Here is a 57,671-nt window from a genome sequence, read left to right as displayed (position 1 = left end):
CCCGCCCAGCAAGACGCTCAGGCGACGGTCCAGCAGTGCCTGCAACGCCGCGGGTGAATTGTTGATCGCGCCGAACAATACGCCTTGGCCTGGCACACCGCCGGCTTCGGCATAAGCCTGCATCACACCGAACGCCATCTCGTCATTCGCGGCCCAGACCAACGACGTCTGCGGGTAGCGCTTGAACAACAACCTGGCCTGCTCGTAGGCGCGTTGCCGGTTCCAGCCGCCGTACACCAACTGGCGCAAACGTACTTCGGGGTGCTCGGCCAAGGCACGCCGCAGGCCCTTCTCGCGAAACTGCGCGGACGGGGTGATCTTCAAACCGGAAAACGCCAGCAGTTCGATCGTCTGGCCAGGGGCCACCGGGCCGCGCTGTCGAATCAGCTCCTTGAGCATCAGGTAGCCGCCCTCCTCGTCATTGGGCACCAGGCTACCGAGCAAATCGGGATACTTGTCAGGTCGGGCGCCGATCAGTTTCATCTGATCCGCAGTCAAGGCGTTGTTGACCATGAACAGCTTCACTCCGCTGCCTTTGGCCAGCCGCAGGATTTCGGGCGCGATGTATTGCTCGTTGACGAAGACCAGATAGTCGGGACGATGGGAACCCTGAAGGGCTTCGCGAGCCTGCCGGATAGTGTTTTCCGAGACGCGGTCGGAATACTGGATGCGCAAGTCCATCCCCAGGTCGGTCGCCGCGGCCTGCATGAACTGCGAGTAACTCATCCAAAAAGCTTCTGTGGGGGTTCCCGGGTTCAGGAACAGCACTGACGCCGCCTGGGCACAAGGTCCCACGACCATGCCCAGCGTCAGTAATACGCCACACAGAAACTTCAACATTGGTCGTCCGAGCCCCCGGAAATTCGCCGCGCATTATAGCCAGCGAACGTCCGTAAAACGGCGATTTTTCCGGTTTTTGTCAGACAATCGTCGGAACCGGGCCCGGACGGGGTCGTTTACTGATGGCTGACCCAGAAAACCGCCGTCCCCACGACCAGCATGATCAGGAACAAAATTGCCCAGGCATCAACGGTGCTATCGCTTTTCCGTGCTTTGGTTGGGTTGCTCATTGCATCGCCTCTTGTCGGTTTTATCGGTGATTGCATAAAGACTCGAGCAAAGTAAAGACGACGATTGCCCGCACCACAAACAAGGGCTTTGCAACAACAACTCTCATTAGGCGATTTGGTTCTTTACATATACTCAAACATCACTTTTGCGCATAACCGCAAACTGGTATCTTGCCCCGGCTCCGTAGGGAGTGCGCGGCCGTGCGCGCAGAATTGCCGAGGTTTTATCGGACGCCAGCAAGCCAAAAAAACGCCGCTGTTTCCGACCGGCCCAAGCCTGAGAACAGGACTTTTATGTACGTATACGACGAATACGATCAGCGGATCATCGAGGACCGCGTCAAGCAGTTCCGTGATCAGACCCGACGCTATCTGGCAGGCGAGCTGAGCGAAGAAGAATTCCGCCCCCTGCGCCTGCAAAATGGTCTTTATATCCAGCGTTTTGCACCGATGTTGCGAGTCGCCGTGCCTTACGGCCAACTGACTTCGCGTCAGATACGAATGATGGCCAAAATTGCCCGCGACTACGACAAGGGCTACGCCCACATCAGTACCCGGCAGAACGTGCAGTTCAACTGGCCAGCCGTGGAAGACATTCCGGACATCCTGGCTGAACTGGCCACCGTGCAGATGCACGCGATCCAGACCAGCGGCAACTGCCTGCGCAACGTCACCACCGACCAGTTCGCCGGTGTCGCCTTCGATGAGCTGATCGACCCGCGCCCATGGTGCGAGATCGTCCGTCAGTGGACTACGTTCCACCCGGAATTCGCCTACCTGCCGCGCAAGTTCAAGATCGCCGTCAACGGCTCAACCTCCGACCGCGCCGCCATCGAAGTCCACGACATCGGCCTTGAGCCGGTGCACAACGCCGCCGGCGAACTGGGCTTCCGTGTATTGGTGGGTGGTGGCCTGGGCCGTACACCGGTGGTGGGGGCATTCATCAATGAATTCCTGCCGTGGCAAGACTTGCTGAGCTACCTCGACGCCATCCTGCGGGTCTACAACCGCTATGGCCGTCGCGACAACAAGTACAAGGCACGGATCAAGATCCTGGTGAAGGCACTGACGCCTGAAGTCTTCGCGCAAAAAGTCGATGCGGAGATGGAGCACCTGCGCGGTGGCCAGACCACGTTGACCGAAGCCGAAGTGCAGCGCGTCGCCAAGCATTTCGTCGACCCGGACTACAAGGCGCTGGAAAACCAGACCGCCGCACTGGCCGAACTCGACCAGCAGCACCCGGGCTTCGCCCGCTGGCGCGTGCGCAACACCCTGGCCCACAAGAAGCCGGGCTATGTGGCCGTGACCCTGTCCCTGAAGCCGACCGGCGTTGCACCGGGCGACATCACCGACAAACAGCTCGACGCCGTGGCCGACCTGGCCGACCGCTACAGCTTCGGTCAACTGCGCACCTCCCATGAGCAGAACATCATCCTGGCCGACGTCGAGCAGGACAAGCTGTTCGCCATGTGGGGCGAGTTGCGTGAGCAAGGCTTCGCCACGCCGAACATCGGCCTGCTGACCGACATCATCTGCTGCCCGGGTGGTGACTTCTGCTCCCTGGCCAACGCCAAGTCGATCCCGATCGCCGAATCGATCCAGCGCCGTTTCGACGACCTGGACTACCTGTTCGACATCGGTGAACTGGACCTGAACATCTCCGGTTGCATGAACGCCTGTGGTCACCACCACGTCGGCCACATCGGCATCCTCGGGGTGGACAAGAAGGGCGAAGAGTTCTATCAGGTTTCCCTCGGCGGCAGCGCCAGCCGTGACGCCAGCCTGGGCAAGATCCTCGGCCCGTCCTTTGCCCAGGAAGCCATGCCTGACGTGATCGAAAAGCTGATCGACGTGTACATCGAACAACGTACCGAAGACGAACGCTTCATCGACACCTATCAGCGTATTGGCATCGACCTCTTCAAGGAGCGTGTCTATGCAGCGAATCATTAAGAACAACGAGGTCGTCGACGAGACCTGGCACCTGCTGCCCAAGGATTTCAACATCGACGGGATCAGTAACTGCGACGACCTCATCGTGCCGCTGCAGCTATGGCGCGAACACAGCCGCATGCTCCTGGCCCGCGACGGCGGCCTGGGCATCTGGCTGGACGCCGATGAAGAAGCCGAGGAAATCGGTGAAGACGTGGCGCAGTTCCAGGTCATCGCCCTGAACTTCCCGGCATTCACCGATGGCCGCAACTACTCCAACGCCCGCCTGCTGCGCGACCGTTACGGTTTCAAAGGCGAATTGCGGGCCATTGGCGATGTGCTGCGCGACCAGCTGTTCTACATGCATCGCTGCGGTTTCGATGCCTTTGCTGTACGCCCCGACAAAGACCCGTACGAAGCCCTTGAAGGCCTCAAGGACTTCTCGGTGACCTATCAGGCCGCTACCGACGAACCGCTGCCGCTGTTCCGTCGCCGCTGACCGTCACGCCTTGAACCCCGGCCCGGGGTTCAAGGCGTTTTACACTTCCCGCTAAAACACCGGATGATCCACCAACGGAATCGGCCGCCCCATGGCGACCCAGTCGCGGTACAGCCGGACTCGATCCTCCAGCACCACGAACAACCTGAACGGATTGTCCGCATCGGCCATCCGCGTTTCGACACACTGACGCAACCAGCCCCACAACTCCTCTGAAGCATCCGCTTCATGCAGCAAGCGCCATACCCGCGCCTGTAACGATAGATAGTCGACCCGGAAATCCGCTGTCAGGCTCAACCCGTCCATGACCCTCAGCAACGTGCTGCCCGATGGCTTGACGGCCAATCGTTGCCAGATCTGTTGCCGCGCCTCGCGCACGCTTTCGTCGCCCTCCTCCAGCCAGGGCGTCGCACCGCCATAATCGGCACCCGGCTCACTCAGCCACAGATTGATACCGGTGCGCTCACGATGACTCACCAGGCGCAACAACGTGTCTTCATCCGTCAGCGGGTTACCCCACAGTTTCACCCGGTCCCGGGAGACCGCCTGATTCAGAATCGCGTATGGAACCCGGTCGATCCGGTTGCCGCGCAAGTCAATCGAGGTGAGGTACGGCTGATCGGCGATGCCAATCGGGCAATGGCGAATTCCGGTGTTTCTCAAGTTCAACACGCGCAACTCATTCAACCCCAGTACAACGGGCGGGACAGCCAAAGGGTTGTCGCTCAGATCCAGCGTTTGCAGGCTCACCAGATCACAAAACTGTGAAGCCGTGTTCTCCTGAAGCTGCAGAAAGGTGGAAGCCAGGCTGAGCGTTTTTAGGCGGGTCATCTGACGGACCGGCGCAGGCAATACCCCCTCCAGCACGTCGTTTGCGTTGAGCCGACGCAGGTCGACACGCTCCAGGTTCAGGGAGCGCAGATTCGGAAAGCTTTCCAGAAAGGTGTCCAGGCTCTCGCGCTCGACCAAGTGCAGGCCCCTCATCGATATCTCAACGACATCATTGAAGCGCACGTTCATCGCCGGCAACCGATGGAAGTCCTCGAAACCCAGATCCAGCCTGTAGCCGGAAAACTCTTCATCGGACAGCACTCTATTGATCCGGGGCGGGCATTTTTGCCAAATGCTCATCAGTTCGTCGCCCAGTTCCATTCGTGTTTCACGCTCGTAATCGATCACGCTTTGCAGCAGTTCGACATTGTGCGCCGCCACCTGCTGAGGACTCATGCCCGCGGCATCTTCATCACCTACCGCCAGAAAATCCACATCCATGTCATCGGCATCCAGCACAGCCTGGTCGACCCACTGGCGCAGGTCGGCATGCAGCTGCTGCATCTCGAGAGTCAGGCGATCCACCAGTGCTTGTGCACCAGCACCCGCCATCAGGAGTAACTCGTCCGCCTGGGCATCGGTGAAGTCCGGGTACAAACTCTTGACCTGCAAACGCTTGATTTCGTGGGTCAGCACAGCGGCCTGTGGCGTATTCGGAAAGCCGCCGCCGCGCAATCCCGGGGCCTCGAAGGGCAAGCCCGAATCCATTCGATTCAAACCGAGCATCAGCTCGGAACGGGGCAACGAATGCGTGCCAATACGCAACCGCAACTGGCTGGCCGCATCTGGCGAACGCAGCGACATCGCCGTGCGCTCCTCCACGGACAACAGGTCGACCAGCGCGGTAAACAGATCCGAACCCTCGCTGTCGGTAGCGGCCACTGCAGAATACCGATAACGATCACCCTCCTTGATCAAACGCCGACAATCCGCTGAATCGAGCGGACCGCAACGGTCCAGGACCCGACCACTGATTGATCCGTCGAGCACTTCGATACGCAAGCCTTTCGGCCAATCGGGCAGGCGTTGCAGGGAATGAAACGCCAGGACATCGGTTTCCGGATGGACAACCGAGCGCAAGTACAGGCCTTCATAAGCCCGGTTGAGTCGTACGTGTTGTTGATACTCCCGCGCCTTGCTGTCCAGGCGCTTGAACAGTTGCAGCGCCTCGTCAGCATCGAAGGGCTGATCGATGTCGACTCCCGAACGGTCGAGGATTTGCTCCACGGCACTTTTCGGCAACCCGGGGTATTCGCCCTGAAACAAGCGAATCCAATCCTGGTCCGAACGCTGCAGCGCCTGATAGCGGGCATTGAACAATCCGGCCCGCGCTTGCGGATCGGCGACGGTTTCGAGTTCCCGATCGAGCTTGAAGCGCGTAATGGTGTCGGCGAGCAACGGTGTCGGCGGGCGTCCGGCCTGCATCAGGCGCAGCATATCGTCGTCGACCGTACTGACCTGCGCGATTTGCGCCAGCACCTCATCACTGAAGGAAGCAAGTGGCGCGCAAACGCCACGCATCGGCTCCAAACGTGTCGACACGGGCGCCGGAGCCGATCCGGGTGTGGGCTCGGCCGGCGTTTCGCGAGGCGTGTCGGGAGGCGGCTCGCTCCCGGGTTCCCGGGGCTCACGCAGCGTTCCGGCGATTTTTTCTTCCCCCTTGAGTGCCGCCACCGCCCCGGCCAGTGGAAGCGCATTGAGCAAGCCGAACACGGTGCGCGTCACGCCTTCGGAGCGCTGCTCGGGTGTTTTGCCGTTGATGGCCTGATCGAGGCCGTAACCGGCGTCGATCAGGCCGGCCAGCACCAGCACACCCTCGCCTCCTGGAATGAACAACGCCAATGGACCCAACCGATTGATCCACTGTACAAGCGGTTCCACCACCGCGCTCAGGTTGTCGCGGTTGACTTGGGCATCGTCGCGAATGGTTTTGACACTGGCCATGGAGGCTTGCTTCATGGTCAGTACCAGTTGTGCGAACGGATCGGTGTCGGTCGGCGCACGCGCAAGGTCGATGTAGTCCTGCGGATCCCAGAAACCGTCGTTGTTGAAGAGCCCGGCGCTCTTTTTCAGCCAGTGCTCCTTCGGGTAAACCGCCATGCCCTCCAACGCCGTCAACACGCCCGCATGGAAAGTGCCGTCTTCACGATCATCCTCGGCAAAGTGCGCAACCAGCGCTTGCCGCGTAGCGTCCACCGCGCCTTGAGCCACGATCCATTGGCGCAGGTGCTGGAAGTCGGTGAATTCATGCAAGGGTGAGGAATTGCCCGGGATATTCAGCAAGACCCTGCCACTGTGACGGTGGCGAAAACACCAGATATCGTTTGATGTGTAGCGATAGATCGTCAGCCGGCCGACTTCGATCGGTGCGCTGACGCGGGTTGGCGCCTGCACCTGGCCGATGGTCAGCGCATTCCAGGTCTGCTCCGCTGGCAATCCGGCGGCCTGCATCGCCAGGGCCAGGCCTTCCTGACTCAAACTGCCCTCCTGATGCTGCAGGCAGGCGCTCATGATAAAGGCGGCCTTGGCCGAGGTTCTCAGGTCGTAAGGCTCTGTCTGGACGATGCGCTTATCGGAAGGCCAGGCGTGGTCAAGGTAAGCCTGATAGCGGGTTTGCAGATCCAGTTCCCATACCCATTGTTTGAAATCGGCCGGCCGGAGGGCGATTTGCGTGGAGGGGCCATAGGTCTGCGGTGTTGTGCACCGGTAGATCCCCTCATAGTCCCGGTAATAATCCACGACTCTGGCAGGTGGCTCATCAACGATGCGTATCTCGGGACCGATGTCCGCAGGCGTGTACAAGCCGAACGCCGTTTCACCGAAACGACCGTCACCCACCGTCTGATAATTCGACAGCAATGCCTGCACCAGGGTGCGTGAATTGTTCACCTTTCCCTGGTGGATCGCGTCATGCGCGGCGCTAGCGTCGGTGTCGTAGTCCAGCGTTACCAGCAGAGCTGTTTGCGGATCGATGGCCTGCCCCCATTTTTCCGTTATCAGTGCTGCACCGAATTGCTCGGGGGATTGCGGCAGCGCTGTCGCTACCGCCGTTTTCAGTTCATCACGCAAGGGCGTGACAGGTGGATGTGGCGGTGCGTAGTGGCCGTGCGAATAGTCGTTCATGTGCATTCCGTTGCAAATATTGGAGAAAATGCAACATAGCGACCGGTGGCTGGGTCGGCAGCAGGAAGGGCTCGTCAGCGCGTCTGGGAAATTTCGCTGATGCGTGAAGGATGTAGCAGCTGCCGAGCCTGCGAGGCTGCGTTCGAGGACAAAGTCCTCGCAGGCTGGTGTACGCGGTTTGTCTGATACACCGAGCTGCACGGTTTTGCGACTGCTTCGCAGCCGAACGCAGCCTTGTAAACTCGACAGCTGCTACAAAGGACCGTTTCAACTTCAAAAACCGCAGCAGGCGCTGCGGTTTCATTTTTTCGAAGGCAACAAAAGCGTTACCAGAAGCGTTGCTGGGTCAAGCGGCTCCACCAGCTCAGCAGCACGCGATCGACCGAACCGCTGGCGGCCATGCCGATGCGTTCCGGCAGGCTTTTGCGTTCGGAGTAATGCAGGTGATAGAGCTCGGACTGCCTGGCCCGTTCGGCGAGGTATTCATCACTGGTCTTGAGTTCGTCGACCAGATGTTTGTCCAGCGCTGCGACGCCGAGCCAGATTTCGCCGGTGGCCACTTCATCGATCGCCAGTTGCGGGCGATAGCGCGACACGAAGTTCTTGAACAGTTGGTGGGTGATGTCCAGGTCTTGCTGGAACTTCTCCCGGCCCTTCTCGGTGTTTTCGCCAAACACGGTCAGGGTGCGTTTGTATTCCCCGGCGGTCAGCACTTCGAAATCGATGTCGTGCTTTTTCAGCAGGCGATTGACGTTGGGCAACTGCGCCACCACGCCAATCGAGCCGAGGATCGCGAACGGTGCACTGATGATCTTCTGGCCAATGCACGCCATCATGTAGCCACCGCTGGCCGCGACCTTGTCGATGCACACGGTCAAGGGCACGCCGGCCTCACGGATACGCGCCAGTTGCGAGGAGGCCAGGCCGTAGCTGTGAACCATGCCGCCGCCGCTTTCCAGGCGCAGCACCACTTCGTCCTTCGGTGTGGCGAGGGTCAGCAAGGCGGTGATTTCGTGGCGCAGGCTTTCGGTGGCCGAAGCCTTGATATCGCCGTTGAAATCCAGCACGAACACCCGGGGTTTGGCCTCGGGTTTTTTCTTCTGTTTTTTGTCGGTTTTGGCCTGTGTCTTGCGCAGGGCCTTGAGCTGGTCCTTGTCGAGCAAGGTTTGCTCCAGGCGTTCGCGCAGCCCTTTGTAGAAATCATTGAGCTTGCTGACCTGCAACTGGCCGGACGACTTGCGCCGTCCCTTGCTGCGCAAGGCCGCAAAACTGGCCAGGACCACCAGAATGGCGATCACCAGGGTCACGGTCTTGGCCAGAAAAATGGCGTACTCGGAAAAAAACTCCACAGGGACTCCTCAAACGATGCGCGGCTCGAACGCGCGCGGGATACTTCCAGCATACCCATGCTCCGACCTTGCGACCAGTCGTGAAACCTCTGGCAACAGGCCTGTAACGGGCATTTCAAACAAGCGTATGTTTTTTCATTGACAGCACACCGCCATCCCCATAACCTCGCCAAACCTTCAACGTACCGGGATGACGCGGACGTGGGCAGTATCTATTTGATTCGACATGGCCAGGCCTCCTTCGGTGCGGACGACTACGACGTCCTGTCGCCGACCGGCATTCGTCAGGCTGAAATCCTCGGCCGGCACCTGGCCGAACTGGGGATCAGCTTCGACCGCTGCCTGGCAGGGGATCTGCGCCGCCAGCAGCACACGGCCAACAGCGCGCTGGAACAATTCGCCGCGGTGGGCCTGCCGGTGCCGCTTCTGGAAACCGACTCCGCCTTCAACGAATTCGATGCCGATGCGGTCATCCGCGCGCTATTGCCGGCCATGCTGCCGGACGAACCCGAAGCCTTGAACGTCTTGCGCAACGCCGCGCAAAACCGTGGCGAGTTCCAGCGTATTTTCGCCCTGATCATCGAACGCTGGCTTGCCGGCACCTATGACACACCGGGCCTGGAAAGCTGGTTGGGGTTTGTCGAGCGGGTGCGGGCCGGCTTGCACCGCATCCTCGACCAGGCCGACAACACCCAGAAAATCGCCGTATTCACCTCCGGCGGCACCATCACTGCCCTGCTCCACCTGATTACGCAAATGCCTGCCCGGCAGGCCTTTGAATTGAACTGGCAAATCGTCAACACCTCGCTCAACCAGCTTAAGTTTCGTGGTCGCGAGGTGGCCCTGGCTTCCTTCAACGGACATGCACACCTGCAACTGTTGAAGGCCCCGGAACTCATCACGTTTCGCTGAGTCCGGACTATTGTGACCCTGGCTGTAATCACCCAGCTCTTATTACCCAAGAAAGGATCGAACCATGACCTCCGTAGCTGATGCCGTACAAGCAATGAAAGCCAAGTTCAACCCAGCCGCTGCCGCCGGTCTGGACCTGGTTTTCGGTTTCCGCATCGACGACACCAAGAACTTCTCGCTGATCGTCAAGAACAGCACTTGCGAGCTGCAGGAAGGCGAAAACCCGGACGCCCAGGTGACCCTGGTGATGGATGGCGAAACCCTGGAAGGCATCGTCGACGGTTCGACTGATGGCATGCAAGCGTTCATGGGCGGCAAACTGCGCGCTGAAGGCGACATGATGCTGGCCATGAAACTGTCCGAGCTGTTCCCGTCGTAAGCACCTGGCTCCCGATCTTCGGGAGCGTGCCTGCTGCAAACGAATCCCGCCCCTAGTGGCGGGATTCGTCGTTTTTGCCTGCCCCCTCTCCACAGGGTATGAGTGGTGCCTGTGAGGTTTCCGCTCTTACAATGCCTCAACCTCCCACACCGGCCGCCCCATGGACATCGACCTCGCCCGCACCTTCCTCGAAATCGTCCGCCATGGCAGCCTGGCTGCCGCCGCGGAAAAGCTCCATGTCACCCAGACCGCCATCACCGCGCGGGTGCAAAAACTCGAGAGCCAGCTGGGCAGCACCCTGTTCGTGCGCAATCGTGCCGGCGCCCGCCTGACGCCCAACGGCGAAGCGTTCGTGGTGTACGCCAATCAGCTGGTGCAAACCTGGGAAGCCGCGCGGCGTGACTTGCCGTTGCCCGAGGGCTATCGCGATGTGCTGCACATCGGTGGCGAAGTGAGCCTGTGCAACCCGCTGATGCTCGGTTGGGCCGGCGAAATCCGCAAGAACATCCCCAGCCACGCCTTGCGCATGGAAATCCGTGACGGCGAAAACCTGCTGCGCCAACTGGAGTTGGGCGTTCTGGATGCGGCGCTGGTGTACCAGCCCGAGTATTGGCCGCGTTTGCAGGTCGAGCAGATTCTCGAAGAAAAGCTGATTCTCGTGCGCCTGGCCGACAAGCCCGATCCTTATGTGTACATCGATTGGGGCAGCGAATTCCGGCGCCAGCACGACGCCGCCCTGCCGGAAAAGGCCAAGGCTGCGCTGAGTTTCAATCTCGGCCCGCTGGGCTTGCAGTACCTTCTTGAAAATGGCGGCAGTGGCTACTTCCGCACCCGCGTCGTGCAGAGTTACCTGGAAAGCGGCGCCCTGGAACGGGTGCCCAAGGCTCCGGAATTCAGCTACCCGACCTATCTGGTCTACTCGCGCGATCGTGACTCGCCGACGCTGCAATGTGCCTTCGACCTGCTGCGCAAGGTCATCGATTCCGACGAAGACTGGTCGCAACGCTGGGATCCGCTGACCTGAAACCGGTTTGCACCGGATCATGGCCGTTGCGTCCTCAAGGTTCGGCCCGCCAGATCACCGGGATCGGCTAATCTGAAAGAAATAACAATAACGACAGGTGATTGCAGTGAGGCAGACCACCGAAGGATTCCGCAGCCGTTACCGCGCCGACATTCATCCGCTCTACAACCCTTGGCTGCACGGCGCTTTTGTCCTGTTGTTCGGGGTACTGGCGATCAGCGTTTTCTGGAGCAACGTGCATCAGGTGCGGCCAGCGCAATGGCTGGCGGTGCCCGTTACGCTGTTGTTGTTCAACCTCGGCGTGTACATGGTGCACCGCCACCTGGGTCATCATAGAAAGAGCTTCGCCCGGCTTTTTTATGCCCGTCACGCAGGCGACCATCACAGCTTTTTCACCCCCGGCCACATGACCTACGACAGCGCCCGCGACTGGCGGGTGATTCTGTTTCCGGCATGGCTGATTGTGCTGCACACCCTCGCTGTCGCCCTGCCTCTCTGGTGGCTGCTCAAGCACATCGATACCAACGTCGCGGGATTGGTCGGCGGCCTTCTTGTCCTCGGTTACCTGGCCTATGAAGTGTTTCATGCCTGCGAACACCTGCCGCCGCGCAACCCGATCACGCGATTGCCGTGGATCCGCCAGATGCGCCGGCTACACGAACTGCATCACCGTCGCGAATTGATGCAGGAGCGTAATTTCAACATCGTTTTCCCGCTGATGGACTACCTGTTCGGCACCCTCTATTGGGAGCCGGAACCTGTGCCGCTCAACCCGCCGAGAACGCCCATGACCCGCATGCAGCATCAGATTGTCATTGCCGGACACCCGGTCGACGTACTGACCTACGCCAGCACCGTGACCTTTTGGCCGCAATGGCATCCGTCGTCGCTGCGCATCGATGGGCCAAAAGGTCCTTTGCATGCCGGCGCACGTTTCGAGGAAGACATCCGCGCCGGCGGCCGCGACGGGCACTTGAGCTGGGAGGTGGCGGAGTACCTGCCCGGACGGCGCTGGAGCGCACGGGCCCAGGGTGATCATGGCCTGTCGCTGATGGTGACCTATGAATGCGATGCCACAGGCGAGGACACACGTTTCGTCCGCACCCTGGAATATCAATTCAGCGGTCTGGCGATGCGGATCGCCAACCGGGTGCTGCTCAAGCGTCGCATCGACCACGAATCGGCGGCGTCGATGCAGGCGCTGCGCGACATGGCGCAAAAACATCTGGCGGCGTCAGGAGTCAACGCGTGAGCAGAACCTTCAAGTGTCTGTTGCTGGTCATCGTCGTCATCGTCGCCTTCCTGCTACTGATGCCGACCAAGGTACGACCGGTGGCCTGGACGCCACAACCCGCGCCGTCCCTCTCCAGCGGAATCTACGCCGACAATCAGCGGCTCAAAGGCGTGGAGCGCGTCGGGGCCGCCGACATCAACGGGCCGGAAGCCTTGTTGCTGGAAAACGACACGCTCCTCACCGGCCTGCACGACGGTCGCCTGATCCGCACGAGCCTGGACGGCAAAACCACCAAAGTCCTGGCCGATACCGGTGGCCGGCCACTGGGGCTGGCCCGGCATCCCAATGGCCTGCTGGTGATCGCCGATGCCATCAAAGGCTTGTTGTCACTCGATGCCCAGGGGCGTCTGGTGGCCTTGACCACAGAGGCCGACGGCGTCCCCTTCGGTTTTACCGACGATGTGGCCATCGACAAACCCGGTCACTACGCATATTTCAGCGACGCTTCGAGCCGGTTCGGCTATGGCCACGACGGTGAGGCCGTGCTCGAACACGGCGGGGATGGTCGACTGCTGCGTTACGACTTCCAGACCGGCAAGACCTCGGTTGTGCTGGACAAGCTGGAGTTTGCCAACGGCGTAACCCTGGGACCGGACGATGCCTATGTACTGGTCAATGAAACCGGCGCCTACCGCATCAGCCGGTATTGGCTCAGCGGCCCGAAGGCCGGCACCCATGACCTGTTCATCGACAACCTGCCAGGGCTGCCGGACAACCTGTCGTTCAATGGTCACGACCGGTTCTGGGTGGCACTGTATGCCCCCCGCAACGCATTGCTCGATGGCACGGCCGCACATCCGTTCGTGCGCAAGATGATCGTGCGGGCCATGACCGTCTTGCCCAAACCCGTGGAAAAACGCGGGTTTGCCCTCGGTCTGGACCTTGAGGGCAAAGTGATCGCCAACCTGCAGGACGGCAGCAGCGACAATTACTCGCCCATCACCACGGTGCGCGAGTATGGGGACTGGTTGTACTTCGGTTCGCTGAAAGCGCAGAACATGGTGCGATTGCCTTTGAGCAAGGCATTGCAATGAGCAGTACCCCTCTCTGAATCACCGTACCCCCCTGTGGGAGCGGGCTTGCTCACGAAGACGTCAGCACATTCAACATCGACATTGACTGGCTGGCCCAATTCGCGAGCAAGCCCGCTCCCACAAGGACAGCGTTCAGTTCACCGGGATATTCGGGCTGGGTCATGAGGGCACCTCGTTGAGAGCCGTAACATCGGTCTCTGAGCATTCGAGGTGCCGTTTTTTGTGCCGTTCCAACTGTTCAGCCACCGGTCGTCGGTGGCAGGCTGGTGGGTCAGGACGACGAGCCAAGTTGCTTGACGATCTTGTCCTTGACCTCCAGGCGCTTCGCCTTGAGCTTCGTCACCGTGTCATCGCTGGATTTGGCCTCCTCTGCTTTCACCACTTCGGCATCCGCCTGGGAATACTTGTTAAGCAGTGAATCCAGTAACGGATCCTTGGTGCGTTTCTGCTGGACTTCTTCCTTTGAGCGTTTCAGATCCTGATAAAGGTCATGGGGCACCGGCATGGAACACCTCCGTTTGTTGATCGGCAGCGAATCGCGATCAATTGCGTTCACCAATTATCAGAATGGCCTCGGTTAGCCCGTTCTGTCGACCACCCGTCAGACCAGCGGTGCCCGTTCGTCGTCCTGTCTCAAATGCGATAAAACCTTGCCTGCGCCGGCGCTTCCACCGGTTTCAGCCGTTAAGCACCGTGCGCACCATTTGCCTGAGTGCTTCGGGATTGTAGGGCTTGCTCAGCAGGTGGGTGTCGGGGCTGAGCTGGTGATTGCGCGAGATGATGTCGCGGGTATGCCCCGAGGTGAACAGCACGGCCACCGGTGGTTCCTGCACTTTCGCCCAGGCCGCCAGATCCGAACTCTTGATCAGGCCGGGCATGACCACGTCGGTGAATATCAGGTCCACCGCCAACCCTTCCAGCAACATTTGCATGGCGACGTCACCATTGGTGGCCGTGAGGATCTGATAGCCCTCTTCGCGCAACAACTCCACCACCGAGACCCGCACAGCCTCGTTGTCTTCGACCACCAGGATGCGTTCGTGCCCGCCCCTTTGCGGCACATCAGGGCTCACCGTTTCACCGGGTGCCGCGCGCAAGGTGCGCGGGAAGTACAACTGCACCCGAGTCCCCTGCCCCACGTTGCTGGCAATTTCGATATGACCGCCACTCTGTTTGACGAAACCAAACACCATGCTCAAGCCCAATCCGGTGCCCTGACCATCGGCCTTGGTGGTGAAGAACGGCTCGAACGCCTGGGCCAGCACCTGCGGCGACATGCCAACGCCGGTGTCTGTCACGGACACCCGCACATAGTCCCCGGCGGCAATGCCCTTGCCGACGCAAAACCTGCGATCCAGGACGATGTTGTCCGCACAAAGATCAATGGTCCCTTCACCCTGCAGGGCGTCCCGGGCATTGATCGCCAGATTGAGAATGGCGTTTTCCAGTTGATTGCGATCGACAAACACATTCCACGAATCTTCGGGTGCCGTCATCTGCACCTGAAGGGTTTCACCCAAGGCACGCTGCAACAGTTCCGCCAGGCCATCGAAAATCTGCCGCAATGTGAAGACCGCGGGCGACAACGGTTGGCGACGGGCGAATGCAAGCAATTGCGAGGACAGCTTGGCACCGCGTTCGACGGCGGCAATCGACGCCGAGACCCGGCGCTGCACATTGGCGTTATTCGGCTCATGGCGTGCCAACAGGTGCAGGTTGCCAGCGATCACTTGCAACAGGTTGTTGAAGTCATGGGCCACACCGCCAGTGAGGCCACCGATGGCTTCGAGTTTCTGTGACTGGCGCAGTTGTTCTTCCGCCGCCAGCCGCGCCTCGACCTCATCGGCCACCCGCTGCTCCAGGTTGCGGGTGAACTTGAGCAGAGATTCTTCGGCGGTCTTGCGCTCGTGAATATCGATCAGCACGCCGGGGAACCGAAATGCCTCCCCCTGCTCATCGAATTCGCAGCAACCGCTGGCGAGCACCCAGAAGTAACTGCCGTCGGGACGCTGGATCCGGTACTCGACGTTGTAGGGTTCGCCAGTCTCGACCGACAGTGCGATCCGTTCCTGGACCCAGCTACGGTCGTCCGGATGGATCCGCCCTTCGACGATTTCCTGTGACAGGTTGCCCAAGTCTTGCCCGGGTGGATAAGAGAACGTGCGAGCGAAGCGCTCATCACCCGACAGCACGTTGGTCTTGATGTCCCAGACAAAGGAACCGAGCAAGGCACCGGCGTTCAACGCCAGGCGCACCCGCTCGTTATCCGCTCGATAAGCGTCTTCGGCCGCCTGACGCCGGCGTTCGGAAATCACCCGCTCCGTGGTTTCCACCACCATGCCCATGACCCCGGCCGGGCGCCCGTCATCGTCGGCCACCGGACTGTAATAGAGGTCGAGCCAGACATCCTCGGGAACGCCGTCGCGCAGCAATACCAGGACTTTATTGCGATAGGACAAGGTGTCGCCTGCCAGGCAGGTATCCACCACGTGGCGATTGAATTCGGCGACTTCTGGCCAACCCAGCTCCACCGCAGCCCCCAGCAGGTACGGATGACGCCCACCGGCAAACTTGGAGTAAGCGTCGTTATAGATCATGTACCCGGACTGGCCCCAGAGCATCACCATCGGCAGCGGGGACGCGAGCATCAACTGCACCGTGCTGCGCAGGCTCCTGGACCATGAGTCGAGTGGGCCAAGTTCGGTCAGGCTCCAGTCGAACGCACGAATGCGCCCGGCCATTTCGCCGTTCCACCCGGAGCACCCGTGGCTATCCTCTAGAAACTGCATGACTTGGCTCTATCCCGGTCATTTGCATCCGTTTGTTTCGAGCATCCTGCACGCTATTCGTTTCATAGAGGTATAGCTGATTCTGAGGCTTCCTTGTCGAGCCTGGAATCTGTGGCCAATAGAGATTCCTGTGGGAGCGGGCTTGCCCGCGATAGCAGTGTCCCTGCCGCCATATTTGTTGAATATGCTGACGTATTCGTGGGCAAGCCCGCTCCCACAGGGATCTCCAGTGATTGAAAATCCTTGGTCGTCAAATTCCGGTGCTTTAAACCTCAATCAAGTGCTTGAGCGGGTTGTAGCTGCTTTTCAGGGTGGCCGCGACATCCAGAATCGCCTTCTCGATGCCATTCAAGTGCATGCAGGTCAGCTCGATGGCCGCGCTCTGGTTGCCCGCTTCGATGTACTCGATCAGCCGCAGGTGCTCGTCGTCGCGGCAGGCTTCGTGGCTGTCGTCATCCAGCGCGGCGGCGTACAGCGACGCCCGGGAAATCAGTTTCTGGAACCAGTCGAGCAGCACCGGGTTGTTCAGGCTGCGGGCCAGTTTGATGTGGAACTCGCCGAGCAGGTGAATCAGCCGTTCGTGATCACCGCTTTGATGCGCTTCATCCTCCAGCAACAAGTGATCGCGCAGGTCCTGGGTCACCGCCGTATCGCGACGACGGCACAGTTCGCTGACGATACCGATCTCGACCAGACGCCGGGTTTCGAATAGTGAGCGGATCTCCTCGTCACTGGGCAATGACACCGATGCACCTTTATTGGGCTCGGTGGTGACCAACCCATCGGCCTCCAACTGCTTGAGCGCAGCCCGCACAGACGTGCGGCTGACGTTGAACAGCTCGGCCAGCGAGGCTTCGCCCAGCTTCATCCCCGGACGCAACGAGCGCTTGCTGATCGCCTCGTAAACCCCTTGGTAGACGCGGTCGACCGTGGTTTCCAGTTTCTTTTCCGTCATTCATCAACTCCTTGCGCCCTGTGCAAACAACCCTGGCGAATGATCAGCCTTTGAAAAAGGGGCTTGCACGAGCAGATTAATCCGGGTATTTCTAAATTGCATCCAGATTTTGCATACAATAATTAGAGGAATGCACCATTATGGGTCATCCAGTTGCAATTGAAGTGCGAAACGTCTCAAAGCGGTATTCCGACGACCCCGGGCTGGCGCCAGCCCTCGACAATGTTTCTGTCGACATCGCCGACAACGAATTCTTCACCCTGCTCGGCCCCTCGGGCTGTGGCAAGACCACTTTGCTGCGCACCATTGCCGGCTTCGAACACGTCAGCGACGGTGAGATCCGCCTCGCGGGCGAGCCGGTCAACGATTTGCCGCCGTTCAAGCGTCGGGTCAACACGGTGTTCCAGAGTTACGCGCTGTTTCCGCACATGAGTGTTGCGCAGAATATCGCCTTCGGCCTCGAGATGCAGGGTCTTGATCGCAAACTGATTCCGCAGCGCGTCGATGAAATGCTCGCGCTGGTGCAAATGCAGCACCTGGCCCGGCGCAAACCGGCCGAGCTGTCCGGCGGCCAACAGCAGCGTGTGGCTCTGGCCCGGGCCCTGGCGCCGAAACCGAAAGTGCTGTTACTGGATGAACCGCTGTCGGCCCTGGACCTCAAGCTGCGCAAGGAAATGCAGGTCGAACTCAAGCGCGTGCAGAAAGAAGCCGGGATCACCTTCATTTTCGTTACCCACGATCAGGAAGAAGCCCTGACCCTGTCCGATCGCATTGCCGTGATGTCCGCCGGCAAGATCCTGCAAATCGGCACGCCCAACGAGATCTACGAGCGCCCACAGCATCAGTTCGTCGCACAATTCATCGGCGACATCAACTTCCTCCCCGGTCATCTCAAGCGCGGTCAGCAGAACGAAAACCTCTTCGTGCCTAACGGCATGCCAGTGGAAATCCCCTGCCAGGCCCAGGGCTTTGCTGGCAGCAAGGTGCAACTGGCGTTCCGCCCCGAGCGTTCGCAACTGGTCGAGCCGACGCAGCCGCATCACCTGCGCGGCGTGATCGAGGCCGTGCTGTATGTCGGCACGGCCACGCTCTATCAATGCCGCTTGAACAATGACATCCAGGTCATGTTGCGCGAGAACAACGAAGGCCTGAACCACGGGCGGGTGGTGGGTGATCGCGTCGCGGTCAACCTGCCGCCCCACGCCTGCCTGTTGATGGAGGCCTGAGATGAGCGTCAGCAGCACTTCCCCAGCCCTCAACCGTGCGCTGCTGCTCAGCCCGGTGGTTCTGACCCTGCTGGCCCTGATCGCCATTCCACTGGGCATCATGGGCTACATCAGCCTGTTGCCACGCAACGTCTACGGTGGCGTCGACTGGCAGGCCAACTGGCAATTGCAAAGTTACGTGCAGCTGTTTTTCCAGGAAGGTTTCGACGGTGAACTCGAACTGAACTGGGTCTACGCCCAAGCGTTGTTGCGCTCGGTGTTCCAGGCCGGTGGCACCACAGTGTTGTGTTTCCTGTTCGGTTTTCCGGTGGCGTTGTGGATGTCGAGCCTGACACCCCGTCGGCGCAACCTGATGGTGTTGCTGATCACCATCCCGTTCTGGACCAACCTGCTGATCCGCAACTATGCGTGGCTGATCATCCTGCGCGAACACGGCTGGGTCGCCCAGAGCCTCAACGCGCTATTCCCGCAAGCCGGTGGCATCACCCTGCTCTACAACGACTTCGCGGTCAGCGTCGGCCTGGTCTACAGCTTCCTGCCATTCATGATCCTGCCGATCTACTCGACCCTGGAAAAACTCGACTGGCGTCTGGTGGAAGCCGCCTACGACCTCGGTGCCAACCGCTGGCACGCGTTGCGCCGGATCATCCTGCCGCTGTCGATGCCGGGCGTGATTGCAGGTGCCTTGCTGGTGTTCGTGCCAAGCCTGGGTGCGTTCATTACCCCGGCGATCCTCGGCGGTGGCAAGACGTTGATGATCGGCAACCTGATCCAGCAGCAATTCGGCACTGCGCGCAATTGGCCGCTGGGCAGTTCGCTGTCGTTCCTGTTGCTGGGGATCATGTTGCTGTCCCTGGTGCTGTACGCCCTCTATAGCCGCAATGCCGCCAAGACCCTGCGTCGGGGAGCCCAAGCATGATTGCCCTGCACCTGAAAAAACTGCCCCTGACCCGTGAAGTCAGTCTGCTGATGCTGGCCTATCTGTATCTGCCGATTTTCGTGTTGATCGCCTACAGCTTCAACGCCAACCGCTCGGCGACGGTATGGACCGAGTTCTCGTTCGCCTGGTACGGACGCATCCTGGCCAACCCGTCGATCCAGACCGCGGCACTGAACTCGATCATCGTCGCCAGCATCGCCACGGTCTGCGCCACGGCCATTGCGTTGCTCGCGGCGCTGGCGACTTACCGGCCGTTCTACGGACAGAAAATGGTCGAGGGCGGGATCAACCTGCCGCTGATCCTGCCGGAGATCGTCACAGCCGTCGCCACCCTGCTGCTGTTCATGGCGCTGGGGATCAAGCTCGGTTTGCTGACGGTGATCGTCGCGCACATCGGCTTTTGCATTCCCTTTGCCTACCTGCCGATTCGTGCACGGCTCAACGACCTGGACAAGAGCCTGCTGGAAGCGGCGAACGACCTGTACGCCAACCCGTGGCAGGTGTTTCGCCGGGTGACCTTGCCGTTGCTGTGGCCGGCGGTGCTGTCCGGTTCGGTGTTGGCGTTCGTGGTCAGCCTCGACGATTTCATCATGACTTTCTTCGTCGCCGGGCCGGGTTCGACGACCCTGCCGGTGTACATCTTCTCGGCGATCAAGGCCGGCGTGACGCCGGAGATCAATGCGATTTCGACCCTGATGCTGGTGATTTCCATCGTGCTGGTGGTGCTGGCCTTCTGGCTGGGACAGCGCGGCAAACAACAATAAGCCTGGAGACGTCTTTATGAGCAAGAAAGTGAAAAGCCCCCGTTTTGCTGCTGCCAGTTTCGCCGTTGCCGGTCTGGCCTTGAGTTGCTTCACCGCGTTCACTGCGTTCAGCGCCCAGGCCGCCGAGCCCAAGGAACTGTTCTTCTACAACTGGACCGACTACTACCCGGTCGACCTGCTGGCCAAGTTCGAAAAGGAGACCGGGATCAAGGTCACCATGGACGGCTACGACAGCAACGAAACCCTGCTGGCCAAGTTGCAGGCCGGCGGCGCCGCGTATGACGTGATCGTGCCGTCCCAATCGATCATGCGCACCCTGATCAACCAGGACCTGCTGCTGGAAATCGACGCCTCGACCCTGCCCAACTTCCAGTACGTCAAACCGGCGTTCCGCGACCCGGGCTTCGACCCTGGCCGCAAGTTCTCGGCACCGTACCTGTGGGGCACCACCGGGTTCTCCTATGACAGCGCCCGGGTGCCTGGCGGCAAACTCGACGACTCGTGGAAAGAGTTCTTCGAGCCACGCAAGGAACTGCAAGGCCAACTCGCCGCCCTCGACACCTCCAGCAGCGTGATCAACGCCGCCAGTCACTACCTGAATGTCGACGAATGCAGCGAAAACCCGCAGGACGCCAAGCGCATCCTCGAACTGCTGCAAAAACAGAAACCCTTCCTGAAGATGTACAGCTCGGACAACACCGTCGACCGTATGGCCTCCGGTGAAGTGATCATGATGCAGAACTGGAACGGGTCTACAGCGCGGGCCACCTTGCAGAAGAGCACCATCAAGTACGTCTACCCCCGTGAAGGCCTGGCGATGTTCCAGGACAACTTCGCCGTACCGAAAAGCGCGCCACACCCCGGCAACGCGAAGATCTTCATCGACTGGATGATGAAACCCGAGAACGCCGCCGCCGTGTCCAACGCCATCGCCTACGACAACGGCATCCAGAGCGACAAGCTGATCGACGCCAAATGGCGGGTGATGGATGCCATCAACATGCCCGATGAATTCGCCTCGCGCCTGCGTCCGGAAAAGGAATGCAGCAACAAGGCGCGTGAGCTGCAGGACCGAATCTGGGCCAAGCTCAAGGGCTGATTGTTTGACTTGAAACCGAGTCGCGGCCATCGCGAGCAAGCTCGCTCCCACAGTGGATCTTCGGCGTTCACAAAGTCCCTGTGGGAGCGAGCTTGCTCGCGATGAGGCCCGTCCAGACACCACAAAAATTGAGGTTTGCAATGAATCAACCCCGCTGGCTGCGCAACGTGCGCCCCTACGGCGCCCCCGCCGAAGACCTGCTGATCGAAAACGGCCGGTTCACCCTGCGTCGCCCGGCCTCGACTACCGAGCTGCTCACCACCGACATCGACGGCCAGAACCAACTGCTCACTCCCGCCCTGGTGGAAAGCCACGTACACCTGGACAAAACCCTCTGGGGTCAACTGTGGCGCCCCAACAGCGCCGGCCCGACCCTCAAGGACTACATTGCCAACGAAAGGCGCATTCTGCGTGAAGTCACCACCCCCATCGCGCAACGGGCCGGTGCCCTGCTGGAAAACTGCATCGCCCGTGGCTCGCTGACCATGCGTTGCCATGTCGACATCGACCCGGAATTCGGCCTGCGTCATGTCGAGGCCATGCAGCAACTTCGTGAAAACTACCGCGACCTGATCGACCTGCAACTGGTGGTGTTCCCGCAAACCGGCCTCATCAGCCGCCCCGGCACCGCCGAGCTGATGCGCGAAGCGATGGCCCTGGGTGTGGAGAACGTCGGTGGACTGGACCCGTGCGGTATCGACAATGACCCCATCGCACAACTCGATTTCGTCTTCAAACTGGCCAGCGAGTTCGACCGTGGCGTCGACATACACCTGCACGACAAGGGTGAGCTGGGCCTGTGGCAGATCGCCCTGATCGCCGACTACACCGAGCGCTTCGGCCGCGAAGGCCGGGTGATGATCAGCCATGCCTACTGCCTGGGGATGTTGCCGTGGAGCCAGGTCAAACCGGTGGCCGAGCGCCTGGCAACGCTGGGTATTTCGCTGATGAGCTCGGCCCCGGCCGATTGCGCGGTGCCACCGTTCCTGGCCCTGCGGGAAACCGGTGTGAATCTGTGCCTGGGCTCGGACGGCATTCGTGATGCCTGGTCGCCCATGGGCAACGGCGACATGCTGGAACGGACGATGTTGCTGGCGTTCCGTTTCGATTTGAACAAAGACGAGGAACTGGCGGCAGCGTTCGAAGCGGCGACCGTCAACGGCGCCCAAGCGCTGGGTTGCGAAGCCAATCGCCTGGAGATCGGCCAAGCGGCGGACTTCTTGCTGATGCCGGTGCAAACACTGGGTGAAGCCGTGGTTTCGCGGCCGCTGCGTCAGGTCTATCGCGCGGGTCAGTTGATTGCTGAGGGTGGCCGTTTGCTGGAAAGCCGCCTGTGAAGCGCATCGGCTTGCGGGCCAGTTGCGTGGTCGGCTTCGATGGCACGCAGCATGTGCTGTGGCGCGACGGCGAAGTGGTGTTCGAAGGCTCACGCATCGAGTTTGTCGGACGCGGTTATCCGGGGTCGGTGGATCAATGGATTGATTACGGCAACGCGCTGATCGGTCCCGGCTTCATCGATCTGGATGCCCTTGGCGACCTCGACTCCACGGTACTGACCCTGGACAACGGCGACGAAAGCATCATGGGCCGGATGTGGTCGGCGGAATATCTGGCGCGTGGATCGCGGGAAAGCTACAGCCCCGAAGAAGAAGTCTTCAAATACCGCTACGCCTTCACCCAGTTGATCCGCAATGGCATCACCACAGCCATGCCAATCACCTCGATGTACTACCGCGAGTGGGCCGAGACCTACGACGAATTTGCGGCGTTAGCCGGTGTGGCGGCCGAGTTGGGGCTGCGCACCTACCTCGGCCCCTGCTACATGAGCGGCATGAGTTACTGGCAGGCCGATGGAACCCTGGCGCACCACTGGGACGAAGCCCGGGGCATGGCCGGACTCGATGCCGCTGAACGGTTTTTCCGGGATTTCGATGGCGCGCATAACGGTCTGATTCGCGGTGCGCTACTGCCCGATCGCATCCAGACCTGCACCCCCGCGTTGCTGCAACGCACCGCCGCGCTGAGCCGGGAACTGAACGCGCCGATGCGTTTGCACTGCTGTCAGGGTCTCGGTGAAGTGGCGATGGTCGAGCAACTGCGCGGCACTTCGCCACTGGGCTGGTTGCAGCACCTGGAGCTGCTGACCCCGCGCAGCCTGCTGCCCCACGGTATCTACACCCGAGGCGATGATGACCTGCAACGGCTGGTGGATGGCGGCACAAGTCTGGTGCATTGCCCGGTGGTGTTTGCCCGGGACGGCGAGGCGCTGAATTCGTTTGGGCGCTATCGGGCCAAGGGCATCAACTTCGCCCTGGGCACCGACACCTGGCCGGCGGACTTGCTGGACAACATGCGCCAGGGTTTGAACATCGCCCGGCTGATGGAGGGCGGTAACGACCTTACCAGCACGCTGGATCTGTACAACGCCGCGACACTCGGCGGTGCCAAGGCGCTGGGCCGCGACGATATCGGTCGCCTCGCACCGGGCTGCAAGGCCGATATCACTGTGTTCAACCTGCGCGGGATGCACCTGGGGCCGCTTTTCGATCCGCTGAAGAATCTTGTTCTGGCCGGCCGCGGCGATGACTGCATCGCCAGCTATATCGACGGCCGCTGCGTGATGCACGACGGTCAGGTCCAGGGCGTCGACTACCCCGCCCTGCAACGCCAGGCCCAACGCCAATTCGAAAAACTGATGCGCAGTCACAGCGACCGGGCCTTTGGCCAACCGGACTGGAAAAGCCTGTTCCAGCCGGCCATCCCGTTCGCCGACGACTACAGCGCCCACACGCCACTGAGCGCGATCGATCCACTTCTTTAGAGATTTCTGCTCATGCAAAGCTTCGATTTCAGCACCCTGAGCCCACGGGACAAATACAAGATTCTGATCGGCAGCGTCGTGCCACGGCCAATTGCCCTGGTCACCACCGTCGACGGCGAAGGCCGGGTCAACGCGGCGCCGTTCAGCTTTTTCAATGCGCTGTCGGCCGATCCTCCCATCCTCGCCCTGGGCGTGGAAAATTACGGCGACCAAAGCCCCAAGGACACCACCCGCAATATCCAGCTCAACCAGGAATTCACCGTGAACATCGTCAGCGACGCGCTGGTGGAAGCCATGAACGTCTGCGCCGTGCCCTTCGCCCCCGGCTTCGACGAATTGACCGCCGCCGGCCTCACCGCCATCCCCGGCACCACGGTCAAATGCCCGCGTATCGGCGAAGCCCCGGTGGCGCTGGAGTGTCGGCGGATGATGGCGCTGTCCATCGGCCAATCCCGGGAGATCATCTTTGGTGAAGTGTTGATGGCGCATGTGCGTGACGAATTGATCGACCCGAAAACCCTGTACATCGATCAGTTGGGGCTTGATGCAATTGGACGGATGGGCGGGCATGGGTATGCGCGCACGCGGGATTACTTCGACCTGCCGACACGCTCGTTGCAAGCCTGGACGGATGCACCGGGGGGTGGGGAGCGGTTTTGGCCGCTGGCTAAATAACAGGCATTAACACAAACCCTGTGGGAGCGAGCTTGCTCGCGATAGCGGTCTGTCAGGCAACGCAGATGTTGACTGTGAAACCGTCATCGCGAGCAAGCTCGCTCCCACAGGAATTGCGGTATCAGTGAAAATCCCGGCTACGCACAGTGATCCCATCCAACAACGAACTCAGATCACTCAAGCGCCCGGCAATCAGATGCCGCACCTCGCCCTCCTTCTCCCAGCGCCCATCGACCTTGAGCAGCTGCGAGCCGACCAACACCTGGCGTTGCCGCTCGGCCAGGTCGCGCCAGACCACCACGTTGACGTTACCGAACTCGTCCTCGAGGGTGACGAACGTCACGCCGCTGGCGGTGGCCGGGCGTTGCCGGCCGGTGACCAGCCCGGCGACGCTGACCGGCCGACCGTGCTCGACGTCCAGCAATTCTTTCGAACTGCGGCAGCGCCGCGCCTTCAACTCACCACGCAACAGGGCCAGCGGATGCGGCCCGAGGGTGGTGCCGACACTGGCGTAATCGGCTTGCAGGTCTTCGCCCACGGTGGGCTTGGGCAACGCCACCGCGTCTTCCTCCTGGCGCGGCAGGCCGGCAAACAAACCCAGCTGCTTTTGTACCCCGGCCACCTCCCAGCGTGCCCGATGCCGGTCGCCGGCCAGGCCACGCAACGCGCCGGCATCGGCCAGTTGCTCCTGGGCACGGGCATCGAGCTGCGCCCGCTCGCCGAGATCGGCGATGTCGGCGAACGCGCCTTTCGAACGAGCCACTTCGATACGTCGGGCATCGTCCTCGCGAAAGCCCTTGATCATGCGTAGCCCCAAGCGAATCGCCGGTTGCGCAGCGCTGATCGGCTCCAGGCTGCAATCCCAGTCACTGGCACGCACGTCCACCGGGCGAACCTGCAAATGATGGCGCCGGACGTCCTGCAGAATCTGGTCCGGGCTGTAGAAACCCATGGGCCAACTGTTGATCAGCGCACAGGCGAAGGCCGCCGGCTCGTGGCATTTCAACCAGCAGCTGGCGTACGTCAGCAAGGCAAAACTGGCCGCGTGGGACTCGGGAAAGCCGTAGCTGCCAAACCCCTTGATCTGCTCGAAAATCTGCGCGGCAAACCCGGCGGTGTAGCCGTTTTTTTTCATCCCGGCGGCCAGCCGCTCCTTGTGCGGTTCGAGCCCGCCATGGCGTTTCCACGCGGCCATGGAGCGGCGTAGCTGATCGGCCTCGCCGGGGCTGTAGTCGGCGGCGACGATGGCGATCTGCATCACCTGTTCCTGAAACAGCGGCACGCCGAGGGTGCGCTTGAGCACCACTTCCAGTGCCGGCGACGGATACACCTCCGGTTCTTCCTTGTTCCGTCGCCGCAGGTACGGGTGCACCATGCCGCCCTGGATCGGCCCCGGCCGAACGATGGCGACCTCGATCACCAGATCGTAAAACGTCTTCGGCCTGAGCCTTGGCAACATCGACATCTGCGCCCGGGACTCGATCTGGAACACGCCGATGGTGTCGGCCCGGCCGATCATTTCGTAGGTGGCCGCATCCTCGGACGGGATGGTCGCCAGACTCAGGTCCAGGCCCCGGTGCCGGCGCAGCAGATCGAAACATCGGCGAATCGCGCTGAGCATGCCCAGCGCCAGGATATCGACCTTGAGCAGGCCCACTGCGTCGAGATCATCCTTGTCCCACTGGATGATGGTGCGCTCGGCCATGGCGGCGTTTTCCACCGGCACCAGACTGTCCAGCGGCTGCTCGGAAATCACGAAACCGCCGGGGTGCTGGGACAAATGCCGGGGGAAGCCGATCAACTGCCCCGTCAGGCTCAGCACCCGATGCAGCACCGGGCTCTCTGGGTCGAAACCGCCCTCGCGCAGCCGCTCCACGGGTGGCGTTTCATCGCTCCAGTGACCGCAGCAATCGGCCAGGGCGTTGATCTGGTCCGGCGGCAAGCCCAATGCCTTGGCCACATCACGCACCGCACCGGCGGCATGATAGGTGCTGACCACCGCCGTCAGCGCGGCGCGGGCCCGGCCATAACGCTGGAACACGTACTGCAAGACTTCTTCGCGGCGTTCGTGCTCGAAATCGACGTCGATGTCCGGCGGCTCGTTGCGTTCTTTGGAAAGAAAACGTTCGAACAGCAGCGTGGTGCGGTCCGGGTCGATTTCGGTGATCCCCAGGGCGAAGCACACTGCCGAGTTGGCGGCAGAACCACGACCCTGGCAAAGAATGTGCTGATCCCGGGCGAAGCGGACGATGTCGTGGACTGTCAGGAAATAACTTTCGTAGCCCAACTCGGCAATCAGTTGCAGTTCCTTGTCGATTTGCTTCAGCACCTCGACTGTCGGACCGTTTCCCCAGCGCCAGCGAATGCCCTCCTCGGTCAAATAACGTAGCCACGAGGTGGCTGTGTGCCCTTGCGGCACCAGTTCGCGGGGGTATTGATAACGCAGTTGGCCGAGGTCGAAGGTGCAACGCCGGGCAATGGTCAGCGTTTGCGCCAGCAAGGCTGGCGGGTAAAGCGCCTGCAGCACGTCGAGGCTGCGCAGATGGCGTTCGCCGTTGGGGTGCAGGCGCAGGCCGGCATCGGCCACCGGCAGGTGATGACGGATCGCGGTCATGGTGTCCTGCAAGGCGCGTCGTCCGCGAGCGTGCATGTGCACATCGCCACTGGCCACGGCCGGAACGCGCAATTCCCTGGCCAGTGTCAGCAGATCGCTCAGGCGTTGGGCATCGTCCTGACCGCGATGCAACTGCACTGTCAGCCACAGGCGTTCGGCAAAGACCTGCTTGAGCCAGAGGCCCTGTTCGAAGGCATCGACAGCGTCCGGCACCCATAACGCCAACAGCCCCGGCAATGATTCGCTGAAGTCTTCTCGCAGCACCTGATACTGGCCTTTCTGCGTGCGGCGCCGGGCGCGGGTAATCAATCGGCACAGCGCCTGATACCCCTCCAGGCTCTCCACCAGCAGCACCAGTTTCGGACCGTTCTCGATGCGTATTTCACTGCCGATAATCAGCGGCAACTCCACGGACTTCGCCGCTTGCCAGGCGCGAACGATGCCCGCCAGGGTGCATTCGTCGGTAATCGCCAGGGCTTGATAACCCTGTTTTTTCGCTCGCTGGAACAGTTCGAGGGCACTGGAGGCACCACGCTGGAAGCTGAAGTTCGACAGGCAGTGCAATTCGGCATATTCGCGGCTCATGCGAACCAGCCCTGCAACCACAACGGGCCGTCCTCACCGACCGCCCGGTAGGCCCAGCCCTGTTGGCCGGCACGGGTTTCGATCAGGTAATAGTCGCGGCGTACGTCGTCGCCGTCCCACCAGCCGGACTCGATACGCTCCGGCCCCATGAGGATGCGCGCCGAGCCCTGATGCACGGCCAACGGCTCGGTCAGCAGCCAGCCCGGCCGTTTCACCGCGGCCGGCACCGCGCAAGGCTGGCTGTCGGCACTGGCCTGCCACGCGCACTCGGGGCGGTGATCGGCCTGAAAGCGCAAGCCATGCACCGCGTCATCCCCCAGCCGTGCACGCAGGCGTTCGCGCAGTTGTTCCCAGGGCAAGGACTGCTGCGGGCGATCGTCGAACAGTTCCTGATGCTGGGGCACGAAGCTCGGCAAATCCTCGGCGCGCAAGCGAAAGCCGCGCACCGGTGCCTCGACCTGGACTTGCTCCAGCCGCCCCCGGGCCAGCTCGAAGAGCATCGCCGGATCGCGCTCGGCACTGAGCAGGCCGACCTTGATGACCGTATCCGGCAACCCGGCGTGCTCCAGATGCAGGTCGAAACGCTGTACGCCGCTGTCGCGACCGCAGAGGAACGCCGACAGGTCGCCCGTCAACCGGCGCAACGGAAACAGCAGGGCTTGATGGGACTGCACATCGAAATTGAGCTCGATACGCACATCGAAACGGTCCGGCGGCAGGTAAAACGCCAGCGCCAGCCGCCGCGTGCCAAGCAACGCATCCAGGTGCTTGAGCACCTGGGCCTCGAAACGCCGGGCCAGGCTATGTCGGGGCAACGCCTGCACCTGGCTCAAGGTGCGCAAGCCCATGCGCGACAAGGCCGTGGCGACCGGTGCTTCGAGGCCGATCCGGTCGACGGGCATTTGCCCAAGGTGATGCTGCAAGGCTTGATCGTCCGGCACCACCAGACCGTCATAGGCGTTGGCCAGCACCCGCGCCGCCACCGGGTTGGGCGCGGCCACGATGCGGTGCCGAAACCCCAGCTCACCGAGCTCACGGCGCAAAAGCGCTTCGAATTGCGGCCAGGCGCCGAACAGTCCCAGGCTGGATTCGATTTCAAACACCAGCGCCCGTGGGTAATGCACGCTGACCTGGGAACTGAAGCGGTAGGCCCAGGCGGCGAGAAACTGCTGCCAGTGTTCGATTTCGGCGGCGTCGTATTCGGTCGTGACAAAGCCTTTGCTCAAGGCCTGTGCCGCGCTCATGGACTGACCAGGACGCAAACCCAGCGCCCGCGCCGCACCGTTGACGGCCTGCAGCACCCGGCGCTGGGCCGGGCCGGTCAGCAAGGCCAGGGGCTCATCGGGGTCGACGCGCTGACGCAGTACCGCGTCCAGCGCCAATTGCGGGAAAACAATGCAGACCCAGCGCATGGCAACCTCAATGCCCCACAGCGAAGGCAATCGGCGCCGAACGGGCCAGGCCGCCGCGGCACTTGAGCACGCGCAGTTGTGCCGGTTGGGCATCGATGGCGATGCGCAAGGCCGCTGGCGAAGGGTTGATCGCTTCACCGATGGGGCGATAGGCGAAGGCCAGGGTCTGGCCGGTTTCCGCCGCCACCTGCAAGCGGCGCAAGGCGCGGTCGTCGGCCTTGGGTGGCCAGCACAGCACCGCGCCGCAACTGCCCGAACGCAGGCATTGCTCCGCGGCCCACAGCGCATCGCGCTCGCTGGCCTGGATGATCGACAGCTGACGCAGATCCACCCCGGCGCTCTGCCACGCCTGGGGGTACGGTACGTAAGGCGGCGCCACCAGCACGATGCGCTCGCCCGCCGCCGACAGCCGTGCCAGCGTCGGCCACACCAGTTGCAACTCGCCCACGCCCTGCCCGGCCAACAGGATTTCCGTCAGCGCCGCCTCCGGCCAGCCACCGCTGGGCAATGCGGCGTCCAGTGCAGCGTGCCCGGTGGGCTGCGGGCTGGCGGCCGGTGGCGCAGGCCGGCCCTTCCAGACCTGGCCGCCATTGAATAGCGTATCCAGCGCAACGACGGCACCCATCAGCCTTGCCTCACCAGACCACAGAACACGCCTTCGATGGCCAGGTCCTGATCGGCGTTCACAATGATCGGCTGGTAGGCCGGGTTGCGCGGCAGCAGGCGAACCACATCGCCGACCCGCTCGAAGCGCTTGATGGTGACTTCGCCGTCGAGCCGCGCCACGACGATCTGGCCGTTGAGCGCCTCGGGGTTGCGGTGCACACCCACCAGATCGCCGTCGAGAATGCCGTCCTCGATCATCGAATCGCCCCGGACCCGCAACATGTAGTCCGGCACCCGCGAGAAGATCGACGGATCAAGCAGCAAACGGCTGTGCACCTCGGCATCGGCACCGATCGGCGCACCGGCCGCCACCCGGCCAAGTACCGGGATGTCCAGCAACTCGGGACGCGGCGGCTGCCCGAGCAGGCGAATGCCCCGGGCCTGATGCGGGTTGACCTCGATAAACCCGGCTTCGGTCAGCGCCAGCACATGCTTGCGCGCCACGCTGCGGGAGGCGAAACCGAACGCCTCGCTGATTTCAGCGAGGCTCGGAGGCTGACCGTGCTCGGCGATGCGATCGCGGATGAAGGTCAGGATGGCGGTACGGCGGGGAGTCAGAGTCGTCATGGAGTACATTTGTACTCTTTCGGCTTTTTCCTGGCAAGGACCGTCAATCATCTGGTCGATAACCTGTGGGAGCGGGCTTGCTCGCGAAGGCGGTGGATCAGCCAATGAAGTATCGACAGACACACCGCTTTCGCGAGCAAGCCCGCTCCCACACTGGATTTCAGTGGCTCAAGGGGTCAGTTGCGCCAGATACGCCCACGGATAGATCCCGCGTTCATGGCCATCGCTGAAGACCAGTTGCAGGCCATCCCCCTGCGGGTGCAACTCGATCACCCGAACCCGCGCATCAACCCACTAAACCCTCCAGCGCCGTGACGACATCGGCAGGCAAGTACATCGCAGTAACTCCAGCCGCCTGACCCAGCGCTTCGAAGAACCGCTCCAGGTCACTGGCTTTCCATAAGCTCAAAGCGCTTAATCGCGCCTACGATTTTTTCAACGTCACTGTCTGTCAAATGATGGTGGCAAGGAAGAGTGAGCATTTCTCGGGACAAGCGCTCGGTATTGGGCAAAACAACCTGAGCTTGACTCTTCAACCAAGCTTCTTGCCAATGAATAGGTGTCGGATAATGAATAGCCGCTTGGATATCATTCTCGGCTAGGTAGCTTTGTAACCTGTCTCGGTGCTTGGACTGCACCACATAGTGATAGTAAGACCCGCCGGGCTTGCCACCACCAAGGTCTACTGTCGTCGCTGTCTCGCTAAGGGCCTGATCATAAAAAGCAGCGATTTCCCGTCGCCGCTTCATTGCATTTGATCATTTTGAGTACTCCTTGGCATGAGCGTAAAGGACACCAAAACAATTAACAGTGTGCCTACGGCACTGAGGATTGCCGTGAGGGAAAGGGTCTGGGAATAACCGACCATCCCGCCGACGATTCCGCTACCGAGAAAAATGAAGGGGTGCACGCCACTGGTAAAGAGCGTATCGACTGCCACCACTTTACCGAGGTCCTTTTCGGGAGACAGTGTCTGCATCGCTGTGGCCCAACCAGTCAACCAGGACGCTTCGACGATACCCACCAGGATCGCCCCCAGTATCGCCATCCAGGACGAGCTTCCCATGCCGAGTAGTGCCATCGCGCCAGCCAGGAACAAGCCACAGGTCACCGCAAGTCCGATCAGTCGTTCATGCCCGGAAACAAGCACCGTGATGATTGATCCAATGCACGCACCGAATCCCGAGGCGGCCAGACACACCCCCCACATTTCTTCGTTGAATCGATCGCTGATGGCATAGGGAGCGACGACCAGGAAAATCGGGAAACACAAGACGTTCACCACGAGGGTGGCCGCGAAGCCCAGCAAAAGCTTGGAGTTGCCGGTAACGATGGCAATGCCATTGACCGCCTCTCGGATCGAGAACTTCTCCTCGAACTCATGGGACTCCACATTGGGCAACATCGCCGTGTAAATGGCGGCGCAGAAGAATGTGAGACCATCGATCAAAATGCCCCAGACCGGATCCCAGAAAATGATGAATACACCCAGCGTCGCGGGAAACAGCACAGCGACCAGGTTGTCGACAAAGTTCATCGCACCATTGCCCGCCACCAGTGCTTGCTTGGGCAGCAATTTGACGAGCAGTACTTGAGCACACGGACGGGAAACCCCAATGCCGATGCCAAATATCAGGTAGGCAAAGACCAGGTACCACCAAGGCGTACCGGAGACGATCAGCGCCACTGCGGCCAGTTGCGCAACACCCCTCGCCGTGTCGGTGTAAATCAGTACTTGCTTCGGCGACTTTCGATCCGCCAGCAAACCTCCGACCAGGGCCCCGATCACGGTCCCTACCCCGACTGCCGCCATGACAAAACCGAATACTTCTCCTCCGTAGCCGGTCCGGACAAGCGCTATCGGCAGTGCGGCTAGACAAATAGCGTCGCCGGCCATCGAGAGACTTTGGCCAATGAGCAACTTGCGAAAAGACGAGACGCTCAGCGCTTCCGTATAAGGTGATAAGCGATCGGCGATAGAAATCATAAGTAATCCTCCTTGAGACCTATGCTTGCGTCCTGGTTTAAGTGCATAGCGAGCTTCAATCCCCCTCTCCGGATTTCGAGTTCTCCTCGACCGAGGATCGAGACCTTGAGCCGCTGTCCACGAAAGCGGTATGTCAGTCAATACTTCATTAGCTGACCCAGCGCTTTCGCAAGCAGGCTCGCACACATCAGATTGAGGCGGCTTCGGGGGTGAGTTGTGCCAGGTACGCCCATGCCCACGGATAAATCCCCGTTCATGCCCGTCGCTAAACACCTGTTGCAGGTCATACCCCTGAGCGTGCCGCTCGATAACCCGAAGACGCAGCGTCCTGCGCTCCTTACTCGAACAAAACGGACGATCAAAAAATGAGGCATACCGTTCGTCGCCTTTCTAAAAAAATCAGCATCTCAAAAAAATAAAAATCCATAAAAAAAGTAGAAACCGCACATTTACTCCTACAGAAACATTCTACTCAACATAGAAAGATCATTTCTGCCTGCCGAAAACTAAAACACAGTTTCAAAAAGGAATTCCACAGATCTACACTAGAAACCAACCACACTAGAACAAAACCAAAAAACCAAGGGTCCCAACTTCATGTAGGAGACATCTTAAAAGACCATAGGAAAACCCCTACAACATAAAATCCCCTCACTTGCATTTAACACTAAAATCAACCAACCATTGCAACATCACTTAATGCCAGATGGCAAACCACAAACGAAAGCAAAATAAAAAACAACAACCTTGGAAAACACCACTCAATGACTAAAAATATTTTACCCAGAGTGTTCTCCCTAACATCCATATTCATCAAAGAACAATTGAAAGAACCCATCGCCTTTTTCTGGATCATGATATCACCTTGTGCGATGTTTTATTTTTTTGCAACAACCAGGCAAGACCCCAACTATTTCTCCAGCAATTACATTACGATTTCAGCATGGTTTTATGCCTACATTTCTTCAAGTGTCGCACTATTCGGATTCGCTTTTTACATAATCGGAAGAAGGGAAAGCGGATTCACCCGATCATTTATTTACTCCAAGGAATCAAAACTGATTTTTCTGTTGTCGCACTTCATTGCCTACTCGTTAATATCGATATCTTATTGCGCAACCTTTTACTTAACGACCAAACTCCCATTTGGAAATTATGCCCTCAATGAACTACTGAATATCGCACTACGCTTTTACATCTGCTTTATCATGTTTTGCACTTTTGGGACTGCATTCTCATTGCTACCGATCAATTTTCAGAACTCGAACACCTTGCTTTCCATTTTTTCGTTCTGCATGTTGATCCTCGGAGTAATGAGTGCCAGCAGATCAAACCCCATCACCGACGCTTTGAACCTCGCAAACCCACTGACACTTGCAAGCCAAATAATGGAACAAGGCCTTGAATCCAACAAACTCATCACAGCTGCAATAGTTCTTTTATTTACTTTTGTACTGCACATAACTCTCAAACACCTAAGAATAAATCCCGTATGGAGTCGGTACTGATGAAAAAATTCACGGCACAAAACATTGACTTCTCCTATACAGACACCCCCCTCTTGACCCAGGCATCTCTTGAGGTTGCTCAAGGTGACATTGTCGGCATTCTGGGACCCAATGGATCTGGAAAAACAACTTTTTTCGATATCGTCTGTGACCTTAAAAAAGCAAAGTCCGGCTTCATAAAAAACGAATTCAGTCACTTTTTATACCTTTCTCAAATCATCTCCACTCCCCCACCGCTGCGTATGCGTGACATCTTTAAAATGGTGTCTGCGCTGTCATCAAACGAACCCATGACACAAGATAAAACCTTGAAAAAACTAAGTGCGTGGAGCCCTGCAATAGTTGGCCGATACCAAGACATATGGAACAAAAAATCATCACTATGTAGCTACGGAGAGACACGTTGGTTCTTTACTCTTTCTCTTCTTTCAATTTCTGCAGACTTTGTGATTCTCGACGAACCTACTGCCGGTGTAGATCCAGAATTTCGTCACTATATTTGGCAATGTCTTCACGCCGCTGCCAGGGAGGGCACCGCCATTCTGGTTTCCTCGCACAATGTTGATGAAATAATTAACCATTGTGATTATTTTTATATGATTAGTCAGCAACGCTTCAATCGCTTTAACAACGGTAGTGAGTTCATGCAAAAGTATGGGGTAAAGACTGTGGACGATGCGTTTATCCGAGCCGTTACTGAACCTGTATTCGCAACATAAACCACTGGAAGCGCACACGGGGAGCTGCCGCAGACAGCGACAACTCCCGATGAGGAGTGGAATTTGATTCAGTCGGTAAGTCCAGCCAGGTACGCCCACGGATAAATCCCCCGCTCATGCCCATCGCTGAAGACCAGTTGCAGGCCATAGCCCTGCGAATTCAGTTCGATCACCCGCACCCGGGCATCCACCAACGGCGCCATCCCCCGCAAACGAAACGCACGGCACTGCGAACACGGGCACTGACGACGCAGCTCGGCGTGGTCCAGCCACTGTTCGCGGCCATCGGGCCAGTTCAATCGCAGCTGCTGCCGACCCTGCGAATTACCCACCGCCAGCGGGTTCATTGCAGTTGACTCAAGGCAATGCGCACGGCCTTGCGCACTTCAGGGTCGCCGTCGTGTTGCGCGGCCTGCAATGCCGCGATGGCCCTTGGGTCGCTCAGTTCGCCAAGGGCCAACGCGGCTTCCTTGCGCAGGTTGCTGATGCGGTGGCCGAGGGTGTCGATCAGCGCATCGAGCGCAGGCACAAAACGCAAGCGGCCGAGGCTGCGGGTGGCGCGCAGACACACCTGCCAGTAATCGTCGCCCAAGGCGTCGATCAGGGCCGGGCCGGCGTCGGGGTGGCCGACCTTGCCCAGGGTGGTGGCGGCTTCTTCGCGGACTTGCCAGGCATCGTCCCGCAAGGCCTGGCGCAGGGCCGGCAGCACCTGTGCGTCAGACGCCAGGCCCAGCGCCCCGGTGGCGGCACGCCGCACGTCGGTGTCCGGGTCGGCGCTGGCCAGCCGCGCCAGTGCCGGCAAGGCATCGAGTTGCTTGAGCCAGCCGAGCACGCCCACCGCCTCGCGGCGCACACTGGCGCTTTCATCGTCCAGTGCCCGGGTAGCCGCGTCGGCGGCATCGGGGCAACGCAACTCGCGCAACGCTCGGAACGCGGCAATGCGTACGCCGATGTCGACATGTCCGGTCCACGGCAGAATGACCCGGCCCGCCGCTTCGCTCTTGAGCAGGCTGAGGCTTTGCGCAGCGGCCGCCTGCACCGCCGGGGATGGATCCGTCAGGGCCTGGCACAACGCTTCGACCACGGGCGCGTCCTCCCAGGCTTCCAGTAACCGCGCGGCTTCGGCGCGAACGTCTGCACTCGGGTCTTCGGCCAATCGATCGATCAACCACTGCAGGCCGTCCGGCTCTTCGAGATCGGCCAGCTCGATCAGTGCGATCCGGCGCACGCCGGGGTCGTCATCGGTCAGGCGCGGTTTCAGGGCAAGAATGTCGTCGTTATCGGTAACATCGAATAGAGAGGTCATAGGGCAAATCGCGGCAGTTTGTTTTCAGGGGGAAGTCCGAGCGGGTTCAGGCGCGGCAGCTGCCGACCGTCTTCGTGCCGCAGGAGTTCGAGGCAATGACGCTTGAGGTGCGAGAATTCCGGGCGGGTCACCAGTTCGGTGCTGCGCGGCCTGGGGAAGTCCAGACGCAGGTCTTCGATGATTCGGCCGGGACGCGAACTCATGACCAGCAAGCGATCGGCGAGGAACAGCGCTTCGTCGATGTCATGGGTGACAAACACCACGGTGGTGCGGATGCGCGTCCAGATGTCCAGCAGCAGTTCCTGCATGTTCAACCGGGTCAGGGCATCGAGGGCGCCGAAGGGTTCGTCCATCAGCAACAGGCGCGGACGATTGACCAGCACCCGGGCAATTTCCACCCGTTGCTGCATGCCGCCGGAGAGCTGGTCGGGCCAGCGCCCGGCAAAGCCTTCAAGGCCCACCAGCGCGAGGATTTCATCCGCCGCCTTGTGCCGGTCGACCTTGCCGACGCCGCGCATTTTCAACCCGAACGCTACGTTGTCACGCACCGTGCGCCAGGGAAACAGGGTGTGCTGCTGGAACACCATGCCGCGTTGTGGCGATGGCCCTGACACCGGCGCGCCATCCACGTTCAAGGTGCCGGTGCGCGGTTGCAGGTGGCCGGCCAGGGCGCCAAGCAAGGTGGACTTGCCGCAACCGGACGGCCCGAGAATGCACACGAACTGGCCAGGTTCAATCTGGCAATCGAGGCCCTGCACCGCTTCGAACGCCCCGTGGCCCTCGCCCAGGCTGATCGACAGCCCGCGTATATCGATACGCCCTTCCACGTGTTGAAAAACGCTCATCAGGCTTTTCCTCGCGGTCGATGCCAAGGCGTGAAGAGCCCGCCCAGGCGTTTGATCAACAGGCTGCTGCCCATCCCGAGCACGCCGATCAGCAACATGCCGACCACGATGTCGGCGTAGTTCTGGATGGTGTAGGACTCCCAGGTGTAATAGCCGATGCCGAATTGGCCGGAGATCATTTCCGCCGTCACCAGGCAGAACCACGAGGTGCCCATGCCGATGGCCAGGCCGGTGATGATGCTCGGCGCCGCGCCCGGAAGTACGACCTCCAGCAGGATGGCCCGGCGCCCTGCCCCGAGGCTTTTCGCCGAGGCGACCAGCCGTGGGTCGACGCCTTCGACGCCGTGCACGGTGTTGAGCAGGATCGGGAACAGGGCGCCGGTGAAGGTGATGAACACCATCGACAGTTCCGACGAAGGAAACATCAGGATCGCCAGGGGAATCCACGCCACCGCCGGGATCGGGCGCAGCACTTCCAGGGGTGGCAGCAATAGATCTTCGGCCCATTTCGAGCGGCCGATGGCCAGGCCCAGGGCCACGCCAATGATCAGCGCCGCGAGGTAACCGGCGAACACCCGGCCGAGGCTGCTGCCCAGGTGCTGCGCGAGTTTGCCGGAGTCGCCGAGGCCGAGGGCGGCTTCAATGACCGCCAAGGGTGTCGGGATGTTGGCGAAGGTGACCAGGCCAAGGTTCCAGTGGTGGCTGGCGGCGAGTTGCCAGAATACGAGGCAGAGCAGCAGTGAAGCGGCTCTGGGAATCCAGCGTGAATATGATCGGTACACAATTTTTCCTCTCAACCCACCTCCTGTAGGAGCGAGCTTGCTCGCGAAGAACGCCAACGATTACGCGCTCTGTCTGACGGATCGCGTTGTCCGGACGTTTTTCGCGAGCAAGCTCGCTCCTACAGGGGGCTGTGGTGTTTTGTCGGTTAGCGGGCGGCCACGGCCTGTGTGGTGGCATCGGCGAAGTCGAACACTTTGCCGCCCTGCGCCGTGGCGAACTGTTGGGCCTGACCTTTGAGCAGGAACGCACTCAGCTGCCCTTTCCCATCGGTGGCAAACCACGCCTGGTCCGCCAGCAACTTGATCCCGCTGTCGCTGGCCTGGGCGTACACCGCGCGGATGTTCTTGCCTTCCTGCTTGAGGCTGGCCAACGCGGCAAAGGCCGCTTGCGCCGAGGCGTACTGACGAACTTTCGGCTCGCCGCGCACCCAGATTTCCGCCACGTGACTGAAGTCGGTGATGGCTTTGCCGCTGGAGGCATCGACGGCCTTGAGCGGCGTCTGCTGGTAGTTCGCAAGCTGCGCGCTGTAGTCCAGGTTCGAGGCCTTGAAGGCGGCGCGGATGTACTGGTCGTCGATGAAGGTGTTGAGATCGAGACCACGATCGGCCTTCTTCAACAACTTGAGGGTATCGATGGCGGTGCCCACGGCCTGACGGTATTCCGGCTTCCAGCTCAGGTCGCGGGTCTGCACGCCGAGGGGGCCATGGAACAGGTAATTGACCTCGGCATCGACCCCGGTGACCCTGGCGATCAGCTCGCTGTATTTCTCAGGTTCAGCCGCCAGCAGTTGGTTGGCTTCGATACTCGCCCGCAGGTAAGCGACGACGATTTCCGGGTACTGCTTCGCATAGGCCTGATCGACCAGCGCACCGTGAAAGGTCGGCGCATTGGCCTGGGAGCCGTCATAAATCTTGCGCGCGAAACCACGGCTCGGGAACAGTTCGGCGAAAGGCACGAAGTCGGCGTGAGCATCGATCTTGCCAGCCTGCAGCGCGGAACCGGCGACTTCCGGCGGCTGGGCGATGATGTTCACGTCCTTGAGCGGGTCCCAGCCCTGGGCCGCGACGGCGCGAAGCAACAGGCCATGGGCGGTGGAAGCGAACGGCACGGAAATGGTCTTGCCCTTGAGTTCGGCCAGTGACTGTACGCCCGATGCGCTTGGCACCACGATGCCGTTGCCGCTGCCCTTGATGCTGCCCGACAGCACGCTGATAAACAGACTGTGCTTGCCTGCCGTTTCGAACGCGACACCGTTGAAGGCACCGGGGAAATCGGCCATGGCGCCGAAGTCGAGTTTGCCCGCCACCATCTCATTGGTCAGGGGCGCACCGCTTGTGAAGTTTTTCCACTGCACGTCGTATTGGGCGTCTTTGTAAGGGCCGTCGTGGGGCAGGTATTTGTCCAGCAGCCCAAGTTCGCGAATCAACAACCCGCCAGCGGCGCAGTTGATGGTGGTGTCCTGGGTGCCAATGGCAATGCGGATGGTTTCGGCCGAGGCCGACAGGGTGAATGAAGCCAGTACCAGACCGGCCAAAGCTGCACGCAACATCATGAGTGTTTCCCCTCGAATCATTTATTGGATGTTCGTCTCCGCCACGATCAGGGCGCGGTGGGAAACGAGGGGTGTTTTGAATCAGGCGTCCGGTGGTTGCCGGATGGCGTTTTGTTGTCTTGGCTGGCCTCTTCGCGGGCAAGTCGAATCGTCGCACCGCCGCTCCCACAGGTTTCGTGGGTGTAAGCAAGACCGGTGGCCGACAGAGACATTGTGGGAGCGGGCTTGCCCGCGATGGCGTCCTGTCAGTCAGCGCAATAAATAAGGGATCTCCACTTTCACGGCCCCGGTCGGGCAGTCCTTTTCACAGGGCATGCAGTACCAGCATTCGTCGAACGCCATGTAGGCCTTTTGCGTGGCCGGGTTGATCGCCAGCAGGTCCATCGGGCAAACGTCGACGCACACGGTGCAGCCTTTGTGGGCGATGCATTTGTCTTCATCGACCGTGACCGGTGCGTTGGAACGGAAGAAGATTTCCTGGGGTTGGTAAGCCATGTTCGGTCTCTCTTTTGTGGTCGGCATCAAGCCGCATCGGCACCGACCCGCAGCCGGTCGTAGGCCTGCATCTCGTCGGCATCCAGCGGGATGATGTAAGGCTCGACGGCTTTCTTGAAACTGCTCATCAACCCGTTTTCGTCTTTCTTCAAGTGGCAATGGCAGAACCAGTCGCGGTCGTTACGCTGCGGGTGATCGACGCGATAGTGGTAAAGCCCCCACCGGCTTTCGGCGCGGAACAATGAAGCGCGGGCGGCCATTTCGGCGCAGTCGCGGATCATGCTGACTTCCATGGCGCGCATCAGTTCGTGGGCGTTGTGGGCCTTGATCTGGTCGAGGTCGCGCTGGATATCGCTGAAGCGTTGCAGGCCGATCTGCATCTTCTTCGTCACTTTCGGCGGTTGCAGGTAGTCGTTGACGAAGCGCCGCAGTTTGTATTCGACCTGGGCCGGTGGCAGGCCGTGTAAACGGTCAAGCGGTGCGTAGACCCGTTGTTTTTCGGTTTCGATCTGCCGGGCATCCAGTGCCGAAAACTCGCGCCCGGCGACAAAATCCGCCGCGTTGTTGCCGGCGAACCAGCCATAGGTGAACGCGCCGAGCATATAGTTGTGCGGCACCGCGGCCATGTCACCGGCCGAGTACAAGCCCTTGACCGAGGTTTCGGCCTTCTCGTTGACCCACACACCCGAGGCCGAATGCCCGCTGCAAAAGCCGATTTCCGAGATGTGCATCTCGACCATCTGCGTGCGGTAGTCGGTGCCGCGATTGGCATGGAACTGGCCGCGACTCGGCCGCTCGTTGCTGTGCAGGATCTCTTCGATATTCTGGATGGTTTCCTCGGCCAGGTGATCGAGCTTGAGGAATACCGGGCCATTGCCGCTTTCCAGCTCCTGATGGAATTCCCACATCATCTGCCCGCTCCAGTAGTCGCACTCGATGAAGCGTTCGCCCTTGTTGTTGGCGGTGTAGCCACCCAAGGGGCCGGTGACATAGGCGCAGGCCGGGCCGTTGTAATCCTTGATCAGCGGGTTGATCTGGAAGCATTCCAGGTTCGCCAGTTCAGCCCCGGCGTGATAAGCCATCGAGTAGCCGTCGCCGGCATTGGTCGGGTTTTCGTAGGTGCCCATCAGGTAACCGGATGACGGCAACCCCAGGCGTCCGGCAGCACCGCAGGCGAGGACCACCGCCTTGGCCTTGATCACATGGAAGTCCGCCGTGCGGCAGTCGAAGCCCATCACGCCATTGACCGCGCCCTCTTCATCCGTCAGCAAACGGGTGCACACCAGGCGATTGGTGATGCTCACCCGCGCGCGCTTCAACTGCCGATAGAGGACTTTCTTGATGTCGTGCCCTTCCGGCATCGGCAACACGTAAGCGCCCATGTGGTGGACCTTCTTTACCGCGTAGTCGCCGGTTTCGTCCTTCTCGAACTTCACGCCCCAGCGGTCCAGTTGCTCGATGGTTTCGAAGCTGTGGGTGGCATAGGCGTACACCGCGGCCTGGTTGACGATGCCGTCGTTGGCGATGGTGATTTCCTTGGTGTATTGCTCCGGTGTCGAGTGACCGGGAATGATCGCGTTGTTCAGGCCGTCCATGCCCATGCTGATCGCGCCGCTGCGCTTGACGTTGGCCTTGTCGATCAGCAACACCCGCAGGTCGCGGTTGCGTTCCTTGGCCTTGATCGCCGCCATGGGACCGGCGGTGCCACCGCCGATCACGACGATGTCGTATTCCTGCTCCAACGTGCTGCGCGTCATGCCTGATCCCCTTTTTGCCGGTCGATCCGCAGGCGGTACTGGAAGGCATCGCCACGGTAGTAAAGGTGTTCGAAGTCCAGCGGGCGACCGTCGACATCATGGGTCAGGCGCTCGATGCGCATGATCGGCGAGCCGGGCTCGACGTTCAGCGCCCGGGTCAGGTCGCTGTCGGCCAGTACCGCATCGATGGCCAGATCGGCGTGTCCCAGGGCCAGGCCGCAGTCGTTTTCCAGGATCAGGAAGATGTCGCGGGTGACCAGGTCGGCTTTTTCCAGGCGCTCACCAATGGCCTTGGGCAGGTAAGTGATTTCCAGGGAAACCGGCTCGCGGTTGATCAGGCGCACCCGTTTGATCTGCGCCACGGTCTCGCCTACGACGACCTGCAAGCGCTCGGCCACCCGCTTGTCGGCGGCAATGAATTTGAAGCTGCGCAGACGGTTGATCACCTCGTAGCCGCGACCGGTCATGGACTCGGCCAGGCCTTGCAGGGTGCCGACGTTCTGGAAGGTTTTCGGCTTGGCGACGAAGGTGCCTTTGCCGTGGATCCTGAAAATCAGCCCTTCCTTTTGCAGGTCACCCAAGGCCTGGCGCACGGTGATGCGGCTGACCTTGAACAACACGCCGAGTTCGCTCTCGGAGGGCATCTGGCTGTCTTGCGGATATTCGCCGTCGAGGATGCGGGCGCGCAGCACGTCTCGCAGCTGTGTGTGCAACGGGACGCTGCTCAGGGATAGAACGTTATCGGTCATGGCAGATCACTTGTTATAACGAGTTATGACGTGATCTTAGAGAAGCGCTGTGCCGGATGAGAAATACTGTTTGCGCATAAGGTTAGATTCGACGCGATCCCTGTGGGAGCGAGCTTGCTCGCGAAAGCGCCGGCACATCCAGCATTCATACTGGCTGACACACCGTCATCGTCGGAACGCCGCCCGGAGCAAGCTCGCTCCCACAGGGGGTTATGTGTGGTCTGAAGGATCAGTGGCGCTTGAGGATCTGGTCCATCACCCAATCGGTCTTCAGCGCCTGCTCGGCCACGGCGGGGTGCTGAGCCTCACCACGAATATGCGCATTCATGCCCAATACGTGGTGCCACTGAATGTGCGCGTGATGCTCGATGTTCAGGCTGAGGTGCTCGTCGGCGTGCAACTCGACAGGGTGTTCATCGAACACTGAAAAGGTGATCCGGCCTTGACTGCCAATCACTTCGACACGGTCTTCGCGGCGGTCTGCAACGAAGTTCCAGCAACCCATCCCCAGTGCCCTGCTGGCAAACCGCCAAGTGGCGCTGACGGCATCTTCGGCCGCGTACAAACCGGCCTGCCGTGCGGTGAACCCGGCGACTTCGACGATATCGCCGAGCAGATACTGAAACAGGTCCAGGCCATGGCTGGCCAGATCGGCGAAGTAGCCCCCGCCGGCAATCGCCGGGTCGGTACGCCAGTTATCGGTTCCGTTCCGGTCCGCTGCCGATGGAGCTTTGGTGAGCGTCCAGGTCAAGTGCCGGACCTCGCCGATCCGCCCCTCCTCCAGCCATTGCCGCACTTGCCGGAAGCGTGGCAGCGAACGTCGGTAATAGGACACGAACAAATGCAGCCCGGCATCGGCAAACACCTGCTGCATTTCACGGCTTTGCCCGGCGTTCAGAGCCATCGGCTTTTCGACGCAGCAATGCTTGCCGGCGGCGGCCACCTGCAAGGCGTAAGCGTGATGACTGTCGGGCGGCGTGGCGATGTACACCGCGTCGACCTCGGGATCGTTGATCAACGCTTGCGCATCGGTGTAGACCCGCGCGATGCCGTGGCGCGCGGCATAGTCGGTGACGGCGTCCAGGCGCCGCCCCATCACCGCCACCAACGCCGATCCAGGCCCCTTGTAGAAAGCCGGCCCGCTTTTGCGTTCAGCGACACTGCCACAACCGATCATGCCCCAGCGCACCACGTTCATAGCTCTCCCTGATGCTTAGCCGATGCGCAACGCGCGCAGGTCCAGTCGACCGTCCTTGAGTGGCGGACACCAGTAGTAGCCACCGGTGATCGGACGGCTGATGCGGTACAAACCGTCGGTGATGCCGTCTTCCAGGCCACTCATGCGGCGCAGTTGAGCTTCGAAGGCGTCGAGGGAAAAGCCAAAGGCCAGGAACATCAGGCCGGCGCGGTCGCCTTCGATCCACGGCATCGAACGGCGCACCACGAAGGCTTCAGGCGCAAAGCTTTCCTGGGCAGTACGTTTGACGTGGGCGGAAACCGGCGCATCATCGATCTCTTCGTTGTCGCTCAAGCGGCGGCCCATGATGTTGTCCTTCTCATGGGACGGCATCGCGTGGAAGCCTTTGAGGTCATGCTGCCACTGCTGGATCGCGGCGAAGCTGCCACCCACCAGACCGTCGGCGCCTTCGCTCAACAGCGCGGCAGCGACAGCGGCTTCGTCGTGGGGGTTTTCGGTGCCGTCTTCATAACCGGTGAGGTCGTGGCCGGTCAGGTGGCGGAAGGTTTCGTTCATCTGCACCAGGCGCAGGGCCGGGGCGAGTGCGGCTTCGATGGCCTGGCTGCGATTGAGCAACTCACCACGGTCAACGCCGTGCAACCAGCACCACAGTGCGTGCTGCGTCGATGGGTTGTCGACGCCAACACCGGTCAACGCCGGAAAGGTGCGCAGGCCGTCGATCCGGGCGTGCAGCGCATTGACCAGTGATTCACCGAAGCCAGCGACAGCCGATTTCCCGTCCACCAGTTGCATCAAGTTGTCGAGCGCAACCGGCAATGCTTCGACGGATTCGAGCGCGAAGAACATATGGCGAGCTTGAGGCGGAACGGGGGTGGCGAGGATGCCCGGCTGGTAATAACTCATATGAACTCCTTGAAAAAGAGCATGGAGTTTAACCGGAGTATGAGGGTTTGTGTGCCGTCAGAGACCACAGAAGCCCCCTCGCCACAAAAAGAAGACGCTGCCCGCCAAAGCCAAACAAAGGCTAGGCTTTTCAGTTAATCGGCTTGCCCGCAGGGCTGTCCTCTTTTTCGGTGCCCGGTCAGCCGGGTGCACCTTTTTTGTTGTGCTCAAGGAGAGGTCAACACTAAGGCACCCCGCGTGGGCGGGTTGAGGGCATTGGGGACCAACAAGGGGAACTTCTGAGGCCATGACTGAAGACGTCGATGAATCCGCGAACCATCAACCTGTGCGGAAAAACGCTGAAATGAGTCATGACAAGCGCTGTTGAGGTCTGCTAAAACGTTTCATCAGTGCATCACCCAATCCAGAGGGGTAACGACATGACCACAGCCAATATTCTCGACAATCTGTTCCCGAGCCCCGCCGACATCCCGGAAAAGTACCGCCTTGACGGCCAGACCGAGCAGCGTGAGTACCTGGTCGATGGCAAACTGAGAACCTGGAACGGGCCACTGGCCCAAGTCCGCAGCCCGGTGTACCTGACCGGCGTCAATGGCGACGAGCAAGTGATCCTCGGCAGCACGCCGCTACTGGATGCCGACACCGCATTGACCGCCCTCGACGCAGCTGTCCGCGCCTACGACCGCGGCCAGGGATTGTGGCCAACCATGCGCGTGGCCGAGCGTATCCAGCATGTCGAAACCTTCCTCGGGCGCATGCGCGAGCAGCGCGACGCCGTGGTCAAGTTGCTAATGTGGGAAATCGGCAAGAACCTCAAGGACTCGGAAAAGGAGTTCGACCGCACCTGCGACTACATCGTCGACACCATCAACGCGCTGAAAGAACTCGACCGCCGTTCCAGCCGATTCGAACTCGAACAGGACACCCTCGGCCAGATCCGCCGCGTGCCAATGGGCGTCGCCCTGTGCATGGGGCCTTACAACTATCCGTTGAACGAAACCTTCACCACACTGATCCCGGCGCTGATCATGGGCAACACGGTGGTATTCAAGCCGGCCAAACTCGGCGTGCTGCTGATTCGCCCGCTGCTGGAAGCCTTCCGCGACAGCTTCCCCGCCGGAGTGATCAACGTCATCTACGGCAGCGGCCGCGAGACGGTCTGTGCGCTGATGGCCAGCGGCAAGATCGACATCTTTGCCTTCATCGGCACCAACAAGGCTGCCAGCGACCTGAAAAAACTCCATCCAAAACCACACCGTTTGCGCGCGGCGCTGGGCCTGGATGCGAAGAACCCGGGCATCGTCCTGCCGGAAGTGGATCTGGACAACGCCGTCAGCGAAGCGGTCACCGGTTCGCTGTCTTTCAATGGCCAGCGCTGCACAGCGTTGAAAATCCTTTTTGTCCACGAAGACGTGGTCGAGTCCTTCATCGAGAAATTCAATGCCAGACTGGCTACGCTCAAACCCGGCATGCCTTGGGACAGTGGCGTATCCCTGACGCCGCTGCCGGAATCGGGCAAGGTCGACTATCTGCACTCACTGGTGACGGACGCCGAGAGCAAAGGCGCCAAGGTGGTCAACCCCAACGGCGGCGAGGCTCGAGCGTCGTTTTTCTACCCGGCGGTGCTTTACCCGGTCACCCCGCAGATGCGCGTTTATCAGGAAGAACAGTTCGGCCCTGTCGTCCCCATCGTGCCGTACCGTCATCTGGATACCGTGATCGACTACGTGCTGGAATCGGACTTCGGCCAGCAGTTGAGCATCTTCGGCACCAACCCGGTCGCCGTCGGCCGACTGGTGGACACGTTTGCCAATCAGGTCGGCCGCATCAATCTGAATGCCCAATGCCAGCGTGGTCCCGACACTTATCCATTCAATGGTCGCAAGAACTCGGCCGAGGGCACCTTGTCAGTACATGACGCACTGCGCGTGTTCTCGATCCGCACCCTGGTCGCCACCAAATTCCAGGAGACCAACAAGGACCTGATCAGCGAAATCATCAGCGGCCGCAGTTCGAGTTTCCTGACGACCGACTACATCTTCTGAGGAGCGCAAGCCTGAGCACATCCAGAGCCCATTGGCTGCCACCGTTGCTGCGCCGACTGCTGCGTCCGTTGCTGGACCCGTATCGGCGCTATCGCCACGCTCGGGTGATTCACGCCGTACGCGTGTCGCTGGGGTTGCTGGCAACGATCCTGCTGACCACCGGCATCCATCTGCCCCACGGTGAGTGGGCGTCGGTAACGATGCTGGTGGTGATCGGTGGCTTGCAGCACCACGGCAACATCGGCAAGAAAGCCGCCGAGCGCGCCATTGGTACCTTGATCGGGGCCGGCGTCGGCCTGGCGTTGGTGGCACAACAGGCCTGGCTCGGGACGCCCTGGCTGACCTATTTCGCGATGTCGGTGGTCTGCGGGTTTTTCTCGTATCACGCCATCGGCAAGGGCGGTTACACCGCACTGCTGTCGGCGATTACCGTGTTCATCGTCGCCGGGCACGGCGACAACCCGGTCACCGACGGCTTGTGGCGAGGGGTGGACATCCTGATCGGCATCGCCCTGGCCCTGGCGTTTTCCTTCGCCCTGCCGCTGTACGCGGTTTACTCCTGGCGCTACAACCTGGCCGATGCGCTGCGAGATTGCGCGAAAATTTACGGGCGCATCATTGACGGCCAGGCCATCACGGCCGAAGAACACCTCAAACTCATGACCCGCCTGAACGCGGTGATGGTGCAGTTGCGCTCACTGATGCCTTCGGTGTCCAAGGAAGTGAAGATTTCCATGACTGACCTGGATGCCATCCAGCGTAACTTGCGCATGTGCGTCAGCACCCTGGAAATCCTCGGCAATACCCGGCCGGACGCCAATGACCCCGAGGCGATGACGCTCCTGCAAACGGCATTGAAAGCTGAACACCGGCAGATTCGCGTGCAATTGATCGGCATGGCCCGGGCATTGAAATCCGGCGCCTGCCAGCGGCTCGATCGCCCCATCAGTTTGCCGGCTGTCAGCCTCGACGCGCCGGTCTACAACACGCTGGACGGGTATCGCTTGTTGACTCAACAACTGGCCGCCAACATCGGCGAGATGCGCCAGCGGCTGGTCAGGAGCGCGCCGCACTGGAACATCTGATGCCTGTGTAGCGGCTTACGGCGTCACCGTGCGCCGAAATTTCAGCGACCAGCCTTGTTGCATGCCGGCAGCGGCCAGCAGAATCGCCGCGACTCCGATCCATTGCAGTGGCTCCAGGCGATGGCCGAAGGCAACCCAGTCGACGAAAATCGCTGCAATCGGGTAAATGAAGGACAGCGCGCCTGTCAGCGCAGTCGGCAGTTTTTGAATTGCGCCGTACAGCAACACGTACATCACACCGGTGTGCACCATGCCCAGCGTCACCAGGCTAGCCCACGCACCCGGTGCCTGCGGCAGTGTCGAAAAATGCGCGAATGGCGCGAGCAACAACACGCCGGTGCTGACCTGGATCAACGCGATCAAATGCGGCGGGGTTCCAGTCAGGCGCTTGATGATCAGCGCGGCAATCGCGTAGAGAAACGCCGCGCCCAACGCCAAGGCAATGCCCATCAGGTAATCGCCGCCGCTCTCGCCCTGGCCGCCATGGGCGCTGACAATGGCCAGCATCCCGAGAAACGAAACGCCCAGCCAGGCAAGTTTCTGCGTGGTGATTTTTTCATTGAGGAACAGCGCCGCCAGCCCTACCAGCATGAACGGCTGGACGTTATAAACGGCGGTGCCGATGGCAATTGACGCCCGGGAATAGGATGCGAACAACAACACCCAGTTACCGACAATCGCCACACCGCTGAGCACCGCCAGCAGGAAGGTCGTGCGGGTCAAAATGCCGGGGCGCAGAAAGCCGAAAGCTGCGCAAATCAACAGCAAGGTGCCGGCACCGAACAGGCAGCGCCAGAACACCACATCCAGCACCGGTTGCCCGGACACCAGTACGAACCAGCCGATGGTGCCGGAGATCAGCATGGCGGCCGTCATTTCGAACGAACCGCGGCGTAGGGTTTTGTCCATCATCAGACTCCTGTATTTGTGGCCAAAGTATGCCAAGGCACCCAGGCGCCATTCCAGAGCAAAAAGCAGGCTAAACTCTAGATCTGCCTTTTTTATCAAGGCTGTTTTGAAAAAATGCCTAACAGAGGTTTTCGCCATGACCGATGACATCGACCAGGTGCTGATCACGGCCCTGATGGAAGACTCGCGACGCTCGCTCAAGGCCCTGGCGCAAATCAGTGGCCTGTCCTCCCCCAGCGTTGCCGAGCGTCTGCGCCGCCTGGAAGAGCGTGGCGTGCTCAAGGGCTACACCGTTGAAATAGACCCGAAATGCTTTGGCTATCAACTCCAGGCCATCGTGCGTATTCGCCCGTTGCCGGGGCAATTGCAGGAAGTGGAACGGCAAATCATGGCCATTCCCGAATTCACCGAGTGCGACAAAGTCACCGGCGACGACTGTTTCATTGCGCGCCTGCATGTGCGCTCGATGGAACAACTGGACACCCTGCTCGACCGCCTCAACACCCACGCGGAAACCAATACGGCAATCGTCAAGAAAACCCCGGTCAAGCGCCGGTTGCCGCCCATGGCGTGAGTGATATCTGTTTCAGACTGAAGTAGATTGACGGTTTCCGGCGAAGGATTGACGGTATGAAAACTCAGGCAATGCTACTGGTGGCTGCGATGCTTGCGGGTTGCGGCACGATTCAAACGGTTGTGCGCAGCGACGAAGTGGCCGCAAAGTACCTGAAGGACCAAAAGAGTTATTGCGGCGCGGTACCGCGAATCTATAGCGGCGTGACCTACGACTTCTGCTACCTGAACGCGCCCCTCGAAGAGGGTCGGGATGCGCAGGTACATGGCCCCGCCCCCGCCATCGTGCTGCTCGACGTGGTCGTATCCGGGGCAATGGACACGTTGCTGCTGCCCTACACCATCTACCGCCAGCAAGCTGACGGCAGCATTGTCATTACGGAGTAACCCTGGATTCCAGGCAATAAAAAACCCGCCTGAGCGGGTTTTTTACTTCAAGGCCGACGATCAGTCATCGCGACCCATGATGCCGAACAGCTGCAACAGGCTGACGAACAGGTTGTAGATCGATACATACAGGCTGATGGTAGCCATGATGTAGTTACGCTCGCCGCCATGAATGATGGCGCTGGTCTGGAACAGAATGCAGACCGAGGAGAACAGCACGAAACCTGCGCTGATCGCCAGTTGCAGGCCACTGATCTGGAAGAACATGCCCGCCAGCGTCGCACCCAGCAGCACGAAGAAGCCTGCCGTGATGAAACCGCCGAGGAAGCTCATGTCCTTGCGGGTAATCAGCACATAGGCCGACAGGCCGCCGAACACCAGCGCGGTCATCGCGAAGGCCGAGCTGACCACTTCAGCGCCGCCCTGCATACCCAGGTAACGGTTGAGAATCGGGCCAAGCAGGAAACCCATGAAACCGGTCAGGGCAAATGCCGACACCAGGCCCCAGGCCGAATCACGGAGTTTGTTGGTGAGGAAGAAAAGACCGTAGAAGCCGATCAGCACCACGAAAATGTTCGGGTAGCCAACACGCATCTGCTGGGCAACGTAGGCCGTCACACCGCTGAATGCGAGGGTCAGGGCGAGCAAGCCGTATGTGTTGCGCAGGACGCGGCTAACCTCTAGCTGCTCAGCCTGCACGCTGTTATTAACTGCGTAATCCTGTTCGCGCATGGCGACACTCCTGTTGGTTTGAAACGTTCAGTCGCAAAGATCATAACAGACGCTCTGTAACTAGCTATGCAGAGAGTTTGACAGTGTGTTTCATTCAGGTATTATGGCGCCCGCAACGCAAACGGAGGTGTGGCCGAGTGGTTTAAGGCAACGGTCTTGAAAACCGTCGACTGTAACAGGTCCATGAGTTCGAATCCCATCGCCTCCGCCATCTTTATACGACAAAGCCCTGATTTTTCAGGGCTTTGTCGTTTCTGGGGTTTGGCTTTCCGTAGCTATACGTGGAACGATTCGTAGATTTCATTGAGTACTTGCACGGGTCGATTCCGGCCCGTCGTGACCGGCAGAAATCGGCCAAAGCAGACTGTCAACCTGCCAAATTCAGTCGATCGGTTTTGCGAACACCTTCAAACCACCCGATTCAGAAACCCAAAACCACCCAGCTTTCGTGGACTGAGTGGTCTTGGGGCTGTCTTGCGACAACTCGTTCAGGGCTGCGTCTCTAGCTCACGGGCACAACCCTTGTGCAATTCGGCCGCCAGTTTCTCTTCGTCCAGCGCCCCTTCCCACTTGGCAATGAACAGCGTGGCGACACCATTGCCGATGACGTTGATCAACGCCCCGCCCTCGGAAATGAACCGGTAGACCCCAAGTACTAACACCAGCCCCGCCGCCGGAATCACATCCAGGCTGCCGAGGGTGGCCGCGAGGGTAATGAATGCACCGCCGGTGACACTGGCCGCGCCTTTGGAGGTCAGCAGCAGAATCAACAACAAGGTGACCTGGTGCCACAGGTCGAGGGGGATATCCAGCGCCTGGGCGATGAAGATCGCCAGCACCGTCATGTTGATACAGCTGCCATCGAGGTTGAAACAGTAACCCGAAGGTACCACCAGCCCCACCACCGATTTTTCGCACCCCAGGCGTTCAAGCTTGCCCATCAACCGAGGCAATGCCGACTCCGAAGATGAGGTACCAAGTACCAGAAACAGCTCATCACGGATGTACTTGAGAAACTGCCACAGGCTGAAACCGGCCAGGCGCGCAACCAGGTTGAGAATCACGAACACAAAAAACAGCGCCGTCACGTAGTAGCAGATCAGCAAGTTGCCATACGCCCCCAGGGAACCCACGCCGTACTTGCCGATGGTAAAGGCCATACCGCCAAAGGCTCCCAACGGCGAGACGTACATCACGATCTTGACCATGCGGAAAAACGCCTGGGCCACCAGGTCGATCAGGCTCAGCAGTGGCTTGCCAGCGGCGCCGAGCATCTGCAAGGCGAAGGCAAACAGGATGGAAATGAACAGCACCTGAAGGATATCGCCCTCGGCAAAGGCACCCAACACGGTACTGGGCACAATATGGGTGAGAAAACCCACCACGCTTTGTTCGTGGGCCAGCTTGCTGTAACTGTCGATGGCATGGCCGTCGAGGGTCGCCGGGTTGATGTGCATCCCCGTACCCGGCTGCATCAGGTTGACCCCGACCAACCCAATCACCAGCGCCAGTGTGGTCAGTACTTCAAAGTACAGCAGCGACTTGAAGCCGACCCGGCCGATGCGTTTGAGACTTTGCATGCTGGCGATACCACTGACCACAGTGCAGAAGATGATTGGTGCAATCAGCATCTTGATCAGCTTGATGAACGTGTCGCCCAGGGGCTTCATTTCTTCGCCGAGGCTGGGGTAGAAATGGCCGAAGATGATGCCCAGCACGATCGCCAGCAGCACCTGCACATACAGGTGGCGGAACACTCGGCGCAGACGCGAATGGCTCGGTGGTTTTTCGGCAATCGAGGGTGTAATTGTTGTTGTCATGATGGCTTCCTCGCAGGCGTGATGCGTTTCCCCAGGCAGCCGATCGCCCTATCGCTGCGCGACCGATCGCCAGGGAAAGATTGTTTCGGGTGATGGTTACTTCTGGACGTACTCGGAAATCTCGATCAGGTTGAGATCGGGATCACGCAGGTACACCGAGCGAATGGCCCCGGGGACAACGCAGCAATGAACAACGAGACAAGCTGACGGACCGGTGTGATTGTTATTGTTTTCATGAGTGGACCTTCTTGTTAGGTGGTGAGGCATTTACGACACGAGATTGATCAGGTTCCCCGAGTGGTAGCCCTGCAGGTTTCCAAGGATGCCGTCGGCCAGCCGTTGCAGGCTGCTCTGGCTGGCCCAGGCCACGTGGGGAGTAACAATCAGGTTGGCATGGCGGCTATTGAGCAAAAGGTGGTCTGCCGGAGGTGGCTCCTGGCAAAGCACATCAAGGGCCGCGCCACCGAGGCGGCCGCTGTCCAGCGCATCGAGCACCGCCGCTTCATCCACCAAAGGTCCGCGAGCGGTATTGATCAGCAACGCACCCGGTTTCATCTGCGCCAGCTCCAGGGGCCCGATCAGGTGTCGGGTACGCTCGGTCAGCGGACAGTGCAGAGAGATCACGTCGCTTTGTGCCAGCACCGTTTCAAAAGACTGGTAACCCTTGCGCACCGGGACCACGCCACGGTGTTCGGCAAACAGCAACTGCATGCCCAGGGCGCTCGCCAGACGTGCCGTGGCCAGGCCGATACCACCTCGGCCGATGATGCCCAACACGCTGCCCTGAACATCCCGGATCGGCGCGCGATGGACGCAAAAATGCCGCGAATCAGGCCAGTCCCGCAGCGCCGCAGCCTGATAAGCGAACAGCTGTCGACGCAGGGCGAAGATTGACGCAATCACCGACTCGGCGACGCTTTGCGCCGAGTAGGCCGGGACGTTACACACCGTCACGGCAAAATCGCGGCAGGCCGCCAGATCGATGCAGTCATAACCGGTGGCCGCGACGCAGATGAATCGCAAGTTCGGCAATTGCTCAAGTTCGGCCCGGCCAATGCGCACCTTGTTGGTGATCACGGCATCGGCATCCCGGGCGGCGTCCACCACTTTGTCCGGCGTCGTGTCGGGGCGGTCCTGCCAATCCGTAACCCAGGCCGGCCGGGCAATGCTAACGGGCAGGCTGTCGCTGTCGAGAAACACCACTTTCATGCTGCACGCTCCGGCTGGACGGGTTCGGAAATCTCGATCAGGTTCAGGTCCGGATCACGCACATACACGGAACGGATCGGCCCGGTGGCACCGGTGCGCAACACCGGGCCTTCGATGATTGGCCAGTCGACACGGGCCAGGTGGGCAATCACCTGGTCCAGGGGGATCGAGGCGATAAAACACAGGTCCAACGCTCCCGGCACCGGCAAGTGCGCCTTGGGCTCGAATTCGTGGCCACGCACGTGCAAGTTGATTTTCTGCTGACCGAAGGCGAACGCCTTGCGCCCACCGGCGAAGGTTTGCACCTGCATGCCCATGACCCGCACGTAAAAATCCTCGGCAGCCACAGGGTCGATGGTGGTCAGCACCAAATGGTCGAGATGGTCGATCATGGGCGCAGCTCCTGGGTGCGGGCCGACAGCACCTGTTTTTCCAGGTTGGCGACGTGGGCGGGTATCGGGTGCAAGTCCAGGCGTTTGCCGGCCTTGAGGATCTGACTGGGAGTGTCGTGGCCGACCAAACCCGGCAACTGCGCGGCAACTGCCAGCACCCGGTCCAGATCAACCCCGGTGTTGAAGCCCATCAACTGCAGCATGTGCAACAGGTCTTCGGTGCACACATTGCCGCTGGCCCCCGGCGCATAAGGGCATCCGCCCAGGCCGCCAAGGGACGAATCGAAACGATCGACCCCGGCCTCGATGGCCGCCAGCGCATTGGCCAGGCCCATGCCACGGGTATTGTGGAAATGCAGGGTCAGTTGCAGCGCTGGAAAACGCTCACGGACTGCCCGGGACAGCGCCTCGACCTGACTCGGGTACGCCATGCCCGTGGTGTCGCACAGGGTCACGCCGCGAGCACCCAGGTCGGCAAAACGCTCGACCCAGTGCAACACCTCCCCCACCGGCACATCGCCCTGCATCGGGCAACCAAATACCGTCGACAACGACACATTGATCGCCACCGGGCCTTGGCTGATGACACTGACCACTTCGCTGAGCTGGGCAAATGACTGTTCGCGGCTCATGCGCAAATTGGAACGGTTGTGCGGTTCGCTGACCGACATCACCAGGTTGGCTTCATCGATGTTGCACGCCAGAGCCCGCTCGGCACCGCGCACATTGGGCACCAGCACGGTGTATTCCACGGCCGGGTTGCGGCGGATGCCTTGCATCACCGCTTCAGCGTCGCGCAGCGCGGTAATGGCTTTGGGCGAGGTGAACGAGGTGACCTCGATCTTGGCGAAACCACACTGACTGAGGGCGTCGACCATGGCGATCTTGTCGACGGTTTCGATAAACCGCGCTTCATTCTGGAAGCCGTCACGGGTCGCGACTTCCTGCAAAAAAAGACGTTGCATGTTCATTCTCCGGTTCAAATGATGCCGCGTTGGCGCCAGTCGGCTTGCTGCGCTGCGTCGATGCCAAGCTCACCAAGAATCTCGGCGGTATGCTGGCCAAGGGTCGGCGCCGAGCGAGTCACGCTGCCAGGCGTGGCGCCCAGCTTGGGGACGATGCCGGGCAAGGTCACCGGCGTGCCGTCATCCAGCTGGCTATCGAGCAGCATGTCGCGCGCCTGGTAATGTGGGTCCTGGGCAATGTCGGCAGCGTTGTAAATCCGGCCGGCCGGGATGCGCGCTTCAGTCAGGATCGACAAGACTTCGTCGAGGCTGAGCCGCGCGGTCCATTCGGAGATGGCGGCATCGATGCGCTCGACCTGCAGCACTCGGCCGTGGTTCTGAGCGAGCTCGGGATCGGCCCCCAGATCACGGCGACCAATCACTTCCATCAGGCGCTGATAGATGCTGTCGCCATTGCCGGCGATCAAGGCAAAACCACCGTCACGGCAGCGATAGGCATTCGTCGGGGCGATACCCGGCAAACTGCTGCCGGCGGGCTCACGAACGGCGTTGAACACTGAGTATTCGGGCAACAGGCTTTCCATCATGTTGAACACCGACTCGTACAGCGCCACGTCGATCTGCTGGCCATCACCACCGTTCTGCTCGCGATGGCGCAGGGCAAGCAGAATCCCGATCACGCCATGCAACGCCGATAACGAGTCGCCAATGGAAACGCCCACCCTGACCGGCGTGCGCCCGGGCTCGCCGGAAAGATGCCGCAATCCGCCCATCGCTTCACCGATCACGCCAAATCCAGGGCGGTCACGGTAAGGCCCGGTCTGGCCGTAACCGGAGACCCGCAGCATGATCAGTTTCGGATTCAGGGCGTGCAGTGTTTCCCAGCCCAGCCCCCAGCTTTCCAGAGTGCCCGGGCGGAAATTCTCGATCAGCACATCCGCATCGGCCAGCAACTGGCGCACAACCTGTTGGGCTTCACGCTGGCGCAAGTCGAGGGTCAGCGAACGTTTGTTACGAGACTGCGCAGCCCACCAGACGGAAGTACCGTCATGCAGCAGGCGCCATTTGCGCAATGGGTCACCGGTGACCGGCGGTTCGATCTTGATCACGTCGGCACCAAATTCACCGAGCATTTTCGCCGCAAATGGCCCGGCAATCAGTTGACCGAGCTCCACGACCTTGACACCTTGCAGAGGTAACCTCATGACGTTTCCCGTTCTTGTTGAGTGCTTGTGGCATGGATAATCGACACAAACTCGGCAGATGAAAATTTCATATTTCGCCACTACTCTTTCCAGAATGGAAAACCTTGGATCCCCTTGATGATCAATCCCCTGCATTTCGATCTGCTGTCATTGCGACTGCTGATCTTCGCCGCCGAATCCGGCAACCTGACCCGCGCCGCCGAAAAGGCCAACATGACGGTCTCGGCGGCCAGTAAACGGTTAGCCGAGCTGGAGCGAACCACCCAGTGCCCGCTGTTCGTGCGCCTGCCAAGGGGGCTCGAACTGACTGCGGCGGGACAAGGGATCGTTGAACATGCCAGAACGATTCTGGAAGGTGTGAACCGGATGGCGTGCGACGCCAGTGATTACGCGGTCGGGGTGCGCGGGCATGTGCGGTTGTTCGCCAACACTTCCGCCGTCGTCCAGTTCCTGCCGGATGACCTCGCGTCGTTCCTGCGGGCGAACCCGAACGTGCGTATCGGACTGGAAGAAGCACTCAGCGAACCCATCATTCAAGCCGTGGAAAACGGGCGTGCCGACATCGGCATTTTTGCCGATAACGTACCGGCTGAGGGTCTGTACAAACTGCCCTATCGTGACGACCGACTCGTACTCCTGGTGCCGGTCGGCCATGAACTGGCCAATGAGCGCAGCGTGTCCTTTGCCGACACGCTTGGCTTCGATTATGTAGCGCTCAACCAGGGCAGCTCGTTGCTGCGCAGAATCACCGATGCCGCCGTGAGTGCGGGCAAAATCCTCAAGGTCCGAATCCAGGTCAGCAGCTTCGACGGCATCTGCCGCATGATCGAAGCCGGTTTGGGCATCGGGATTCTGCCGTTGTCATCCGTACGTGCCGAACTGCTCGGTACCCGCCTGATCGCTGTCGACTTGAGCGATGACTGGGCGCACCGTACCTTGTTCGTGGGGGTCACGAGTCAGGCGCAACTGACGCCGGAAGCGGCCAAGTTGTTTGAGTATCTGAGCAACGTGCATGGCTGACCCTGTCGCTGGTTCAACGCTGTTCTTTTCACACCAGCCGAATGAGCAACAAGACCAACAGCACATTCAATACGGCCAGAGAAGTCAGGCCCGCCAGCACACTGCCAGCACCCCAGGTCTGCAACAGATAACCGCCTGCGATGGGGGTCAAGGCTTGTCCAATGAGCGAAGGCCGCGCCATACGCCCCATCAGCAAAACATAAAGGGTGGGCGACATCAGGGTCAGTGGTAGCAGGCCTCGAACGATCGCTCGCAAACCATTACCCGCGCCGTAGGTCACCAGACCTAGCGCGGTCATTGCCGGCGCGATCGTCACCAACAGCAGACCGATTGCCACGAATACCACGGAGATCAACGTCGTCCATATCGGGTGTCGCTTTCGCGAAAACACCTGTAGAACACGTGAGCCTACCTGGCTCGGCCCCAGCAAGGCGCTCAGCCCGATGGCGGCTGCAAGTGAGTAGCCCTGTCCCTGCAACAATGAAATCAGCTGGACCGATATCGCCGTCATGATCACTGCACCCAGCGCAAAAATCAGCGTGAGCAGCAGGTAGATCCTACGATCGATTGAGAGGTTTTCATCACCCATTACCTGGCTTTTTACGAGTGGCCCCGCACCCCGCGCCAGTACCCAGAGATAAAGCGGTGCCACGGCAATGACCAATAACACCCCATACGCCACGCACGTCGTGCGCCAGCCAACGTGCTCGATGACCAGCGCAACCGCGGGCCACGACAGTGTTGTCGCAAACCCTGAAATAAGCGTGATCCCGGTAATCGCACTGCCCGCCCGCTCCCCGTACAGAGAACCTAAAGCGGCGAAAAGCGCTTCATACAGCCCCAGCGCCATACCGACGCCAATCACTGCCCAGGACAAAAGAAACATCGGCAACGAGGTCGAGCTGGCCATCAGAAACAACCCGATGGCGACGCCCAGGCCGCTACTGGCCAGGATGGGGCGGCCGCC

At 60.3% G+C, this 57,671-nt stretch carries 51 protein-coding genes, 1 tRNA gene and 1 pseudogene (1 of these 53 running past the window's edge); 21 read left to right on the top strand and 32 right to left on the bottom strand.

Features of this window, described 5'->3' with window-relative positions; all coding sequences use genetic code 11:
- Positions 1–840, bottom strand: part of the annotated coding region (locus PMI29_RS20990) for an ABC transporter substrate-binding protein (RefSeq protein ID WP_007995953.1) (this coding region is incomplete at its 3' end). The annotated region extends 61 nt beyond the left edge of the window; 840 of its 901 annotated nt are in view.
- Positions 841–1,364: 524 nt separating this feature from the next.
- On the opposite strand from PMI29_RS20990, the gene PMI29_RS20995 reads away from it, so the two are divergent.
- The gene (locus PMI29_RS20995) at positions 1,365–3,023 is read left to right on the top strand and encodes a nitrite/sulfite reductase (RefSeq protein WP_007995951.1); all 1,659 of its coding nucleotides are present in this window, start codon (positions 1,365–1,367) and stop codon (positions 3,021–3,023) included.
- Entirely contained in the window at positions 3,007–3,501 is a 495-nt protein-coding gene (locus PMI29_RS21000; RefSeq protein WP_007987432.1) for a DUF934 domain-containing protein, read from the top strand. Before PMI29_RS20995 ends, PMI29_RS21000 begins: the two co-directional genes overlap by 17 nt.
- A 51-nt stretch (positions 3,502–3,552) precedes the next feature.
- Here the strand turns inward: PMI29_RS21000 and PMI29_RS21005 are convergent, their stop codons facing one another.
- A complete protein-coding gene (locus tag PMI29_RS21005) occupies positions 3,553–7,455 on the bottom strand; it encodes a dermonecrotic toxin domain-containing protein (RefSeq protein WP_007995950.1) in 3,903 nt (1,300 codons plus the stop codon).
- Between the two features lie 326 nt (positions 7,456–7,781).
- Positions 7,782–8,804 carry a protease SohB gene (sohB, locus tag PMI29_RS21010; protein WP_007995949.1) on the bottom strand — a complete coding sequence of 341 codons (1,023 nt, stop codon included), beginning with the start codon at positions 8,802–8,804 and terminating at the stop codon, positions 7,782–7,784.
- Positions 8,805–9,005: 201 nt separating this feature from the next.
- On the opposite strand from sohB, the gene PMI29_RS21015 reads away from it, so the two are divergent.
- The 5 genes from PMI29_RS21015 to PMI29_RS21035 all read left to right on the top strand — a co-directional run bounded on the left by PMI29_RS21015 (position 9,006) and on the right by PMI29_RS21035 (position 13,447).
- A complete protein-coding gene (locus PMI29_RS21015; RefSeq protein WP_007995948.1) occupies positions 9,006–9,716 on the top strand; it encodes a histidine phosphatase family protein in 711 nt (236 codons plus the stop codon).
- Between the two features lie 64 nt (positions 9,717–9,780).
- Positions 9,781–10,095, top strand: a complete 315-nt coding sequence (locus PMI29_RS21020) for an SCP2 sterol-binding domain-containing protein (protein ID WP_007976511.1) — start codon at positions 9,781–9,783, stop codon at positions 10,093–10,095.
- 160 nt (positions 10,096–10,255) lie between these two features.
- Positions 10,256–11,119 carry a LysR family transcriptional regulator gene (locus PMI29_RS21025; protein ID WP_007995946.1) on the top strand — a complete coding sequence of 288 codons (864 nt, stop codon included), beginning with the start codon at positions 10,256–10,258 and terminating at the stop codon, positions 11,117–11,119.
- 106 nt (positions 11,120–11,225) lie between these two features.
- Positions 11,226–12,371, top strand: a complete 1,146-nt coding sequence (locus PMI29_RS21030) for a sterol desaturase/SRPBCC family protein (RefSeq protein WP_007995944.1) — start codon at positions 11,226–11,228, stop codon at positions 12,369–12,371.
- A complete protein-coding gene (locus tag PMI29_RS21035) occupies positions 12,368–13,447 on the top strand; it encodes an SMP-30/gluconolactonase/LRE family protein (RefSeq protein ID WP_007995942.1) in 1,080 nt (359 codons plus the stop codon). The genes PMI29_RS21030 and PMI29_RS21035 overlap by 4 nt, the downstream gene beginning before the upstream one ends.
- A 271-nt stretch (positions 13,448–13,718) precedes the next feature.
- Here the strand turns inward: PMI29_RS21035 and PMI29_RS21040 are convergent, their stop codons facing one another.
- From PMI29_RS21040 to PMI29_RS21050, 3 genes are all read right to left on the bottom strand, one after another.
- Positions 13,719–13,952, bottom strand: a complete 234-nt coding sequence (locus PMI29_RS21040) for a DUF465 domain-containing protein (RefSeq protein ID WP_007995940.1) — start codon at positions 13,950–13,952, stop codon at positions 13,719–13,721.
- Between the two features lie 172 nt (positions 13,953–14,124).
- Positions 14,125–16,236: a hybrid sensor histidine kinase/response regulator gene (locus PMI29_RS21045; RefSeq protein WP_007995939.1), complete on the bottom strand. Its 2,112-nt coding sequence runs from the start codon at positions 16,234–16,236 to the stop codon at positions 14,125–14,127.
- Positions 16,237–16,501: 265 nt separating this feature from the next.
- A complete protein-coding gene (locus tag PMI29_RS21050) occupies positions 16,502–17,191 on the bottom strand; it encodes a GntR family transcriptional regulator (RefSeq protein WP_007973313.1) in 690 nt (229 codons plus the stop codon).
- 140 nt (positions 17,192–17,331) lie between these two features.
- Between PMI29_RS21050 and PMI29_RS21055 the strand changes: the two genes are divergently transcribed.
- The 7 genes from PMI29_RS21055 (at position 17,332) to PMI29_RS21085 (ending at position 24,716) form a co-directional block, all read left to right on the top strand.
- Entirely contained in the window at positions 17,332–18,417 is a 1,086-nt protein-coding gene (locus PMI29_RS21055; RefSeq protein ID WP_007995938.1) for an ABC transporter ATP-binding protein, read from the top strand.
- 1 nt (position 18,418) lies between these two features.
- Positions 18,419–19,336 carry an ABC transporter permease gene (locus tag PMI29_RS21060; protein ID WP_007995937.1) on the top strand — a complete coding sequence of 306 codons (918 nt, stop codon included), beginning with the start codon at positions 18,419–18,421 and terminating at the stop codon, positions 19,334–19,336.
- Complete coding sequence (locus PMI29_RS21065) at positions 19,333–20,121, top strand: ABC transporter permease (protein ID WP_007995935.1); 789 nt, start codon at positions 19,333–19,335, stop codon at positions 20,119–20,121. The genes PMI29_RS21060 and PMI29_RS21065 overlap by 4 nt, the downstream gene beginning before the upstream one ends.
- A gap of 16 nt (positions 20,122–20,137) precedes the next feature.
- A complete protein-coding gene (locus PMI29_RS21070; RefSeq protein ID WP_007995934.1) occupies positions 20,138–21,220 on the top strand; it encodes an extracellular solute-binding protein in 1,083 nt (360 codons plus the stop codon).
- 140 nt (positions 21,221–21,360) lie between these two features.
- Entirely contained in the window at positions 21,361–22,557 is a 1,197-nt protein-coding gene (locus PMI29_RS21075) for an amidohydrolase family protein (RefSeq protein ID WP_007995932.1), read from the top strand.
- Positions 22,554–24,041 carry an amidohydrolase family protein gene (locus PMI29_RS21080; protein WP_007995930.1) on the top strand — a complete coding sequence of 496 codons (1,488 nt, stop codon included), beginning with the start codon at positions 22,554–22,556 and terminating at the stop codon, positions 24,039–24,041. Before PMI29_RS21075 ends, PMI29_RS21080 begins: the two co-directional genes overlap by 4 nt.
- Before the next feature lie 12 nt (positions 24,042–24,053).
- Positions 24,054–24,716, top strand: a complete 663-nt coding sequence (locus PMI29_RS21085; protein WP_007995928.1) for a flavin reductase family protein — start codon at positions 24,054–24,056, stop codon at positions 24,714–24,716.
- Positions 24,717–24,837: 121 nt separating this feature from the next.
- Here the strand turns inward: PMI29_RS21085 and PMI29_RS21090 are convergent, their stop codons facing one another.
- The 8 genes and pseudogenes from PMI29_RS21090 to PMI29_RS31935 form a co-directional block, all read right to left on the bottom strand.
- Positions 24,838–27,936 (bottom strand): error-prone DNA polymerase, encoded by a 3,099-nt coding sequence (locus PMI29_RS21090; protein WP_202948971.1) that lies wholly within the window; start codon positions 27,934–27,936, stop codon positions 24,838–24,840.
- The gene (locus tag PMI29_RS21095) at positions 27,912–29,327 is read right to left on the bottom strand and encodes a Y-family DNA polymerase (RefSeq protein WP_007995925.1); all 1,416 of its coding nucleotides are present in this window, start codon (positions 29,325–29,327) and stop codon (positions 27,912–27,914) included. The genes PMI29_RS21090 and PMI29_RS21095 overlap by 25 nt, the downstream gene beginning before the upstream one ends.
- A 7-nt stretch (positions 29,328–29,334) precedes the next feature.
- Positions 29,335–29,952 carry a translesion DNA synthesis-associated protein ImuA gene (gene imuA, locus PMI29_RS21100; protein WP_007995923.1) on the bottom strand — a complete coding sequence of 206 codons (618 nt, stop codon included), beginning with the start codon at positions 29,950–29,952 and terminating at the stop codon, positions 29,335–29,337.
- On the bottom strand, positions 29,952–30,569 hold the full coding sequence (gene lexA / locus PMI29_RS21105) for a transcriptional repressor LexA (RefSeq protein WP_007995921.1): 618 nt from the start codon (positions 30,567–30,569) through the stop codon (positions 29,952–29,954). The genes imuA and lexA overlap by 1 nt, the downstream gene beginning before the upstream one ends.
- 159 nt (positions 30,570–30,728) lie before the next feature.
- Positions 30,729–30,851: pseudogene (locus PMI29_RS30945) on the bottom strand (gamma-butyrobetaine hydroxylase-like domain-containing protein); the annotation flags it as partial.
- A 95-nt stretch (positions 30,852–30,946) separates the two neighbouring features.
- The gene (locus PMI29_RS21110) at positions 30,947–31,309 is read right to left on the bottom strand and encodes a DegT/DnrJ/EryC1/StrS family aminotransferase (RefSeq protein WP_007995919.1); all 363 of its coding nucleotides are present in this window, start codon (positions 31,307–31,309) and stop codon (positions 30,947–30,949) included.
- Complete coding sequence (locus PMI29_RS21115) at positions 31,306–32,547, bottom strand: MFS transporter (RefSeq protein WP_007995916.1); 1,242 nt, start codon at positions 32,545–32,547, stop codon at positions 31,306–31,308. Before PMI29_RS21115 ends, PMI29_RS21110 begins: the two co-directional genes overlap by 4 nt.
- A gap of 673 nt (positions 32,548–33,220) precedes the next feature.
- Entirely contained in the window at positions 33,221–33,403 is a 183-nt protein-coding gene (locus PMI29_RS31935) for a hypothetical protein (RefSeq protein ID WP_157221355.1), read from the bottom strand.
- 651 nt (positions 33,404–34,054) lie between these two features.
- Here PMI29_RS31935 and PMI29_RS21125 point away from each other — a divergent pair.
- Positions 34,055–34,774 carry an AAA family ATPase gene (locus PMI29_RS21125; protein ID WP_007995913.1) on the top strand — a complete coding sequence of 240 codons (720 nt, stop codon included), beginning with the start codon at positions 34,055–34,057 and terminating at the stop codon, positions 34,772–34,774.
- 68 nt (positions 34,775–34,842) lie between these two features.
- Here the strand turns inward: PMI29_RS21125 and PMI29_RS21130 are convergent, their stop codons facing one another.
- The 10 genes from PMI29_RS21130 to PMI29_RS21175 all read right to left on the bottom strand — a co-directional run bounded on the left by PMI29_RS21130 (position 34,843) and on the right by PMI29_RS21175 (position 44,362).
- The gene (locus tag PMI29_RS21130) at positions 34,843–35,121 is read right to left on the bottom strand and encodes a DUF971 domain-containing protein (protein WP_007995911.1); all 279 of its coding nucleotides are present in this window, start codon (positions 35,119–35,121) and stop codon (positions 34,843–34,845) included.
- On the bottom strand, positions 35,118–36,080 hold the full coding sequence (locus PMI29_RS21135; RefSeq protein WP_007995910.1) for a HEAT repeat domain-containing protein: 963 nt from the start codon (positions 36,078–36,080) through the stop codon (positions 35,118–35,120). The genes PMI29_RS21130 and PMI29_RS21135 overlap by 4 nt, the downstream gene beginning before the upstream one ends.
- On the bottom strand, positions 36,077–36,925 hold the full coding sequence (locus PMI29_RS21140) for an ABC transporter ATP-binding protein (RefSeq protein WP_007995908.1): 849 nt from the start codon (positions 36,923–36,925) through the stop codon (positions 36,077–36,079). Before PMI29_RS21140 ends, PMI29_RS21135 begins: the two co-directional genes overlap by 4 nt.
- Complete coding sequence (locus PMI29_RS21145) at positions 36,925–37,707, bottom strand: ABC transporter permease (protein WP_033052175.1); 783 nt, start codon at positions 37,705–37,707, stop codon at positions 36,925–36,927. The genes PMI29_RS21140 and PMI29_RS21145 overlap by 1 nt, the downstream gene beginning before the upstream one ends.
- A 146-nt stretch (positions 37,708–37,853) precedes the next feature.
- Positions 37,854–39,260, bottom strand: a complete 1,407-nt coding sequence (locus PMI29_RS21150; protein ID WP_007995904.1) for an ABC transporter substrate-binding protein — start codon at positions 39,258–39,260, stop codon at positions 37,854–37,856.
- A gap of 249 nt (positions 39,261–39,509) precedes the next feature.
- Entirely contained in the window at positions 39,510–39,755 is a 246-nt protein-coding gene (locus PMI29_RS21155) for a 4Fe-4S dicluster domain-containing protein (RefSeq protein ID WP_003180418.1), read from the bottom strand.
- Positions 39,756–39,781: 26 nt separating this feature from the next.
- The gene (locus PMI29_RS21160) at positions 39,782–41,512 is read right to left on the bottom strand and encodes a fumarate reductase/succinate dehydrogenase flavoprotein subunit (RefSeq protein WP_007995902.1); all 1,731 of its coding nucleotides are present in this window, start codon (positions 41,510–41,512) and stop codon (positions 39,782–39,784) included.
- Entirely contained in the window at positions 41,509–42,261 is a 753-nt protein-coding gene (locus PMI29_RS21165; protein ID WP_007995900.1) for a GntR family transcriptional regulator, read from the bottom strand. The genes PMI29_RS21160 and PMI29_RS21165 overlap by 4 nt, the downstream gene beginning before the upstream one ends.
- A 229-nt stretch (positions 42,262–42,490) precedes the next feature.
- On the bottom strand, positions 42,491–43,459 hold the full coding sequence (locus PMI29_RS21170; protein WP_007995899.1) for a Gfo/Idh/MocA family protein: 969 nt from the start codon (positions 43,457–43,459) through the stop codon (positions 42,491–42,493).
- A 15-nt stretch (positions 43,460–43,474) separates the two neighbouring features.
- A complete protein-coding gene (locus PMI29_RS21175) occupies positions 43,475–44,362 on the bottom strand; it encodes a Dyp-type peroxidase (protein ID WP_007995897.1) in 888 nt (295 codons plus the stop codon).
- A 419-nt stretch (positions 44,363–44,781) separates the two neighbouring features.
- Here PMI29_RS21175 and PMI29_RS21180 point away from each other — a divergent pair, with 419 nt between their 5' ends.
- Both PMI29_RS21180 and PMI29_RS21185 read left to right on the top strand, forming a co-directional pair.
- Positions 44,782–46,407 (top strand): NADP-dependent glyceraldehyde-3-phosphate dehydrogenase, encoded by a 1,626-nt coding sequence (locus tag PMI29_RS21180; RefSeq protein WP_007995896.1) that lies wholly within the window; start codon positions 44,782–44,784, stop codon positions 46,405–46,407.
- 44 nt (positions 46,408–46,451) lie between these two features.
- Entirely contained in the window at positions 46,452–47,492 is a 1,041-nt protein-coding gene (locus tag PMI29_RS21185; RefSeq protein ID WP_007995894.1) for an FUSC family protein, read from the top strand.
- 15 nt (positions 47,493–47,507) lie between these two features.
- Here the strand turns inward: PMI29_RS21185 and PMI29_RS21190 are convergent, their stop codons facing one another.
- The gene (locus tag PMI29_RS21190) at positions 47,508–48,401 is read right to left on the bottom strand and encodes a DMT family transporter (RefSeq protein WP_007995893.1); all 894 of its coding nucleotides are present in this window, start codon (positions 48,399–48,401) and stop codon (positions 47,508–47,510) included.
- Between the two features lie 136 nt (positions 48,402–48,537).
- Here PMI29_RS21190 and PMI29_RS21195 point away from each other — a divergent pair, with 136 nt between their 5' ends.
- On the top strand, positions 48,538–48,975 hold the full coding sequence (locus PMI29_RS21195) for an Lrp/AsnC family transcriptional regulator (RefSeq protein WP_007987480.1): 438 nt from the start codon (positions 48,538–48,540) through the stop codon (positions 48,973–48,975).
- Positions 48,976–49,031: 56 nt separating this feature from the next.
- Positions 49,032–49,361 carry a YceK/YidQ family lipoprotein gene (locus tag PMI29_RS21200; RefSeq protein ID WP_007995890.1) on the top strand — a complete coding sequence of 110 codons (330 nt, stop codon included), beginning with the start codon at positions 49,032–49,034 and terminating at the stop codon, positions 49,359–49,361.
- A gap of 60 nt (positions 49,362–49,421) precedes the next feature.
- On the opposite strand, the gene PMI29_RS21205 is transcribed toward PMI29_RS21200, so the two are convergent.
- A complete protein-coding gene (locus PMI29_RS21205; RefSeq protein ID WP_007995889.1) occupies positions 49,422–50,093 on the bottom strand; it encodes a Bax inhibitor-1/YccA family protein in 672 nt (223 codons plus the stop codon).
- Between the two features lie 123 nt (positions 50,094–50,216).
- Between PMI29_RS21205 and PMI29_RS21210 the strand changes: the two genes are divergently transcribed.
- Positions 50,217–50,304, top strand: a tRNA-Ser gene (locus tag PMI29_RS21210).
- A gap of 277 nt (positions 50,305–50,581) precedes the next feature.
- On the opposite strand, the gene PMI29_RS21215 is transcribed toward PMI29_RS21210, so the two are convergent.
- The 5 genes from PMI29_RS21215 to PMI29_RS21235 all read right to left on the bottom strand — a co-directional run bounded on the left by PMI29_RS21215 (position 50,582) and on the right by PMI29_RS21235 (position 55,684).
- On the bottom strand, positions 50,582–51,913 hold the full coding sequence (locus PMI29_RS21215; RefSeq protein WP_007995888.1) for a dicarboxylate/amino acid:cation symporter: 1,332 nt from the start codon (positions 51,911–51,913) through the stop codon (positions 50,582–50,584).
- 267 nt (positions 51,914–52,180) lie between these two features.
- Complete coding sequence (locus tag PMI29_RS21220; RefSeq protein WP_007995887.1) at positions 52,181–53,122, bottom strand: D-2-hydroxyacid dehydrogenase; 942 nt, start codon at positions 53,120–53,122, stop codon at positions 52,181–52,183.
- Entirely contained in the window at positions 53,119–53,514 is a 396-nt protein-coding gene (locus PMI29_RS21225) for a VOC family protein (RefSeq protein ID WP_007995886.1), read from the bottom strand. Before PMI29_RS21225 ends, PMI29_RS21220 begins: the two co-directional genes overlap by 4 nt.
- On the bottom strand, positions 53,511–54,479 hold the full coding sequence (locus PMI29_RS21230; protein ID WP_007995885.1) for a hydroxymethylglutaryl-CoA lyase: 969 nt from the start codon (positions 54,477–54,479) through the stop codon (positions 53,511–53,513). The genes PMI29_RS21225 and PMI29_RS21230 overlap by 4 nt, the downstream gene beginning before the upstream one ends.
- Positions 54,480–54,493: 14 nt before the next feature.
- Entirely contained in the window at positions 54,494–55,684 is a 1,191-nt protein-coding gene (locus tag PMI29_RS21235; protein ID WP_007995883.1) for a CaiB/BaiF CoA transferase family protein, read from the bottom strand.
- 117 nt (positions 55,685–55,801) lie between these two features.
- Here PMI29_RS21235 and PMI29_RS21240 point away from each other — a divergent pair, with 117 nt between their 5' ends.
- Positions 55,802–56,704 carry a LysR family transcriptional regulator gene (locus PMI29_RS21240; protein WP_007995882.1) on the top strand — a complete coding sequence of 301 codons (903 nt, stop codon included), beginning with the start codon at positions 55,802–55,804 and terminating at the stop codon, positions 56,702–56,704.
- Positions 56,705–56,732: 28 nt separating this feature from the next.
- Here PMI29_RS21240 and PMI29_RS21245 read toward each other — a convergent pair.
- Positions 56,733–57,671 (bottom strand): MFS transporter (locus PMI29_RS21245; protein ID WP_007995881.1); only part of this gene is annotated, 939 nt, incomplete at its 5' end.

The sequence above is a fragment of the Pseudomonas sp. GM49 genome, from assembly GCF_000282355.1.
In the GTDB taxonomy this organism is placed as follows: Bacteria; Pseudomonadota; Gammaproteobacteria; order Pseudomonadales; family Pseudomonadaceae; genus Aquipseudomonas.
The sequence above is the reverse complement of the archived record's forward strand: the minus strand, read 5'-3'. Positions and strand labels throughout refer to the sequence as shown.

Bases quoted from the DNA above. Each gene is read 5' to 3' on its own strand.
- PMI29_RS21050 (WP_007973313.1), bottom strand. From the start codon at position 17,191: ATGACGGAAAAGAAACTGGAAACCACGGTCGACCGCGTCTACCAAGGG.
- PMI29_RS21235 (WP_007995883.1), bottom strand. From the start codon at position 55,684: ATGAGGTTACCTCTGCAAGGTGTCAAGGTCGTGGAGCTCGGTCAACTG.
- imuA (WP_007995923.1), bottom strand. From the start codon at position 29,952: ATGGGTGCCGTCGTTGCGCTGGATACGCTATTCAATGGCGGCCAGGTC.
- PMI29_RS21045 (WP_007995939.1), bottom strand. From the start codon at position 16,236: ATGCAGTTTCTAGAGGATAGCCACGGGTGCTCCGGGTGGAACGGCGAA.
- PMI29_RS21040 (WP_007995940.1), bottom strand. From the start codon at position 13,952: ATGCCGGTGCCCCATGACCTTTATCAGGATCTGAAACGCTCAAAGGAA.
- PMI29_RS21240 (WP_007995882.1), top strand. From the start codon at position 55,802: ATGATCAATCCCCTGCATTTCGATCTGCTGTCATTGCGACTGCTGATC.
- PMI29_RS21215 (WP_007995888.1), bottom strand. From the start codon at position 51,913: ATGACAACAACAATTACACCCTCGATTGCCGAAAAACCACCGAGCCAT.
- PMI29_RS21225 (WP_007995886.1), bottom strand. From the start codon at position 53,514: ATGATCGACCATCTCGACCATTTGGTGCTGACCACCATCGACCCTGTG.
- PMI29_RS21125 (WP_007995913.1), top strand. From the start codon at position 34,055: ATGAAAAAATTCACGGCACAAAACATTGACTTCTCCTATACAGACACC.
- PMI29_RS21085 (WP_007995928.1), top strand. From the start codon at position 24,054: ATGCAAAGCTTCGATTTCAGCACCCTGAGCCCACGGGACAAATACAAG.
- PMI29_RS21075 (WP_007995932.1), top strand. From the start codon at position 21,361: ATGAATCAACCCCGCTGGCTGCGCAACGTGCGCCCCTACGGCGCCCCC.
- PMI29_RS21180 (WP_007995896.1), top strand. From the start codon at position 44,782: ATGACCACAGCCAATATTCTCGACAATCTGTTCCCGAGCCCCGCCGAC.
- PMI29_RS21140 (WP_007995908.1), bottom strand. From the start codon at position 36,925: ATGAGCGTTTTTCAACACGTGGAAGGGCGTATCGATATACGCGGGCTG.
- PMI29_RS21020 (WP_007976511.1), top strand. From the start codon at position 9,781: ATGACCTCCGTAGCTGATGCCGTACAAGCAATGAAAGCCAAGTTCAAC.
- PMI29_RS21230 (WP_007995885.1), bottom strand. From the start codon at position 54,479: ATGCAACGTCTTTTTTTGCAGGAAGTCGCGACCCGTGACGGCTTCCAG.
- PMI29_RS20995 (WP_007995951.1), top strand. From the start codon at position 1,365: ATGTACGTATACGACGAATACGATCAGCGGATCATCGAGGACCGCGTC.
- PMI29_RS21170 (WP_007995899.1), bottom strand. From the start codon at position 43,459: ATGAACGTGGTGCGCTGGGGCATGATCGGTTGTGGCAGTGTCGCTGAA.
- PMI29_RS21115 (WP_007995916.1), bottom strand. From the start codon at position 32,547: ATGATTTCTATCGCCGATCGCTTATCACCTTATACGGAAGCGCTGAGC.
- PMI29_RS21070 (WP_007995934.1), top strand. From the start codon at position 20,138: ATGAGCAAGAAAGTGAAAAGCCCCCGTTTTGCTGCTGCCAGTTTCGCC.
- PMI29_RS21220 (WP_007995887.1), bottom strand. From the start codon at position 53,122: ATGAAAGTGGTGTTTCTCGACAGCGACAGCCTGCCCGTTAGCATTGCC.
- PMI29_RS21060 (WP_007995937.1), top strand. From the start codon at position 18,419: ATGAGCGTCAGCAGCACTTCCCCAGCCCTCAACCGTGCGCTGCTGCTC.
- PMI29_RS21190 (WP_007995893.1), bottom strand. From the start codon at position 48,401: ATGGACAAAACCCTACGCCGCGGTTCGTTCGAAATGACGGCCGCCATG.
- PMI29_RS21055 (WP_007995938.1), top strand. From the start codon at position 17,332: ATGGGTCATCCAGTTGCAATTGAAGTGCGAAACGTCTCAAAGCGGTAT.
- PMI29_RS21110 (WP_007995919.1), bottom strand. From the start codon at position 31,309: ATGAAGCGGCGACGGGAAATCGCTGCTTTTTATGATCAGGCCCTTAGC.
- PMI29_RS21155 (WP_003180418.1), bottom strand. From the start codon at position 39,755: ATGGCTTACCAACCCCAGGAAATCTTCTTCCGTTCCAACGCACCGGTC.
- PMI29_RS31935 (WP_157221355.1), bottom strand. From the start codon at position 33,403: ATGATCCAGAAAAAGGCGATGGGTTCTTTCAATTGTTCTTTGATGAAT.
- PMI29_RS21135 (WP_007995910.1), bottom strand. From the start codon at position 36,080: ATGACCTCTCTATTCGATGTTACCGATAACGACGACATTCTTGCCCTG.
- PMI29_RS21025 (WP_007995946.1), top strand. From the start codon at position 10,256: ATGGACATCGACCTCGCCCGCACCTTCCTCGAAATCGTCCGCCATGGC.
- PMI29_RS21005 (WP_007995950.1), bottom strand. From the start codon at position 7,455: ATGAACGACTATTCGCACGGCCACTACGCACCGCCACATCCACCTGTC.
- lexA (WP_007995921.1), bottom strand. From the start codon at position 30,569: ATGTACTCCATGACGACTCTGACTCCCCGCCGTACCGCCATCCTGACC.
- PMI29_RS21130 (WP_007995911.1), bottom strand. From the start codon at position 35,121: ATGAACCCGCTGGCGGTGGGTAATTCGCAGGGTCGGCAGCAGCTGCGA.
- PMI29_RS21065 (WP_007995935.1), top strand. From the start codon at position 19,333: ATGATTGCCCTGCACCTGAAAAAACTGCCCCTGACCCGTGAAGTCAGT.
- PMI29_RS21205 (WP_007995889.1), bottom strand. From the start codon at position 50,093: ATGCGCGAACAGGATTACGCAGTTAATAACAGCGTGCAGGCTGAGCAG.
- PMI29_RS21095 (WP_007995925.1), bottom strand. From the start codon at position 29,327: ATGCGCTGGGTCTGCATTGTTTTCCCGCAATTGGCGCTGGACGCGGTA.
- PMI29_RS21000 (WP_007987432.1), top strand. From the start codon at position 3,007: ATGCAGCGAATCATTAAGAACAACGAGGTCGTCGACGAGACCTGGCAC.
- PMI29_RS21175 (WP_007995897.1), bottom strand. From the start codon at position 44,362: ATGAGTTATTACCAGCCGGGCATCCTCGCCACCCCCGTTCCGCCTCAA.
- PMI29_RS21195 (WP_007987480.1), top strand. From the start codon at position 48,538: ATGACCGATGACATCGACCAGGTGCTGATCACGGCCCTGATGGAAGAC.
- PMI29_RS21165 (WP_007995900.1), bottom strand. From the start codon at position 42,261: ATGACCGATAACGTTCTATCCCTGAGCAGCGTCCCGTTGCACACACAG.
- PMI29_RS21160 (WP_007995902.1), bottom strand. From the start codon at position 41,512: ATGACGCGCAGCACGTTGGAGCAGGAATACGACATCGTCGTGATCGGC.
- PMI29_RS21200 (WP_007995890.1), top strand. From the start codon at position 49,032: ATGAAAACTCAGGCAATGCTACTGGTGGCTGCGATGCTTGCGGGTTGC.
- PMI29_RS21150 (WP_007995904.1), bottom strand. From the start codon at position 39,260: ATGATGTTGCGTGCAGCTTTGGCCGGTCTGGTACTGGCTTCATTCACC.